The 56,953-nt window shown below is 66.3% G+C and carries 55 protein-coding genes (2 of these 55 cut by a window edge); 37 read left to right on the top strand and 18 right to left on the bottom strand.

Going from position 1 to position 56,953, the window contains the following annotated elements:
- On the bottom strand, positions 1-89 hold the 5' end (the start) of the coding sequence (locus tag DMB37_RS04040; RefSeq protein WP_167768727.1) for a protein-L-isoaspartate O-methyltransferase. Its footprint begins 1,045 nt before the window's first position; only the first 89 of its 1,134 coding nucleotides appear in the window; its start codon is at positions 87-89; the stop codon falls past the left edge of the window.
- Between the two features lie 701 nt (positions 90-790).
- Here DMB37_RS04040 and DMB37_RS04035 point away from each other — a divergent pair.
- From DMB37_RS04035 to DMB37_RS04015, 5 genes are read left to right on the top strand one after another with little or no spacing between them, the layout of a single operon-like run.
- The gene (locus DMB37_RS04035) at positions 791-1,858 is read left to right on the top strand and encodes a SagB family peptide dehydrogenase (protein WP_135231523.1); all 1,068 of its coding nucleotides are present in this window, start codon (positions 791-793) and stop codon (positions 1,856-1,858) included.
- Positions 1,855-3,786 (top strand): hypothetical protein, encoded by a 1,932-nt coding sequence (locus tag DMB37_RS04030; protein WP_135231522.1) that lies wholly within the window; start codon positions 1,855-1,857, stop codon positions 3,784-3,786. Before DMB37_RS04035 ends, DMB37_RS04030 begins: the two co-directional genes overlap by 4 nt.
- A 10-nt stretch (positions 3,787-3,796) precedes the next feature.
- A complete protein-coding gene (locus tag DMB37_RS04025; RefSeq protein WP_135231521.1) occupies positions 3,797-4,108 on the top strand; it encodes a PqqD family protein in 312 nt (103 codons plus the stop codon).
- Positions 4,105-5,367 carry a YcaO-like family protein gene (locus DMB37_RS04020; protein WP_135231520.1) on the top strand — a complete coding sequence of 421 codons (1,263 nt, stop codon included), beginning with the start codon at positions 4,105-4,107 and terminating at the stop codon, positions 5,365-5,367. The genes DMB37_RS04025 and DMB37_RS04020 overlap by 4 nt, the downstream gene beginning before the upstream one ends.
- 58 nt (positions 5,368-5,425) lie before the next feature.
- The gene (locus DMB37_RS04015; protein WP_135231519.1) at positions 5,426-6,175 is read left to right on the top strand and encodes a P-loop NTPase; all 750 of its coding nucleotides are present in this window, start codon (positions 5,426-5,428) and stop codon (positions 6,173-6,175) included.
- A gap of 139 nt (positions 6,176-6,314) precedes the next feature.
- On the opposite strand, the gene DMB37_RS04010 is transcribed toward DMB37_RS04015, so the two are convergent.
- The gene (locus tag DMB37_RS04010) at positions 6,315-7,520 is read right to left on the bottom strand and encodes a glycoside hydrolase family 76 protein (protein ID WP_135231518.1); all 1,206 of its coding nucleotides are present in this window, start codon (positions 7,518-7,520) and stop codon (positions 6,315-6,317) included.
- 108 nt (positions 7,521-7,628) lie between these two features.
- Entirely contained in the window at positions 7,629-8,489 is an 861-nt protein-coding gene (locus DMB37_RS04005) for an SGNH/GDSL hydrolase family protein (RefSeq protein ID WP_135231517.1), read from the bottom strand.
- Between the two features lie 136 nt (positions 8,490-8,625).
- On the opposite strand from DMB37_RS04005, the gene DMB37_RS04000 reads away from it, so the two are divergent.
- From DMB37_RS04000 to DMB37_RS03965, 8 genes are all read left to right on the top strand, one after another.
- The gene (locus DMB37_RS04000) at positions 8,626-9,159 is read left to right on the top strand and encodes a QsdR family transcriptional regulator (RefSeq protein ID WP_135231516.1); all 534 of its coding nucleotides are present in this window, start codon (positions 8,626-8,628) and stop codon (positions 9,157-9,159) included.
- Positions 9,160-9,305: 146 nt separating this feature from the next.
- Positions 9,306-9,890 carry a dihydrofolate reductase family protein gene (locus DMB37_RS03995; protein ID WP_135237329.1) on the top strand — a complete coding sequence of 195 codons (585 nt, stop codon included), beginning with the start codon at positions 9,306-9,308 and terminating at the stop codon, positions 9,888-9,890.
- Between the two features lie 890 nt (positions 9,891-10,780).
- Positions 10,781-11,779, top strand: coding sequence for a ParB/RepB/Spo0J family partition protein (locus DMB37_RS03990; RefSeq protein ID WP_167768726.1), 999 nt, complete (start codon positions 10,781-10,783; stop codon positions 11,777-11,779).
- 283 nt (positions 11,780-12,062) lie between these two features.
- Positions 12,063-12,941, top strand: coding sequence for a CoA ester lyase (locus DMB37_RS03985; protein ID WP_135231514.1), 879 nt, complete (start codon positions 12,063-12,065; stop codon positions 12,939-12,941).
- Positions 12,942-14,177: an aminotransferase class I/II-fold pyridoxal phosphate-dependent enzyme gene (locus DMB37_RS03980; RefSeq protein WP_135231513.1), complete on the top strand. Its 1,236-nt coding sequence runs from the start codon at positions 12,942-12,944 to the stop codon at positions 14,175-14,177.
- 23 nt (positions 14,178-14,200) lie between these two features.
- Entirely contained in the window at positions 14,201-14,731 is a 531-nt protein-coding gene (locus DMB37_RS03975; protein ID WP_135231512.1) for a MaoC family dehydratase, read from the top strand.
- A gap of 152 nt (positions 14,732-14,883) precedes the next feature.
- A complete protein-coding gene (locus DMB37_RS03970; protein WP_135231511.1) occupies positions 14,884-15,855 on the top strand; it encodes an ornithine cyclodeaminase family protein in 972 nt (323 codons plus the stop codon).
- Complete coding sequence (locus DMB37_RS03965; protein WP_135231510.1) at positions 15,852-17,240, top strand: MFS transporter; 1,389 nt, start codon at positions 15,852-15,854, stop codon at positions 17,238-17,240. The genes DMB37_RS03970 and DMB37_RS03965 overlap by 4 nt, the downstream gene beginning before the upstream one ends.
- Positions 17,241-17,264: 24 nt before the next feature.
- On the opposite strand, the gene DMB37_RS03960 is transcribed toward DMB37_RS03965, so the two are convergent.
- From DMB37_RS03960 to DMB37_RS03945, 4 genes are all read right to left on the bottom strand, one after another.
- The gene (locus DMB37_RS03960) at positions 17,265-17,465 is read right to left on the bottom strand and encodes a hypothetical protein (protein ID WP_135231509.1); all 201 of its coding nucleotides are present in this window, start codon (positions 17,463-17,465) and stop codon (positions 17,265-17,267) included.
- 231 nt (positions 17,466-17,696) lie between these two features.
- A complete protein-coding gene (locus DMB37_RS03955) occupies positions 17,697-18,392 on the bottom strand; it encodes a DUF2306 domain-containing protein (protein ID WP_135231508.1) in 696 nt (231 codons plus the stop codon).
- Positions 18,393-18,438: 46 nt separating this feature from the next.
- Positions 18,439-19,218 carry an SDR family NAD(P)-dependent oxidoreductase gene (locus DMB37_RS03950; RefSeq protein ID WP_370465393.1) on the bottom strand — a complete coding sequence of 260 codons (780 nt, stop codon included), beginning with the start codon at positions 19,216-19,218 and terminating at the stop codon, positions 18,439-18,441.
- A 185-nt stretch (positions 19,219-19,403) separates the two neighbouring features.
- A complete protein-coding gene (locus DMB37_RS03945) occupies positions 19,404-20,096 on the bottom strand; it encodes a winged helix-turn-helix transcriptional regulator (RefSeq protein WP_370465318.1) in 693 nt (230 codons plus the stop codon).
- Between the two features lie 140 nt (positions 20,097-20,236).
- Here DMB37_RS03945 and DMB37_RS03940 point away from each other — a divergent pair, with 140 nt between their 5' ends.
- Positions 20,237-21,673, top strand: coding sequence for an MFS transporter (locus DMB37_RS03940; RefSeq protein WP_135237327.1), 1,437 nt, complete (start codon positions 20,237-20,239; stop codon positions 21,671-21,673).
- Positions 21,674-22,000: 327 nt separating this feature from the next.
- Positions 22,001-22,756 (top strand): LGFP repeat-containing protein, encoded by a 756-nt coding sequence (locus tag DMB37_RS03935; RefSeq protein ID WP_135231506.1) that lies wholly within the window; start codon positions 22,001-22,003, stop codon positions 22,754-22,756.
- A gap of 104 nt (positions 22,757-22,860) precedes the next feature.
- On the opposite strand, the gene DMB37_RS03930 is transcribed toward DMB37_RS03935, so the two are convergent.
- The gene (locus tag DMB37_RS03930; RefSeq protein WP_135231505.1) at positions 22,861-23,313 is read right to left on the bottom strand and encodes a MarR family winged helix-turn-helix transcriptional regulator; all 453 of its coding nucleotides are present in this window, start codon (positions 23,311-23,313) and stop codon (positions 22,861-22,863) included.
- 63 nt (positions 23,314-23,376) lie between these two features.
- Here DMB37_RS03930 and DMB37_RS03925 point away from each other — a divergent pair, with 63 nt between their 5' ends.
- The 4 genes from DMB37_RS03925 to DMB37_RS03910 all read left to right on the top strand — a co-directional run bounded on the left by DMB37_RS03925 (position 23,377) and on the right by DMB37_RS03910 (position 26,733).
- Positions 23,377-23,745, top strand: coding sequence for a VOC family protein (locus DMB37_RS03925; RefSeq protein WP_135231504.1), 369 nt, complete (start codon positions 23,377-23,379; stop codon positions 23,743-23,745).
- Between the two features lie 95 nt (positions 23,746-23,840).
- Entirely contained in the window at positions 23,841-24,488 is a 648-nt protein-coding gene (locus tag DMB37_RS03920; protein WP_240772231.1) for a hypothetical protein, read from the top strand.
- A gap of 173 nt (positions 24,489-24,661) precedes the next feature.
- Entirely contained in the window at positions 24,662-25,285 is a 624-nt protein-coding gene (locus DMB37_RS03915; RefSeq protein WP_135231502.1) for a TetR/AcrR family transcriptional regulator, read from the top strand.
- Positions 25,282-26,733, top strand: coding sequence for a hypothetical protein (locus DMB37_RS03910; protein WP_135231501.1), 1,452 nt, complete (start codon positions 25,282-25,284; stop codon positions 26,731-26,733). The genes DMB37_RS03915 and DMB37_RS03910 overlap by 4 nt, the downstream gene beginning before the upstream one ends.
- A 12-nt stretch (positions 26,734-26,745) precedes the next feature.
- On the opposite strand, the gene DMB37_RS03905 is transcribed toward DMB37_RS03910, so the two are convergent.
- Positions 26,746-27,822 (bottom strand): HAMP domain-containing sensor histidine kinase, encoded by a 1,077-nt coding sequence (locus DMB37_RS03905; RefSeq protein ID WP_206055178.1) that lies wholly within the window; start codon positions 27,820-27,822, stop codon positions 26,746-26,748.
- Positions 27,815-28,498: a response regulator transcription factor gene (locus DMB37_RS03900; RefSeq protein ID WP_135231500.1), complete on the bottom strand. Its 684-nt coding sequence runs from the start codon at positions 28,496-28,498 to the stop codon at positions 27,815-27,817. Before DMB37_RS03900 ends, DMB37_RS03905 begins: the two co-directional genes overlap by 8 nt.
- An 89-nt stretch (positions 28,499-28,587) precedes the next feature.
- On the opposite strand from DMB37_RS03900, the gene DMB37_RS03895 reads away from it, so the two are divergent.
- Both DMB37_RS03895 and DMB37_RS03890 read left to right on the top strand, forming a co-directional pair.
- Positions 28,588-29,274, top strand: a complete 687-nt coding sequence (locus tag DMB37_RS03895; protein WP_135231499.1) for a M15 family metallopeptidase — start codon at positions 28,588-28,590, stop codon at positions 29,272-29,274.
- Positions 29,271-30,620, top strand: coding sequence for a DoxX family protein (locus DMB37_RS03890; protein ID WP_167768725.1), 1,350 nt, complete (start codon positions 29,271-29,273; stop codon positions 30,618-30,620). The genes DMB37_RS03895 and DMB37_RS03890 overlap by 4 nt, the downstream gene beginning before the upstream one ends.
- A 68-nt stretch (positions 30,621-30,688) precedes the next feature.
- Here the strand turns inward: DMB37_RS03890 and DMB37_RS03885 are convergent, their stop codons facing one another.
- On the bottom strand, positions 30,689-32,332 hold the full coding sequence (locus DMB37_RS03885; protein ID WP_135231498.1) for a hypothetical protein: 1,644 nt from the start codon (positions 32,330-32,332) through the stop codon (positions 30,689-30,691).
- Positions 32,333-32,587: 255 nt separating this feature from the next.
- On the opposite strand from DMB37_RS03885, the gene DMB37_RS03880 reads away from it, so the two are divergent.
- From DMB37_RS03880 to hppD, 3 genes are all read left to right on the top strand, one after another.
- The gene (locus DMB37_RS03880; RefSeq protein WP_240772230.1) at positions 32,588-33,067 is read left to right on the top strand and encodes a hypothetical protein; all 480 of its coding nucleotides are present in this window, start codon (positions 32,588-32,590) and stop codon (positions 33,065-33,067) included.
- 280 nt (positions 33,068-33,347) lie between these two features.
- On the top strand, positions 33,348-33,890 hold the full coding sequence (locus DMB37_RS03875) for an EF-hand domain-containing protein (RefSeq protein ID WP_135231497.1): 543 nt from the start codon (positions 33,348-33,350) through the stop codon (positions 33,888-33,890).
- The gene (gene hppD, locus DMB37_RS03870; RefSeq protein WP_135231496.1) at positions 33,887-35,020 is read left to right on the top strand and encodes a 4-hydroxyphenylpyruvate dioxygenase; all 1,134 of its coding nucleotides are present in this window, start codon (positions 33,887-33,889) and stop codon (positions 35,018-35,020) included. The genes DMB37_RS03875 and hppD overlap by 4 nt, the downstream gene beginning before the upstream one ends.
- Positions 35,021-35,078: 58 nt before the next feature.
- Here the strand turns inward: hppD and DMB37_RS03865 are convergent, their stop codons facing one another.
- Both DMB37_RS03865 and DMB37_RS03860 read right to left on the bottom strand, forming a co-directional pair.
- Positions 35,079-36,428: an FAD-binding oxidoreductase gene (locus DMB37_RS03865; RefSeq protein ID WP_135231495.1), complete on the bottom strand. Its 1,350-nt coding sequence runs from the start codon at positions 36,426-36,428 to the stop codon at positions 35,079-35,081.
- 176 nt (positions 36,429-36,604) lie between these two features.
- Positions 36,605-36,976, bottom strand: a complete 372-nt coding sequence (locus DMB37_RS03860; protein ID WP_135231494.1) for a hypothetical protein — start codon at positions 36,974-36,976, stop codon at positions 36,605-36,607.
- Positions 36,977-37,062: 86 nt separating this feature from the next.
- Between DMB37_RS03860 and DMB37_RS03855 the strand changes: the two genes are divergently transcribed.
- The 3 genes from DMB37_RS03855 to DMB37_RS03845 all read left to right on the top strand — a co-directional run bounded on the left by DMB37_RS03855 (position 37,063) and on the right by DMB37_RS03845 (position 40,223).
- Positions 37,063-37,431 (top strand): cytochrome P450, encoded by a 369-nt coding sequence (locus DMB37_RS03855; protein WP_370465317.1) that lies wholly within the window; start codon positions 37,063-37,065, stop codon positions 37,429-37,431.
- Positions 37,432-37,972: 541 nt separating this feature from the next.
- Positions 37,973-38,956, top strand: coding sequence for a LysR family transcriptional regulator (locus DMB37_RS03850; protein WP_167768724.1), 984 nt, complete (start codon positions 37,973-37,975; stop codon positions 38,954-38,956).
- A gap of 118 nt (positions 38,957-39,074) precedes the next feature.
- Positions 39,075-40,223, top strand: coding sequence for an MCE family protein (locus DMB37_RS03845; protein WP_135231492.1), 1,149 nt, complete (start codon positions 39,075-39,077; stop codon positions 40,221-40,223).
- 16 nt (positions 40,224-40,239) lie between these two features.
- On the opposite strand, the gene DMB37_RS03840 is transcribed toward DMB37_RS03845, so the two are convergent.
- Genes DMB37_RS03840 through DMB37_RS03830 form a run of 3 tightly spaced genes read right to left on the bottom strand, consistent with a single transcriptional unit; the run spans position 40,240 to position 43,801 of the window.
- A complete protein-coding gene (locus DMB37_RS03840) occupies positions 40,240-41,613 on the bottom strand; it encodes a serine hydrolase (RefSeq protein ID WP_206055177.1) in 1,374 nt (457 codons plus the stop codon).
- A gap of 14 nt (positions 41,614-41,627) precedes the next feature.
- A complete protein-coding gene (locus DMB37_RS03835) occupies positions 41,628-43,076 on the bottom strand; it encodes an AarF/ABC1/UbiB kinase family protein (protein ID WP_135231491.1) in 1,449 nt (482 codons plus the stop codon).
- Between the two features lie 50 nt (positions 43,077-43,126).
- On the bottom strand, positions 43,127-43,801 hold the full coding sequence (locus DMB37_RS03830) for a TetR/AcrR family transcriptional regulator (RefSeq protein ID WP_167768723.1): 675 nt from the start codon (positions 43,799-43,801) through the stop codon (positions 43,127-43,129).
- Between the two features lie 186 nt (positions 43,802-43,987).
- Between DMB37_RS03830 and DMB37_RS03825 the strand changes: the two genes are divergently transcribed.
- From DMB37_RS03825 to DMB37_RS03790, 8 genes are read left to right on the top strand one after another with little or no spacing between them, the layout of a single operon-like run.
- The gene (locus DMB37_RS03825) at positions 43,988-44,845 is read left to right on the top strand and encodes an SDR family NAD(P)-dependent oxidoreductase (protein WP_135231489.1); all 858 of its coding nucleotides are present in this window, start codon (positions 43,988-43,990) and stop codon (positions 44,843-44,845) included.
- Entirely contained in the window at positions 44,842-45,702 is an 861-nt protein-coding gene (locus DMB37_RS03820; RefSeq protein ID WP_135231488.1) for an SDR family NAD(P)-dependent oxidoreductase, read from the top strand. Before DMB37_RS03825 ends, DMB37_RS03820 begins: the two co-directional genes overlap by 4 nt.
- 7 nt (positions 45,703-45,709) lie before the next feature.
- Positions 45,710-47,251 (top strand): NAD(P)/FAD-dependent oxidoreductase, encoded by a 1,542-nt coding sequence (locus DMB37_RS03815; protein WP_135231487.1) that lies wholly within the window; start codon positions 45,710-45,712, stop codon positions 47,249-47,251.
- A complete protein-coding gene (locus DMB37_RS03810) occupies positions 47,248-48,303 on the top strand; it encodes an alpha/beta hydrolase (RefSeq protein WP_135231486.1) in 1,056 nt (351 codons plus the stop codon). Before DMB37_RS03815 ends, DMB37_RS03810 begins: the two co-directional genes overlap by 4 nt.
- A gap of 28 nt (positions 48,304-48,331) precedes the next feature.
- Positions 48,332-49,885: an NAD(P)/FAD-dependent oxidoreductase gene (locus tag DMB37_RS03805; protein WP_135231485.1), complete on the top strand. Its 1,554-nt coding sequence runs from the start codon at positions 48,332-48,334 to the stop codon at positions 49,883-49,885.
- Positions 49,886-49,912: 27 nt separating this feature from the next.
- The gene (locus DMB37_RS03800) at positions 49,913-50,542 is read left to right on the top strand and encodes an SRPBCC family protein (RefSeq protein ID WP_135231484.1); all 630 of its coding nucleotides are present in this window, start codon (positions 49,913-49,915) and stop codon (positions 50,540-50,542) included.
- Positions 50,539-52,155 (top strand): NAD(P)/FAD-dependent oxidoreductase, encoded by a 1,617-nt coding sequence (locus tag DMB37_RS03795; RefSeq protein ID WP_240772229.1) that lies wholly within the window; start codon positions 50,539-50,541, stop codon positions 52,153-52,155. The genes DMB37_RS03800 and DMB37_RS03795 overlap by 4 nt, the downstream gene beginning before the upstream one ends.
- A 48-nt stretch (positions 52,156-52,203) precedes the next feature.
- Positions 52,204-53,007: an aminoglycoside adenylyltransferase domain-containing protein gene (locus DMB37_RS03790; protein WP_206055176.1), complete on the top strand. Its 804-nt coding sequence runs from the start codon at positions 52,204-52,206 to the stop codon at positions 53,005-53,007.
- Between the two features lie 13 nt (positions 53,008-53,020).
- Here DMB37_RS03790 and DMB37_RS03785 read toward each other — a convergent pair whose 3' ends face one another.
- The gene (locus DMB37_RS03785; protein ID WP_206055175.1) at positions 53,021-53,623 is read right to left on the bottom strand and encodes a TetR/AcrR family transcriptional regulator; all 603 of its coding nucleotides are present in this window, start codon (positions 53,621-53,623) and stop codon (positions 53,021-53,023) included.
- Between the two features lie 142 nt (positions 53,624-53,765).
- Between DMB37_RS03785 and DMB37_RS03780 the strand changes: the two genes are divergently transcribed.
- Positions 53,766-55,340, top strand: a complete 1,575-nt coding sequence (locus DMB37_RS03780) for a carboxylesterase/lipase family protein (protein WP_135231483.1) — start codon at positions 53,766-53,768, stop codon at positions 55,338-55,340.
- A 49-nt stretch (positions 55,341-55,389) separates the two neighbouring features.
- Entirely contained in the window at positions 55,390-56,394 is a 1,005-nt protein-coding gene (locus DMB37_RS03775) for an alpha/beta fold hydrolase (protein WP_135231482.1), read from the top strand.
- A 70-nt stretch (positions 56,395-56,464) separates the two neighbouring features.
- Here DMB37_RS03775 and DMB37_RS03770 read toward each other — a convergent pair whose 3' ends face one another.
- Positions 56,465-56,953 carry the end of a UDP-glucose/GDP-mannose dehydrogenase family protein gene (locus DMB37_RS03770; protein WP_240772228.1) on the bottom strand. It continues 843 nt past the right edge of the window, so the window shows 489 of its 1,332 coding nt (coding positions 844-1,332); the start codon falls outside the window, past its right edge; it ends in the stop codon at positions 56,465-56,467.

Raw genomic sequence — 56,953 nt, 5'->3', positions numbered from 1 at the left:
CCGATAGCGTTGGGCAGCCCGGCGACGGTCCGTTGTAACTCGGCGACCATGCCCGCACGCGCAGCCGCGGACGACATCTCTCGGTTCACGCCATAACCCCTTTCCATGCTTGCCGCAACGGTCTCAGGTGAGGTCACGGTAGCCGCCACGCCACCGTCTCACCACGCTCACGCTCCGAACCCAGCGCTTGTCTCGCAAGGGCCCCGGTCGAATATCTCACCGTACCTGCCGAAACCGTGAAATATGCTGCACTGTAGCCGTTTGCATATCCGTTCGAGGAAAGTCGCACCGGATAGCACTCAACGCAACACAGTACACAAGTTCCACTTGGAACTTTGCAAAGAACAACTCGCCGACATGAACGTTTGCCGTAGGTTATCCCTTGGTAGGCAACCACTTTCGACCATTGCCGACAAGATCTATCCCCAGTACGATGAAGCTGCCGACCAGCCTGGAGCTCCGGCACGGGGAGTAATCGAAGTATGTTCGAGCTCTGCGCTTTTGGGGATTCGCACTGCGCCGGTCGGCTCGCTCGATACCAGAAGGGAGGGTCGCAATCATGGAAAAGATGCTGTGGGAGAAGCCGCGTGTGCGGGAACTGCCGGTCGCCGAACTCGAAAGTATGGCGGAACTGGACGTTGCCTTTGCCGTGATCACGCTGTGCACGGACTTCAACTGAGGCGTGTCGCCAGGCGCGCCCTGGCGAGCTGAAATCTGTGATCGGGCCCGGCCGATTCAGGCCGGGTCCATCACGTGCCTGCACCATTCACAACCGGCGTCGGGGGATTTGTTGAGCATTTCTTCGCGCGAGAACCCAACCAAATACGTAGTGCGCTCCCCGTATGTCACGGTGTACCTGTCGGATTCCGACATGATCGCGGTGGCAGGAACCAGCGGCAGGCGACATCGGTTGAGCGAAGCGGCACGGCAGGTCCTGCTCGCGGCCAGCGTGCCCGCCACCCCGGACAAGCTGGCCGAAACGGGTGGAACAAGTCTGGACGTGGTGCTGGCGCTCGTCGCCGCGGAACTGTTGATCGACGCGGACCGGCTGCCGGATCGCTCGTGGTGGGACCCGCACGAGCTGGTGATCCAACGGATGCGCAGTGCGGGCCGCAAACGGCCGACGCTGCAGGCCGAGGAGATGCCGTCACCGCGCAAACCACTGCGGGACGAGGTTGTGACGCTGCCGAAGACCGCTCTCGACGCCGATCGCGCATTCTTCGCAGACGTGCTGTCGCGCCGTCGGTCCTGCCGCCGATTCGCCGACCAACCCCTCGACCTGGCGACGCTGGGAGCATTCCTGCACAGGTCGCTGTCGGTGCAGCACAGCGCCGAATCGTATGGCAGCGGGGTCAACTGGCGGCCGACCCCGTCCGGCGGCGGCAGGCATCCACTGGAGGTCTACCTCTGGCCGGTCCAGGTCACCGATCTCGCACCGGCCATCTATCGATATGACCCCTTCGAATCGGTGTTGTGCAGGCACAGCGACGTGGATGCATGGTTCGCCCGAATGCCCGAACTGCTTCGGCAGCAAAGCGACCTGCTCGAAGGCGATCCCGCCGTGGTGCTCCTGATGACCGCGGTGGCCGGCCGGACCATGTGGAAATACGAGAACAACGGCCTGAGTATCATTTACCAGGATCTCGGCGCGCTCTATCAGACGTGGTACCTGGTCGCGACGGCGCTCGGCTTGGGCGGTTGCGTACTCAACGGCGGCAACGAGCTCGTCAACGCGCGAATGCTCGGCTTGGACCCGCTGGTCGAGTGCCATGTCGGCGGATTCCTGCTCGGCATCCCACGCGACGACCGCTACCAGGACCCGCTGTCCGAGCTGTTGACCACCCGGGAAAAGCCGTGACCGCCCTCCGCTACCGCCGTCTCGCGGCCCGCTGGCTAGCCGGCCCACGCATCCGCGCCGTCAGCAGCCAGGAAACCCACCGAGCGCTGCGCAGGCAGTGGGACGCCGGCGCGGTTCGCGAACATCGCGACGCTCTCCTGGCCGAGGTGGTGGCTGCCGCACGGCACACGGCCTACTATCCGCGCGCCTTCGGCGACGCCGCGCTGGCCGAACTCGCCCACGCGCACGAGTTGCCCCGGCTTGCCGTGCTGCCCCGAAACACGCTGCGCGCGAACGCTGCCCACCTGGTCAATACGGCGATACCCGCGCAGGATGTCGATGTCACGTTCACCTCCGGCACCAACGGCGCGGCCAGCCATGTGGTGCGGCCCCGCGCCTCGCTGCATCGTCGCGCGATCTGTGAGCGCCGGTGGTACCACGAGCTCGGCCTGCCATGGGTATTCGAATTGACCTGCGCGACACCATGGGCGGGGCAGGGCCGCGACAACACCACGGTGCGCGATCCCCGAGTCGGCTATCGCGAAGAAGGCCTCGATGCTGTGCTCGACCGGCTCGGCAGGGGCCGTTCGGTGGGGGAGTTGCTCCTGGTGAGCCCCGACATGCTGCCGACAATGGCGCAACGCGTGACCGACTGGGGCGACATCACGGCGGTGGCCTCGTCTTTCGAAGTACTGCGGCCAGAGCGCCTGCGCGACTGGCCATCCGGGGCGCCGCCGCTGGTCGAGATGTACTGTGCCGCCGAAATCTGCGTGCCGCTGGCGTTCTCGTTCCCTGGGTGCCGAGGAATGCACGTCAACGCGGACCACCTGTATGTGGAGATCGTCGACGACGACGGGACGCCACAGGACTACCACCGGGCCGGGCATGTGGTGGTCACCGATCTGGTCAACACCGCAATGCCGTTGCTGCGCTATCTGATCGGCGACGCCGGAGTGCTGCGGCCACCGTCGGCGTGCGGTTGCGGGCGGATGCTGCCGCTGGTGGAAGTGTTCGGTCGCCTGCCGAATATCAACCACGCCATCGGCGGAGTACCGGCCGGGAACCTATTAGATGCGGTCGCGGCGGTCTCCGAGCACGGGTTCGTGCTCGAACAGCGCGACGAGACAACAACTGTGGTGCATCTGGACCCACGCGATCAGGCGGAACGTGCGGCGAAGGCGGTGCGGTCCGAACTCCCCGAGCTCGCGGTACACGCTCAATTGTTGGCAGGACCGCTCGCAAACTTGGCACGTCCGGGCGGTCGTGTACTCGCGGCAACACCGCGACATCCCTACCGCGTCGACGCGACGGCGTCGATACCGCCCCGCATCCACGCCTTGCGTGAACCACCCGAATCGACCGGCGCGGTGGCCCGTTCCCCGCGCAGCATTGCCCGGCGACTGCTGCGCGACCGTTATCAAGCCACGGGGACCACCACCGACATCCCGATCCTGGATGCTTCCCGCAGCATGTATCCGCTGTTCGACACCGCCACCCGAGTCACCGTCGCCTGGGGCAAGCTGGACCCGGCGACCGCGATCGGCACCATCGCGCTAGTGGAGCTCCCGCAGGACATTCTTGCCGCGCACCGGGTCGCCGACTGGCGTATCCGAGATGGCACCCCGGAAATATTGCAGTGCGCGGACAATTACGACCGGCACAACCCCTTCTCCGCGTTCTGGGTGCCGCTGGATTCCGTACTCGGCACCGTGACCGCGGCAACGACTACGTACCGCGCCGGCCCGACCACCGTGTCCCTCACCGGCGGCCTCACCCAACGGACCGGTCGAATCGTCGCTGCGGCAGACCGCTGGCTGATCTCGTCCCAGCAACGGCGTAGGCCGCTGCCTGTAGTACTCGCCGCCACGATCGCCCAGCGACTCGTTTTCCGCGCTACAAACGCTCTACTTCGGTTGCGCGGCAAGGTATCTCATCGACTCCGAAAGTGAGATCACGACCATGACGACAAGCACCCGATACCTGCCTGACCCGACGATCACAGCCCAGGACCTGGGCGACCGCATCCTGCTCGCCCCGCTCAACGGCGCCTACCTGGTGCTGGAGGGAAGCGCCGCCACCCTCTGGCGACTGCTCGACCAACCCCGTTCGGCAACGGAATTGGCCGACGAATGTGCTCGGCGATACTCCGGAGTTCCCGACCGCATCCGCACCGACATCGCCGACACCTTGCAGGAGTGGACCGAGCGCGGCCTGCTGCGCCCTGACACCTCGAATCCGCAATCAGTCGAGACGCCGAGGGAGACCGCGTGAGTGAGCGCCGGCGCGCCGAGGAACTCCTGCGCCTGCGCGTCTTCGGCAGCCCAGACCAGTTGGCCAGGGTCGAGCCGGCACTGAATGCCGCCTTCACCCAGTGGAGCTCGATCTGGCAACCACCCTCCGAGATCGATATCCGGTACTTCCACAGTCGCCCCGAACTGCACGGCCATGTCCTCCTACTCGGCCAGTCCGACCTCGGGCCGAACCAACCACCCATGCAAGTCGCAGGCTGCGCGGTCGATCCCGACGCCGCCGCCACCTCATGCGTCGGCGAACTGGTCGAACGCCATCTCGGCCGAGCATGGATCAATCCCGCCCCCAAGCACGCAACAGCCGCGAGCTTCGCACCGGAGGATGCGTTTCCGGTCGCCGATTACCTTGGCGCACCGGTCTTTCCGGATCGCTGGCCATATCCACGCTTCACCGCCGACCGACCCCTGACCTGGACGCAGGCACGCTGTTACCCGGACGGTGACCCGATCTGGGTGCCCGAGTCACTGGTCGGCCTCGGCGCGCCCGCCCCGGCGGAACGCCTCGGCGAGGTCACCACCGTCGGACTCGCGGCCGGGTCGAGCTACCGGCAGGCCGCCGTCCACGCCCTCTCCGAAATGCTGGAGCGGGCAACCGTCATGGATTATTGGCAGACCCACCGTCCGTTCGAATTACTCACCGGCGCTGCAATAGTCGACCGCACCGACTTCCTGGCCACCGACAAAATGCTGGGCTGGCACACGCAGCTGCTGCAAGCGCGGTCGGCCGCAGGCACCGGCGTGGTCATCGCGCTGACCCGGCACACCGAGATCCCCGCCTTCGGAATCGGATTGAGCGCGCATCCCGACCCTGCCGAACGCCTGCGGCACGCCCTCGCCGAAGCCCTCCAGGTCCGGCTCCTCGCCAGCCTCCAGCAGGGCCACACCACCGACACGCTGACCAGCTTCCAAGACCATCTCACCTACTACTGTCACCCGCGACGCTTCGCCGAACTCGACACCCTGGTCGGTCCGCCCACCGACGAAGTGATCGAGCAGCCCACCGAGGACGACGCCCAACTGGCAGGACGGCTCACCGACGCCGGATCCCGAGTGGTAGCAATGGAACTCGCTGGCGAAACAGCCGACGGACCGGCCGTCGTTCGCGTACGGGCCACCCGACTCCCGCACATGGAAGTCCGGGAGAGCTGCGCCTGCCTGCCCGCACCGGCCCTGACCACGGCCGCGGCACCAGGCCCCTACCGACCCCACCCTTACCCGTGAACATCTGGCGTCCATACCTTCGAGCGCTCCCGACCGACCGGGCCGGTAGCGTGCACGCGTGACCTCACCGATCTCGGCGACCCCCATCGTCGCGATAGCGAGCGGAAAAGGCGGTGTCGGTAAATCCAGCGTCGCATTGACCTTGGCACGGGCCCTCACCGACGGTGGTGTCCGCGTCGGCCTGGTCGACGCCGACCTCTCCGGCCCCGACATTCCCCGGATGGTCGGCTTACGCCGCGATGTCCCGACCGCATCGCTGCGCGTCGCCGACTTCGGCCCGCACCGCACCGATCTCGAAGCGATCGAGGTCGACGGGATCGAGATCGTCTCCGCCGGATTCATGATGGCGGGCACGCAAGCCTTCACCGCGGGCGAGGGCATCGCCGACATGCTGCTCGCCCGGCTGATCACCCGTACTCGCTGGAACCGCCGCGAGATTCTGATCGTCGATCTGCCACCCGGAACCACCGGCGTCGGACACGCCCTGCGGATCGCCGGGCGCCTCGCTGTCATCCTTGTCGTCACACCCGCCGAGGTGTCGCACCTCGACAGCCATCGACTCACCACCGTGCTGAACCATTTGAAAGTGCCGGTGCTCGGTGGTGTCGAGAATATGGCGTACCTCAGCTGTCCCGACTGCACGCACCAGATCGAGCTGCATCCGCCGACACCGGCCGATCGCACCATCTGGCACCGCGGCATCAGCAAGCTCGCCAGTCTGCCTTACCGGCCGGGCAGCCTACCGACCATCGCGGACCTCGCACCGGTCACCACCGCCGTTCGCGACTACCTCGCTCGCGACAACTGATCGACAGTCCCCGTTGGCATTTCAGCGCGGGCGGTAACCTTGCCATGATCTGGACGGCGTTCGTTCACCGGCTGGATCCCGGGCGGCACCGAGATGTTCGCTGTCTCGGCGGGCGGCCGAGTTCGCCGAGGCCGCTGACTCAGTGCCCCGCAGCGGTGAGCTGATAATCCGCCTCGAGCAACATCCACCCGCTCAGCTGTACCGAGAGGTCACGGCTGAAGTTCGCCGACGAAGCGGCGGATGAAGGCATCAGCTGGGGAAAGACTCCCGAATGCTCGGGCACCGTGACCGGTCGGCCCCAGTCCACACCGAACAGCGGTAGCCCGTCCACCTCGGCGCGGTGTTCCCAGGCCGCTCGTGCGGAGGTGTGCACGATCTTCGCGGCCGTGCTATCGCCCAGTGCCAGTGCGGCTTCCGCGAGAAATCTGGCGAGGATGCCCATGAACAACCCGGAGTCGTCCCCGCCCGCCGGGGCGATGACCCCGGCGTGGGTGAGCCCGGTCTCGGCGGCGGCAACAAGGGCAGCCGCGCGCTCGCGATGCTCCGATTCCCGGGTGCGCACTGCCAGTTCGGTTTCCAGCCCGATGGCCACGCCCTGGTTGTAGGTGAGGACCGTGCGCTCTACCCGTCCGCCGGGCTCGTGGACGCCGTCGAGGATCAGGCCGGTGTCGGTGTCGAGCAGCCGGGTGTGCAGGAAGCCGGCCAGTTGCCGGGCCCGCGACAGTTCACCCAACCGGGCCATCGCGAGGCCGGTCGGACCGATCGCGGGAGTGTTGTAGTACTTGTCGCCGGACCGCCAGGGCACCGCGCCGACATCCGGGTTCCAGCCGTCGATCAACTCGGCGGTCAAGTCGCCGACCGCGTCGCCGAACCGGACGCCGAGCAATCGGTCCGCGCGTTCGAGGGCCAGCACCAGCCACGCCATATCGTCGTAGTACCGGTTGGTCCAGCCGGTGAGGTTGCGGGTACGGATTCCGCGGGCAAGAGCAACGACTCGGGCGACGCGTTCGGGGGTGCGTGCGCGGTACGCGGCGTCCACCGCGCAGTCGACCAGGTGGGCCTGCCACCAGTAACACCACTTCACGAACGACTCGTCCAGCAGCGACGACGGCCAGACGAGCGCGCCGAGCCGCACCTGTGGCTGGCCCCACACCGTGCGCACGTGCCGTTGCACCAGCGCCTGCTCCGCCAGGTCCGCCCGCTTCGCGGGGTCCTCGGGCCCGGCGGAACTCGCCCGCGTGATCGTCACCGCCGCCGTCGGTTGCGCCATGGGGGTGAGCGCGATCGAGGCGCCGGCCGCCATCAGCACTCGGCGTCGGCTGATCCCCGTGTTCCGGCGATCCATTCGCGCGGACTCCCTCTTGTGAAAACGAGCAGTTTGAGCCGAAACCGTGCAGTTAGATGCTATCTCGGAACTATCGGTACGGCGCGGCGTCGACCACTCGCCGGTGGACTAACGGCGCAGCGTGGCGATGATCTGCCGGGCCTGGTCCTGTGCGCCGAGCTCGTTCGGGTGAATGGGGGCGGCCAAATCGGTGGGGACGGGCCCTTCGAGCCATTTCGTGCCCGGCGCCTGGCAGATGTCGTGGCCGATGCTGCTGGTGTAGGTGTCCACATAGGTGGCGCCGTGCCTGGTTGCCTGCTCGCGGAGGACTTGGTTGAGCAGCTTCGTCTTCTCCCGCAGGAATGGCACGTCGCCGTCGGAGATCGGGACGATCGGCCAGCAGCCGTTGCCGGTTTCGGGCAGCTGCACCGGATAGCCGATCAGCAGCACCTCGGCCTTCGGCGAGCGCCGGTGGACGCCGTCCAGTACCGCGCCGACTTTGGGGCCGACCGCGCGGATCTGCTCGGCCAGCGTGTCGACGCCGTTTCTGGTGTAGAAGTCTTTGCACGGGGAGCCGTGCGGCACCGATGCGCCCCGCACCGCACAGTTGAAGACGGCCTCGAACGCAGGCACATCGTTACCGCCGATGCCGACGGTGACCAGCGCGGTGTCCCGCTTCAGCGCCTCGAATTGCGGCGGATTGCCGGTGGGCGATTGGGTGTCGGTCATGGCCTTGGTCGTCGCGCCGATGCAGCTGACATCGGTGAAGGATCCGGGCTTGATCGTGGCGGCGACCAGGCGGGGATAGTTACGGTCGGCTCGGCCACAGCGGGGCTCGACCACGGGTAAGAACGCGCCCGCGGTGTAGGAATCACCGAGCGCGACGTAGGACGGGTACGCGGGCGGAGGTGCCGCCGAGGCGACCGGCGCGGCGACGGTGCCCGCGACGAGGGTGGTCAGGATGGCCGTGAAAATCGGTCGCTTGTACATCGGAATTCTCCTGTGCATTTCGGTGCGAAGTGTTGTCGGCCCGTGCGATCGGCCGGACTGGGACACTCATTCAATGGTGTCCCATGTCACACTAGGATCGATGACGTCTCGACCGCCAGAGTCCCCAATTCCCCAGTTGACCTCGGTCGATGCGGTGTTGCGAGCCGCCGTGGAAATGTTCCTGCGAGACGGGTGGATCGACGCCAGGGCGCTGGCCGCCGCGGCCGGAATCGGGCGGTCCACGTTGTATCGGCGCTACGGCGACCGCACTCGCATACTCGGCGAAGTCATCTGGGTGATCGCTACCGCGGGATTCGAGGACATCCGGCGGGAGTGCGGTGGGCAAGGTGCGGCCGGAGTCGCCGAGATAGTCCGGCGCAGTCTGCATTTGGCCGCAGGCTATCCGGCGATGCGGACATTCGTCGCGCAGCACACCGACACCGCATTGAAGGTCTTGACCTCCCGCGACGGTGTCATCCAACGACGGTTCGTGGCCTCCATCGCGCAAGTCATCCGCGAGGACGTCGGCGAGCCCGACGACATCGACGCCCACACCCTCGCCTACGCCATCGTGCGGATCGGCGAGTCCTTCTACTTCCGTGAACTGATCACCGGCGAACCCGACGACATCGATGCCGCGGCGGCGGTGATTCGGCGACTTCTCGAATAGGTGGGTTAACGGGATGCGTTGTCGCGCTGCCGGATCCATCGAGCGGGATGGGCGGACTCGACTCGGGGAGTCCGGCAGCGATGAGTTTCGCCGAGGTATCCGGTCTGTATTGGTATATCCGACCAATCGCGCTCGAGGAGAACCACATGGCCGCCACCTACACTTTCGACGTTTTCACCAGCCTCGACGGCTTCGGCTCTTGCGGCGCTGACGGCGACTGGGGCGGCTACTGGGGCAAGCAAGGTCCTGAGCTGCTCGAACATCGCCTTGCGGTGTATGGCGCGGAGCAGCGAATGGTGTTCGGTGCCAACACCTATCGGCAATTCGTGGAAATGCTGGCCACGAGTTCGGCGGACTCCGAAGTGTTCGACCCATGGGTCACTCGGATGTGGAACCTGCCGGCCACGGTGGTATCGCGCACGCTGGAAGGACCGCTGGACCGGCCGGACACGACGGTGATCAGTGATGATGCGGTCGACGTTGTCGCCCGGCTCAAGGAGGAATCCACGGTGCCGTTGCGCTCGCACGGCAGCCTGTCGATGAACCGGGCGCTGATGGCCGCCGGCCTGGTCGACCGTGTGCACGTGACGGTCTTTCCGGTGATCACCGGTCGGACGGGAACGGACCCGATTTTCCAGGGCGCGGCCGACTTCGATCTGGAGTTGCTCGAGAGTCGAACGCTCGACGGGCGCACTCAAGAGCTTATCTACCGGCCCACGTTGCATATCTGAGTCGATATATCGGACTGAGGATTACGTCAATGCCGTCAGTGACTACGGAGAATTGTTGCTGATCGGCGTCGTTGCGAATCGGCAACGGAAACAACGAAATCGCTGGGGCGTCGCTATCGGTCGAATTATGGCCGCGTCCCGGGGAAGCCGTCATGCCCAAGGTTGTGGGGGATTGCGAACCGGGTTGCTCTGCGGGCAGCTGGGGTGTGAACGAATCCTGTTGGGGCGCAGCGAAACTTACGGCAGCGTCGGGTGCGCCGAGTGTTGACGTTGCGACAACTCGTGCGGTCCGCACTGTAGGGGTGTTGCTCGCGACTGTTCTGTTGTAGCCCCAAAGATGTTGGACAGCAAAGGAATCAGTCCATCGTAGGTGTCGTGTGTGGAGCGGATGCCCCTGTGCAAGGTGGCTTGCGCAGGTCTAACACCCTTGTTGGGCATAGTGGTTGACAAGCGCGGCTCGGCCTGGCAACTTGGCGTGCGCCGGTCGTTTGTATCGCCTGAGCGACCATCGGCTCGGGGAGGACAAGCTGTGGAACTCGGAAGTCTCCGTCATTATCCAGCCGTCGCCGAACATCCTAACGTCGGCATGGCTGATAAATGCCTGTCCCATCGTGCACATAAAAGGGGTATCGGCCGCGCAATGCGGTCGAACTTTTTTCAGTTGGAAACGATCAGAGTGATGAATGTGCCGACCCGGCCGTCTCGTCCGGCCACGGGTGGTCCATGACCGTCACCACGGCTTCGGCAACTTTCGGCAGCACACGCGACGGCCCGCCCGGCATCGTCATCGCTCAGGGGGCCGCTGCTGTGGCCGCAACTATGGATCCGCAGGGGGATTCTCAATGAGCAACGAAATGAATGCTGGTTCGTCCACAGACAGAACCCGTTCGGTGCTGGACACAATCCAGGGACTGCCGCACTGCTCGAACATCGTCGACCTCCCGATCTCCGCGGTGTTACCGGCGGAAGCGCCGCCGCGAACAGCGGGAGTGAACACCGGCCACATACGCATACTTGCCGACTCGGCGACCGCACTGCCACCGATCGTCGTGCATCGAGCAACGATGCAGGTCGTCGACGGCTGGCATCGGCTGCGCGCGGCCGAGCTGCGCGGCGACACGAGCATCGCGGCGGTGCTCTTCGACGGCGGCCTCGCCGAAGCGTTCGTGCTGGCGGTGAAACTCAATGCGGCACACGGCTTGCCGTTGTCGCTGGCCGATCGGAAGGCGGCCGCGCTGCGCATCCTGCAGTCGTATCCGGACTGGTCCGACCGGTCGATCGGCGTCATCACCGGGATCTCGCACAAAACCGTCGGCGCGATCCGTACTCGGTCGACTGGGAAATCTACCCAGTCGACCGGCCGGATTGCGCGCAACGGTGTGCTGCACCGGTCGGCCGGGCGGCAGGGGCGCCAGCGAGCCGCCGAACTGTTCGCGCTCGACCCGACCGCATCGACGCGGAAGGTGGCCTCGGCGGCGGGCATCTCGGTGACCACCGCCAAGGATGTTCGAAAACGGTTGCGGGATGGGACGCAGTTGGTTTCCGCCTGCGAATCTTCCGGTGTGACGGCCGCACCCGTGCCGGTGCCCACACCCGCGCCCGCACCGGTGCGTGCGCGTCGCGGGAACGTTCGGGCGGCCCCGTCGCAGCCGGTCAGCACCGCTGACGCGCTTCAGCGACTGCGCAAAGACCCCTCCATACGGTTCAGTGAATCAGGGCGAAAGCTGTTGCGCCGGTTGGAGACTCCGTTCGACGACGGCGTCGACTGGAAATCTGTGGTCGGCAGCCTCCCGAACCACTGCACCCGAACCATCGCCGAGCTCGCCCGGCAACGCTCCAGGGAGTGGCAACGGTTGGCGCACCTGCTCGACGAACGGTCGGCCGGCTGAAGTCGACCCGTCCGTTCTGTTGCCACCGCTCGGCTCGTCGATGAGAATTAATGACAGCGGCCATTGGGGGACTGATCGTGCTGGGACCCTCGGATTATTTTCCCGTTCATGTGGCGATGAACAGCGTGCGGCATGCAATGGCGGCAGATATTTCGATGGCTGCCGAATTACCAATCAGATCAGGGGGGCTCATGCCTGTCCAACCACAACCCATTCGAAGATGGGATCTGATAGCCGGTCGGTCTGAGGTGGCCCGTTCGGAAATACTCGGAGCGGTCGCTCGATGAAGTACACGCGCTATTGTCGTTCGTTTCTTTCCACGCCCGCGTTGGCCGAGGGGCGCTACTCTTCGGGGCACCAGGCGGGCGCCGATATGTGCGTCGTCGACCTGGAAGACTCTGTCCCACCGTGGGATAAAGAGCAGGCGCGGCACCAAGCGGAGAAGTTCTTCGCCGCTCCTACCGCGTCGGCCACCCGGTGCGGGGTGCGCATCAATGCGGTGACCGAACCGGATGGCCTGCGGGACCTGCTTGCCATTCAGGAGTATGTCGTCAAGCCGGCCGTGGTGGTCATCCCCAAGGTCGAGTCGGCCCGTGATGTCGAGATCGTGGCGAAGGTGCTCGGTCCGGTATGCCCTGACCTCGAACTGTTCGCAGTGGTGGAGACGCCACGCGGCCTCGAGAACGTCGCCTCGATCGCGGCCGGGTCGCGCCGGCTACGGGCGCTGATCTTCGGCGCCGCCGACTACTCGTTCGAAGTCGGCGCGCGCCTGTCCTGGGATTACCTGGTGCATGCCCGCGGCTGCGTGGTGAACGCGGCCCGCGCGGCGGAGATCGAAGTTGTCGACGCTCCGGTGTTCGATATCAACGACATCGGTGGTCTGCGCGAGGAGAGCGCGCGGGCTCAAGCCCTTGGATTCAGCGGCAAGATCGCGATACATCCGCGGCAGATACCGGTTATCAATGAGGTTTTCTCGCCTGACGCAGGCACGTTGGAAAAAGCGAAGCGGATCGTCAGCGCGGGCCTGTCGACCAATCGTCGGATCGCCGTCGTCGACGGCGTGATGATGGGGCTGCCGTTCTTCGAAGCGTCGCGGCGCCTGGTCGAGGACTTTGGAAACGCCGATGAGTCGTCGGTGTCGGCAACTTTTGAGGAGCGATAAATGAGCACTGGTGTCCATGTCGAGCCGAATGTCCTGGGTCCTCGGCGTTATCGAAACAGCGAGAAGATGCTGCAACAGTCCGATCCGGCGTGGCGAGCGGCGGCCGAGGCCGGGCTGATCAGCGTGCACGTCGACGCCGAGTCGAACAACCGCCTCGTCGTGCAGGAGACCGGGCACGAGTTCGTGAGTATGTGCTCGAGCGCGTACCTCGGCCTGAACTTTCACCCGAAAGTTATTCAAGGAGCCATCGATTCGCTCGAGGTGGCCAAGGCCACCGGGTTGATGGTGTCGAACGCGCGGATCCGGCACAACCTGCTGGCTCGGCTCGAAGCAGACCTCGGCGAGTTGTTCGGCGCCGACATATTGACCGGAGTCTCCTGCAGCGTCCTGTCCTTCGGCATTCTGCCGTTGCTGGCCTCGGGGCACCTGACGGGGGACGGCCCCCGGGTGATGGTGTTCGACCGCCACAGCCACTTCTCCATGGCCTATGTGAAGCCGATCTGCGCCGACGAGAGTCTGGTGCTGACCAGTCCGCACAACGACCTGGACTACTTGGAGGACATCTGCCGCAAATATCCGCGGGTCGCCTATATCGCCGACGGGGCCTACTCGATGGGTGGTGCGGCCGCATTGGAAGGGCTGGTCGAACTTCAGGACAAATACGGGCTGTTTCTCTACCTGGACGACGCGCATTCGCTGTCTATCGTCGGCAAGCGCGGTGAGGGATTCGCCCGGTCGCGCCTGGAGATGAACCCCCTGACGCTCATCGTGTCGACGCTGCACAAGGCGTTCGGCACGGCAGGCGGGGTCGCGATGCTCGGCCGCCCCGAGTGGTTCGGGTTCTTGCAGCGGCACGCGGGTCCGGTGGGCTGGTCGCAGAATATGGAGATACCGATCGTGGGCGCCTCGCTGGCGAGTGCCGCGCTGCATCGCACACCCGAGCTCGGTGAACTGCAACGTACGCTGCAGAGCAACATCGACTACTTCGACGAACTGCTGCCCACCACGTTCGCGGGTAACGGCCTGCCGATCCGCGTGGTCCGGGTCGGTGAGGCAGACAGAGCGGTCGAACTGTCGAAAGAGCTGTACCGGCGCGGCTACTACAGTTCCGCGGTGTTCTTCCCGATCGTCCCGAAGGGCGAGGCCGGCCTGCGCGTGATGATCCGCGCGGACATCAGCCGGGAACAGATCGCCGACTTCGTCAGCCACGTCAAAGAATTGACCGGAACGCCGTGACGGCTCGACAGCCTGGAGGCACCATGGACAAACTCGGATTCAGCGGATACCGGCAGGTCGGTGCCCAGCGTTACCGGGAGACACTCGGGTTCCGTTACGAGCAGTTCACCGTGGGGGATGTGTTCGAGCATCGGCCGGGTCGCACCGTCACCGAGATGGACAACGTCCTGATGAGCATGCTCAGCATGAACACCTCGCCGCTGCACATCGACGCGGCCTATTGTGAACACACGCGATGGGGTCGGCCGTTGGTGTCCAGCCTCGTGACGCTCAGCATCGTGGGTGGCATGGCAGCCCGCAGTACCAGCGGACAAGCTATCGCCAACCTCGGCTGGGACAACATCCGGTTGACCGAGCCCGTGTTCGCGGGCGACACGCTGTACGCCGACAGTGAGATCACCGGAAAACGATTGTCCAACAGTCGACCCGGCGACGGTATCGTCACCTGCCGCACCAGGGGGGTGAAGTCGACCGGCGAGGTGGTGCTCACGTTCGAACGTAGTTTCCTGGTGCCGACCCAGGCCACCGGGATCGACGAAAAGACAGGGTACTGAGAACCATTCGACATTTCGCGTGGCCGCTGTCTGTCAGCGGCCACGCGAAATGTCGGCGAGGTGCTGTGGGATCAGTGGGCGTACAGGAAACTCTGCCCACTGAAAGAGGTTTCGCTGTGTGCCGCGCAGGACGGACGCTTGGGAGGGCATAGATGAACGAGGCTGTCGAGTCACCGGAGTTGGCCAACACTCCGTCGAGGCCAGTTGGTGACCGTATGCAGCCGATGACCGAGGCGGAGGTAGCCGCTGCGGTCGATCTCCCCGCGCTGGTGGCCGAGCTGGGGGAGTCGTTGCGGGCGGGGCAGCGTCACCAGGCGGTGACGCCGATAAAGTTCGTGAACAAGCGCATGGAGCCTTACAGCGTGTTCGGTGCTATGCCGTCGATCAGCACTGCGCACGGTCTGTTCATCACGAAGGTCGCCGCACTGGTGAAGCTGCCCGGCACGAGGACCATCAATGCTGTCGTCGTCGCATTCGACACCGCTACCGGTGATCTGCTCGCCGTGCTGGACGGTGCGGCGCTGACGGATATCAAGTGTGCGGCGGTCACGGCGCTGGTGACCGACCACTGTGCGATCGGCGACGCGCGCAGGCTCGGCGTGGTGGGTGCGGGAGTCCTTGCCCTACAACAGATCCGCGGTGTCGCCACGGTGCGCGACATGGAGGTCGTCACCGTGTATGGCAGGCACGAAGGCCGCACCGATGCCTTCGCCGACCGGGCGCGGGCGTTGCTTCCCCGCGCCACCGAGGTCCGGGTGGCGCGGGACTTGCGTGCGGCGGTGGAGGGGCAGGACGTCGTCTGTACCGCCACCACGTCGAGCGAGCCGCTACTGGGCGGGTTCGATCTCCGCGCGCCCGTGCACGTCAACTGTATGGGCGCACATACGCCGCGGTCGCGGGAGGTCAGCACTGAACAACTCGCCGGCAGCGTGGTGATCGTCGAGGACAGGGAGAGTGCCGTCGCCGAGTCCGGCGAGTTGCACAGCGCCGCGCTGGAGTTGGAGGACATGCTCGGTGCCGGAGCCGATTTGCGTGCGCAGCGAACGATTTTCAGCTCGAACGGTCATTCCTTTCTCGACCTCGTGGCGACCGCCCATGTGCTGTCGTCGGCGAAGCGCCGATGACCGGAACTGTCATCGCGCCGGTACGTCGGTCGCGCCTGCTGCTGGCTGTGTTGCTGCTGGCGATGATCGTGGCGCCGATGGCGCAGACGGCCGTCATGCCGATGTTGCCCGCTCTGGCGGGCGAATTCGGCGTATCCGCCTCCGCGGTCAGTTGGGTGATGACCGCGAATCTGCTCGCGGCGGCGGTGGGGACACCGTTGTTCGGCAGGTTGGGCGATCTGCGCGGACGCAAGCTGGTGCTGATTTTGTGCCTGTCGGTCGCGGCAGTCGGTGCACTGCTGGCGGCACTCAGCGATTCTTACGGGCTGTTGATTGCGGCGAGGGTGCTTCAGGGCGCGGGAGCCGGGGTGCTGCCGCCTGCGATCAGCGTGATCCGGGCCGAGTTGCCGCCGAAGCGGGTGGCGAGTGGGCTCGCGCTGGTCAGCGTCAGCACGGGAGTCGGCGCCGCGTTCGGCATTCTTGCCAGCGGGGTGCTGATGGTGCGGTGGAATTACCAGTCCGTGTTCTGGCTGCTGCTGATCCTCAGCCTGCTCGCGCTGGTTGCGGTCGTGTGGGGTCTGCCTGCCGACCGAGTCCCCGGCACCGAGCGTGGCGCGGATCCGTGGGGAGCACTCACGCTGGCCTTGTGGTTGCTGGCGCTACTCATCGCGATCAGCCAGGGCAACACATGGGGCTGGACGGACTGGGTGGTGCCCGGCTTGCTCTGCGCGGCAATGGTATTCGTGGTCGTGTGGTGTGTGGTGGAGCGGCGGGTCAGATTCCCGGTGATCGACATGACGCTGCTCACGATGCGTCCGGTCGCGTTCGGCAATGCCGCCGCCGCGCTGAGCGCCTTCGGCATGTACGGCTCGTTCATCGCCATCAGCAGCCTCGCGCAGACGCCGAGGGAATCCGGTTTCACCACAACGGCATTGGGCGCGGGCCTGATGCTGCTGCCGAGCGCCGCGGGGAACCTGCTCGCGGGCATGACCGGTGGCGTGCTACTGAACAGGTTCGGATCCCGTCCGACACTGGTGCTCGGCGGCATACTCAGCGCGGCCGGAGTGGCTCTCCTCGTCATCAAGCAGAACACAGAACTCGACCTCTACCTGGCCAGTGCCCTGTTCGGCATCGGCACCGGATTCGCCTTCACCGCGATCCGCGCCTACATCAACGATGCCGTGCCGCTCGACCAGCTGGGCGCTGCCAACGGAATGAACGTGGTGTTCCGCACCATCGGCGCCGCCGCGGGCAGCGCCGTCACCGGTGCCGTGCTCAGCAGCGATCAGGTGCTGGGCACCCACTGGCCGACCCAAGCGGCCCACGAAACCGCCTTCCTCATCGCAACCGGAACCTTCCTCGCGACCGCGATACTTCCATTCCTGATATTGAAACCCCGACGGTGAGCTGATCGGACGCCAGTGGTCGGGTCAGGGAAGGGGATACTGGATTACGCGTACCAGCAGCATGATTGGGCACTCCGGCAGCGTGCTGCCCTCCACCCACAATTGGGTGCATTCAGTGTGCTGGGTGTGCTCGACGGGGGTGTTGTAACCGGTGTGCTCGAGCGCTATGACGATTCCGCCGATGGTCAGTGCGAGCGCCGCCGTCGCACCGATCAGTGGCCGCAACAATGTGAGTGGTCGCTGCGAGGTGAGCCTGGTGCACCGCGCTCGCGTCAGTTGCCATCGCTGCCATAAGCGCCGCATCGGCGATAGTCCACTTTTGTCCATCCCACTGTCCTGCCCTCGCCTGTGGGATGAATCGCGATGGGGAACAACATGTTACGTAGCGACACGCCGAGGGCTGGCGACGGCTCGATTCGATGTCGGCAGCGGTTCGGCATACGCTGCGGCGAGTGATCAGCGGGTCAATGGTTGCGGCAGCTCGGTGAGCGTGGTGTTGCTCCGGCGGATCAACGGGGCCAGCGTGCGCTGGACGATGAAGTACTCGGCGACAAGCACGTTGCCCAGGAGTGATGCCCAGGCGCTGGCGGTGTAGATATCTCGGTGCTCCAGCGACGGAATGATTTTCGCCAACTGCGTACCGGTCAGCAGGTAGAGACGTAGCGTCACGGCGGCGAAGGTGAGTGCGTAGTTGCGGATCATCCAGATCCGGTGCAACTGCACCTCGCCACGCCGGATCGTTCGATAGGCCTGTGCGGCCGAGTACAACCACGCGACCACCAGCAGGTAAAAGGCGACCTGCAATGGGAAGCCGCTCGGCGTCACTGCCGCGGCGTACGACGCTGCGGCCGCGGCGGCCACGACTGACACCAGATACACCCGGCCTGCCATCCGGTGCCACTGCGGAAATCGAGTTCGCAACTGCGGCAAGAACTGCCACGGTCCGATGATCAATGCCAGGCCGGCCGGGGCCGCATGCACCACCAGGCTCACGTAATACCCAGGGATGGTTTTGTCGATCGGCACGGCCGAACCGCCGGTCAGGTACGGCGTTACGAAGAAGACGGCGATATAGATCGCCAGCACGGCCAGAAGGCTCCACAGAAACCACCACCAGCGCCGGCGGACGGTCCGTGACATGACTGCGGACATGGGAGAATCTCCAATACTGAGAGAGAAATGCAGCAGTCCGCCGGGGTCAGTTGCCCTGCGCTGCAATAGAAACCGTCTGCCATTCGTTCCACGTGGCAAGCCGGGACTCGTATTCCTCGGTCACGATCCGCAGCGCTTCGTCTCCCAGCAGCAGGCGCAGCGGCGGCTTATCGGCGTCGACCAGGGCCAGGATGGCGTCGCGGGTCGCGCTGGGGATGCCGAAGCGCTGCGCCGCGTAATCGGGGTCGGCGCGAACTGGGTCGTACGCCGGATTCTCGGTAGCGAATGTCGTCAACGTGAATCCGGTGTCGTAGGTGGCGGGTTCGAGCAGGGTGACGTGAATGCCGAAGCCGGCGACCTCGGCGGCCAAGGACTGCGACAACCCCTCCAAAGCCCACTTCGACGCGTTGTACGCTCCGACATTCGGCGATGCCACAATTCCCCAGAGGCTGGAAACCTGGATGATATGGCCGCTGCCCTGCGCCCGCAGCACCGGCAGCGCCGCCTGGGTAACCCACAGCGAGCCAAGGAGATTGGTCTCCAACTCCGCCCGGATCTGGTGCTCGGTGAGCTCTTCGACCATGCCGAACTGCATGAACCCGGCATTGTTCAGCACTACATCGAGCCGCCCGAAATGCCGCGCGGTCTGCTCGACCGCCGCGAAATCAGCGGCCCGGTCGGTCACCTCCAGTGACAACGGCAGGAACGTTTCTGGGAATGCGGCGGATAGATCGGCCAGTGCGGCGATGTCGCGAGCCGTTCCGGCCACCCGATCGCCCCGTTCCAACGCGGCACAGGCCCACTCCCGTCCCAGCCCTCTCGACACCCCGGTAATCAACCACACCTTGCTCACGTGACCTGCCTCTATTCGTCCGACACAGTTGGGTTAACGCCCGTAAGGCTACGCCTGTAAGTCGAATCGAGGCAAGAGCTAACAGCTGTAAGTTTGTCGATGCAATGTGACAGCGCTGTCTGCGCTGCTCGGCTGAGCGTTCGCGAATCCGAGAACTGTCAGGCGTCCGTCGCCGACGGCGAGACCTCAGTAGCGGTAACCGCCCGCTTCGGCGGGAACACCGTGCTGAGAATTCGGTTGTCCCCGTGTAGATTTCCCGCGTCGAGGGCCTGGTCGATCGTGAGCCCGCCTGCCGCGAGCCCGACGACGACCTCCGGCGCCGCGGTGAAGACCGTATCCGGCTGCTGACCGGGCGAGGCGGTCGCGCTGGGCCCGTCCTCGTCGATGCGCAGGACCATGCGGAATCCGTCCGTCTCGATGCCGAGCTCCACCGCCGGCGTCGCGGTGATTCCGCGCAGCAGGGCGGGCAGGGCAAGTGCCAGCCAGCGCGGCTGGAACGAATCGTCGTTGCGCCCTGTCATCAGCAGCGGCGCGCCCCATCTGCCGAGCGCCTCCATGGGCTCTCGGAGGCTCGCACCCCACGGCGTCAAGGCGTAGCGAACTCCTGAGTCGCCGAGTTGCCGCTGCAGGATGCCGTTCGACTCCAGCGTCCGTAGCCGCTCTGCCAGGAGGTTGGTCGCGATCCCCGCGAGTGAGTTCTTCAGCTCGGTGTAGCGCATCGGGCCGGGGAGCAGCTCGCGCACGATCAGCAAGGTCCAGCGCTCGCCCACGATGTCGAGGGCGCGCGCGAGGGCGCAGAACTGCCCGTAGGAACGGGGATTCTTCGGTTCGTGCTTGACTTCATCCATCATGGTTGATTATATCAACTGCAAGGATGGACCTCGAGCAGAGGAGATCCGCATCAGCTGACCGGCCGTCGTGGTGTCTGGCTGAAATCGGTACTGGGGACACCTGATTCGAGGAATTTTCATCTGAGAAAGAGCACCTTGTGATGACACGCGCGGTGGTGAGTTCGTCCGTCCTGTCGACCAGGCGCGGCAAGTTGAGTCTGGCGCTGCTGTGTTCGATCGGTTTCCTGGATTTCATGGATGCGGTGATCGTGAATGTGGCGTTGCCGTCGATGCAGCACCAGCTCGGCTTCTCCGAGCCGGGCTTGCAGTGGGTGGCGACTGGTTATCTGCTGACCTACGGCGGCTTCATGTTGCTGGGTGGGCGCGCGGCGGATTTGGTCGGGCGTCGGCGGGTGCTCGTCGCCGGTGTGGTGGTGTTTGCCCTGGCGTCCCTGGTCGGCGGGTTCGCTACCACCGCAGAACTGCTGGTCGGCGCTCGTATTGTTCAGGGCGCGGGTGCGGCGTTGATGATGCCTGCGGCGTTGTCGCTGGTGACGACCTCGTTCAAGGAGGGAACGGATCGGCATCGGGCGCTGGGGGTCTGGGGTGGCATGATCGGGGCGGCCTCTGCGAGCGGGGTGTTGCTCGGTGGGGTGCTGACCGAGTATTTCGGTTGGCGTTCGGTGCTTTTGATCAACCCGATCATCTGTGTGTTGCTGCTGGTCGCGATCTATGGATTGTTGCCTGATGACCGGCGCAGTGCCTCGCGGGCGAGTTTCGATTTGCCGGGTGCGGTTCTCGGTACCGGGGGCATGCTGCTGCTGGTGTATGCCATCGGTGAAGCGCCGCATGCGGGGTGGGACTCGCTGAGCACGATCGCTCGTTTCGCGGGTGCGGTGCTGCTGCTGATCGCGTTCGTGGTGAACGAGCACCGTCGGCCGAACCCGTTGATGCCGTTGTCGATTTTCCGGGTTCGTGGGCTCGCGGCCGCTGATGCAACGCAGTTGATCGCGATCGCGGGGTTCATGTCGATGTTCTTTTTCCTGAGTCTCTATATGCAGAACGTGCTGGGGTATTCGGCGCTGCGGACCGGGATCGTGTATCTGCCGGTCACGATGGGTATCGGGGTCGGTGCGCTGGTCTCGACGAAGTTGATTCCGATGGTGGGGACGCGGCCGTTGATCGTGGGTGGGTCGGTGGTCGCCTCGATCGGTGTGTTCTTGTTGTCGGGTTTGCCGGTCGACGGGGACTACGTTACCGATCTGCTGCCCGGGATGATGGTGATGTCGGTGGGTCTCGGCTTCGTCATGGTGTCGGTCACCAACGCGGCCAATGCTGGTGTACCGGCGGACAAGTCGGGGTTGGCGGCGTCGTTGTTGAACAGTTCCCAGCAACTCGGTGGCGCGTTCGGTCTGGCGGTGCTGACCACGGTGGCGACCTCGTATACCGCTGATCTGCTTGCTACCGGTACGGCGCCGTCGGAGGCGCTGGCCTCGGGGTTCAGTCGTGCTCTGCTGGCCAGCAGCATCGCCATCCTCGTCGCGGCGGCGATCGGCCTGCGTACCTACAACACCCGCAGCAACGACGCACCCATGTGACCATGCCTGTCGGAGGTCGGCCGCACCGAAATACGGTTAGCCGGGCGGAAGCCGAGCACTATGGTTGCCCGCGCGAAAACCGTTGATTTCTACCCTCATCGCATTACTGCATGGCGAATTGCGCACTGCGCGAACCGAACCGCTGCGGTGGCGGAGTTGAGATCGCGCCGAACCTAACCGGGCCGGACTTCGGTCGAGCGGCCGGAGCATTCCGTCCGTAGGCGGTTTTCGCCGGTGCACCCAACTGTCGAGTGGGGGCTTCGGCACTGTCGAAGACGCTCGGCCGCAAGTAAAATGGCTGCCATATACGGCGCGCAAGGAGGGGCTATGTCACCCGGTCTGCGAAATCAGAAGCACGGGCGGCGCCGGTCCGCCCGAGTCGTCCGAGCCGCCATCGTTCTCGCGGCGCTCACTACCCTCGCCGCACCCCAGGCTGTTGCGCAGCCATACCCGATCTACGGGGCGATCCGAGTCGAATACGACGAGGCCGGTGGTTTCGCGTTCTTCGGCAACGCGATCAACCCGGAGTCCGATGCCGCACGCGGCGGCCGTTGGCAAGCGTTCGAGAAGGACAGCTCGATCTATTGGCATCCGCTGGTCTCCGGCGGTCACGCCAATCAGATCGGCGGTGCGATTCGCGCCAAATGGGGCGAACTCGGCTGGGAGAACGGTGCTTTGCGCTATCCCACCAGCAGAGAGCTGCCAACTCGTAAACCCGGTCGTTTCGGCCACTTCGAGGGCGGCACGATCCACTGGTCCTGGGCGACTGGTGCGCACAACACCTGGGGAGCGATCCGCGACAAGTGGGCCACCCTGTCCTGGGAGGACGGCAGACTCGGCTTCCCGGTCGTAGACGAGTTCCGCGCCAAGAACAACGGCGCCGGACAGCATTTCGAGGGCGGTTCGATCTACTGGTCCATCGACACCGGCGCCCGCGTGGTAGCCGGGCCGATCAGAGACATCTGGGCGGGCCAGAACTGGGAGAACGGTCGCTACGGCTACCCGATCAGCGACGAATACGACTACAACGCCGGCCGCGCCCAGGACTTCCAGGGTGGGCGTATCGAGTGGCGTCCCCGCTGATCGAGTCGGAGCATCAGCCGCGGATCTCCGCGTCGCCACTGCGCGCCAGGGGTTTTCGCGGGGACTGGCCGGACGTGTGAGTTGCCGTCCCGGCTCGAGCCGAGCTATGCCTCGGCGTCGCCATCGCGCAGCGAGTGGATCATGCTTCGCAGGATCCGGAACGCGGCGGACTGCTCGGTCTCGGTCAGGCCGGCCAGCATTCTGAGCTCGACGGACCGGACGGCCGCGCTCGCCTTCTCCAGCTTCCGTCGGCCGCGGGGCGTGAGCCGCGTGGGAAGCACTTTCCCGACGGGTGCCTGCGCAGGCCTGGTCACGTGGCCCTCGCGTTCCAGGGCCTGGAGCAGCACGTTCATCGACTGACGCGTCACGAATGCGCCCCGCGCGAGCTCGGAGTTCGACAGGCCCGGTCGTTGCGCCAGCAGTTCGAGGCAGGAGTAGTGCGTCACGCTCATCCCGAGCGGCCGCAGCGCGTCCTCCATGGCAGCGCGCAGCGCGCTCGACGCCTCTTTCATCAGATAGCCCAGTGATTTGTCCAGGTCGACGCCGTCTTGACTCATGTCAGTATTCTGACATACATTGATCCGTGTCAGAAGACTGACACGCAAAGAAGGAGTAACACCATGCCCGCCACCGGCCCCGACTTCATCTCGCTACAAGCGCGCGACCTCGACACTTCACAGGCGTTCTACGAGCAGTACCTCGGCCTTGTCCGCTCGCCAGCCGGACCGCCGCACGCCGTCGTCTTCGAGACGAAGCCGATCACCTTCGCGCTCCGCGAGGTCGTTCCCGGGACTGACCTCGACTCGGTTGCCCAGCCCGGTATCGGTGCCGCGATCTGGCTGCACGCCACCGGCGTCCAAGACATTCACGATGCTCTCGTCGCCGATGGCCACCCCATCGTCGCCGCGCCGATCGATGGCCCCTTCGGCCGGACATTCACCTTCGCCGACCCCGACGGCTACCGGATCACGCTGCACGATCGCACCTGATCGGCCGCTGGCCGAACCATTTATGCCTCTTGTGCATATGTCTGCGCGTCGAGGGTAGGCGGTACTAGCAGCTACTTCGATGAATGGAGGCTCTGATGAACGTCGCAGAGAGAGATTCCGCAGACCGCGGTCCGGCGCTCAGAATCCCGCGTAGCCGGGGAGCCCTCGGCGGGCTCGCGGTCTTACTCCTGGGAGTCTGGGGTGCGCTGATTCCGTTCCTCGGACCGTACTTCGATTTCGCGTTCACGCCGGATGACGCCTGGGTGTGGACCTCGGCGCGTGGCTGGCTCGAGGTGCTTCCCGGCATCACCGCGATCGTAGGCGGTTTGCTGATGCTGGCGAGTCGCAATCGTCTCGTCGCCGGCTTCGGTGGTTGGCTGGCCGCGGCGGCGGGCCTGTGGTTCATCGTCGGACCGTTCCTGACGGACCTGCTGAACATCGGCGCACTCGGCGATCCGGTCGCGACATCCGACCTGAAACGCGCTGTCCTGCAACTGACCTTCTTCTACGGCCTCGGTGCACTGATCTTGTTCTTCGCCGCGACCTCGCTGGGCCGGCTGTCTGTGCGGAGCGCACGCGATATCGCCTTCGCGCGACGCGAGGTCGATGCCAAGACCGCCGCTCGAACGGACACCCGGGGCGCCATAGTCGAGCGGCCGGAGCCGGTGGACACCACCGAACGGCCCGTCTACGGCACCCAACCCCAACTGCACAAGCCGGGGCTGGGCGGCGGACACGCTTAACCTGCGGTCCGGACTCAACCGAGCACGGAAGCCGAAATCCCTGGTAAGCCCGAGATTTCGGCTTTCGGCATTTCGCACCATCCGGGCACGCCGGGCCAGCTGATGCACTTCTCGTCAGCTGCATCCGTATAGCTACGGTTGCGGAGCTACGAGAACGTAGCTAAGGTTCCGGTATGCCCGAGATCGAAGAGCGCCCTGGACGCCGCCGCTCCCTCGCCGATGTCCTGAATGCCTGCCGGACAGCGGTAATCGCCGAGGTAGCGGAGACCGGACTGGGGCGGCTGTCGATCGAAGGGATCTCCCGGCGAGCCGGGGTGGCGAAGACCTCGATCTATCGGCATTGGCCGTCGATCGAGGAACTCCTGCTCGACGCACTCGACCACGCCCATCCCGTCGAGACGGTCGCCCTTGACGGCGGCGGTCTGCGCTCGGATCTGCTGCGCTCGCTCGAACAGCTGGTCGGCTGGCTCGCCGGACCCAGCGCCGCGGCCGTCGCGTCGATCCTCGCCGAACGGCAGCGTCGACCCGAACTCGTCGAAGCCCTCTACACCCGAGTATTCGACACTCACGGAAACCGATTCACCCGCACCGTGATCGAGCACTACGCCGAACGCGGTGACATCGACGCGCGGCTGGTCACGCCGATCGTCGTCGACATCGGCGAAGCGCTCGTGATCAAGCATCAGATCGACACCGGGAAGCTGCCCGATGCGCACACTCTTGCCGCGATTGTCGACCAGGCGATCCTGCCTGCCCTCGGCTTCGCGCGCACGTCAGAAGAAGGAAACACTGAATGACCACCATCAACCCCGTGGCACCGCCCGCCACGGTGCAGGTGAACTGGGAAGAGACGATCGGCACCTCCCGGACGACCCTCACCACCCACCTGTGGACGGCGCCCCCGCTGCGCCGCGAATCCCCGATCCACGACAAAGCATTCGACGCCCTGCGCGAGCTGCGAGTCGATTTCGCGCGCTTCCTGCCCTGGTTCAGCCACCCGCGGGTCGCGGTGGCCGAGCTCACCTCGCCGACCGCCACCGAAACGTCGTGGAACTTCGAGCTGCTCGACCCCTTCGTGGAAGACTTCGTCGCGGCCTCGGAGGGCAGGCCCATCGTCGCCGATTTCGCCACGATCCCGACCTGGATGTTCGTCACACCGGAGTCCGTGGAAATTGCCGAGGATCCCGACGAAATCCACTGGCACTACGAGCAGGGCGCCGAGTTGCGCGACCCCACCTGCGGTGAAGTCGCCGACTACTTCTATCGGCTCGCCAGCTGGTACATCGCAGGTGGTTTCACCGACGAGCTGGGCACGCGACACGAGTCGGGCCACCGCTACCGCTTCGCCTACTGGGAGGTGCTCTGCGAACCCGATATCGGCCACCGCCTCTCGCCGGAGACCTACACCAAGCTCTACGACGCCGTCGTCACGCGCCTGGCCCCGCTGGACCCGGACATGAAATTCATCGGACTCTCCCTGAGTCACGTCCACCACCAGCCCGAATACTTCTGGCATTTCCTCGATTCGGCCAACCACGCCGACGGCGTCCGGATCGACGCGTTCTCCTATCACTTCTATGCCCAACCCGAGATCGCCAATCCCTTTGGGCCAGCAGGAAACGCGCCCAGTGCACACTGGCGCGACATCTTCTTCGCCCAAGCCGACGCCTTCCTCGACCAGGTCCGCTTCATCGACTCCATCCGCAGGCGCCTGGCGCCCGATACCCCGACATTCATCAACGAATTGGGCACCTACCCGGCCGACGTGATGAATCCGGCGCCCGAAATCCCCGACACGTACTGGGCGTTGAGCGCCTCGGTCCAGTCGTACCTGTGGTGCAAGCTCGTCGAACTCGGTATCGACCTGGTCGGCATCTCCGAGTTCATGGACTATCCCGGCATGATCCCCGGCGTCAGCCTCCTCGACTGGGAAACCGGCGCCCCGAACGCCCGCTACCACGCGCTGGCACTGCTACTAGGGCACTTCGCTGAGGGGGATGCGCTGGCGGCCACCACAACTGGCGTGTTCCCGGACCCCCGCATCCATGCCCAAGCATTCGTCACCGCTACCGGCCGCCGCAAACTCCTCCTGGTCAACAAGACCGACGAACCGGTCACCGTGGTTGTCCCCGAGGTAGGCGGGGGAGCCGACATCGAACAGGTCGGTGCCGAGCGGCATCGAACGGTCTTGGCGGACAACTCCGCCGTACTCGAGGCCTACGCGACCTCTGTCGTTTCCTACTGAACCCACACCGCACTACTGCGTGGGTAGTCGCACCGTGACGCAGAGACCGCCGGCGGGGCGCGGGGTGAGGGTGAGGGTTCCGGCGTGTGCTCTGGTGATACTTTTTACGATTGCCAGTCCGAGGCCGACACCCGCATGGTCGGTGCGGATCCGTTGGGTGCCGCGCTGAAACGGCTCGACCAGCGTGGAAACCGCGTGGGGGGTGAGCTTTTCGCCGGTGTTCGCCACAGTGAGCACCGCGGTCTCGGGGTGCGCGCTGGTGGTGATCCATACGGTGCCCTGTCCGGACACATTGTGGACGATCGCGTTGTGCACCAGATTCGTCGTCAGCTGCAACAAGAGGGCGGGGGAGCCGAAGGCGCTGGCCATGTCACCAGAGGTCAGTAGGGTGACGCCGTGTTTTTCCGCGAGGGGAAGCAGTGTCTCGGTCGCTTCTTCCGCGAGGAGCGACAGATCGACCGGTTCGCGGGCGAAGGACCGCTGATCGGCGCGGCTGAGCACGAGCAAGGCTTCGGTGAGGTTGATCGCTCGGGTGTTGACCGCGTGCAGCAGGGCCAGTAGTTCGCCGGTGTCGCGATCCGGATCGTTGCGGGCCACGTCGAGCAGGGTTTGGATGATCGCCAGCGGAGTGCGCAGTTCGTGGGAGGCATTGGCGGCGAATCGCTGCTGTTCGGCGACGTGAGCTTCGAGCCGCGCGAGCATGGTGTCGAAGGCGTCGGCGAGTTCGCGGAACTCGTCCTGGCGGCCGGGAAGCCGGATCCGGTGGGAGAGTGAGCCATCCGCGGCCGTGCGGGTGGCCTCGGTGATGCGGGTCAGCGGGGCGAGCATGCGGCCTGCGAGCAGCCACCCGCCAAGGAGGCCGAATATCAGCAGGAAGGCCAGTACGAGGGCCATGAACGGAGCGAAGGCGCGCAGCAGGACCGAGCGGTTGATCCAGAAGTCGCCGGTGGCGTCGAGCCAGCCGTCAGGCATGAGGTAGAGGTAGAAGACCAATCCGGCCGCAAGCACCAAGGTACCTGCGAGCATGAGGAATCCGGCGTAGCTGAGGGTGAGTTTGAGCCGGACGCTCAGACCCGGGGCTCTATCCACGGACACCTACTGCCGGCTCGGTGTCGATGCGGTACCCGACGCCGGCCACGGTGGCGATGATCCAGGGTTCGCCGAGGCGTTTGCGCAGCGCGGAGACCGTGATGCGCACGGCGTTGGTGAACGGGTCTGCGTTCTCGTCCCACGCTCGTTCCAGCAGCTCCTCGGCGCTGACGACCCCGCCTTCGGCAGCGACGAGGACTTCGAGCACCGCGAATTGTTTCCTGGTCAGCGCGACGTAGCGGCCGTCGCGGAAAACCTCCCGGCGGAACGGATCCAACCGCAGGCCCGCGAGCTCCCGCACGGGTGGTCTGTTGTGGGCGCGCCTGCGGTCCAGTGCTCTGAGCCGGAGTATTAGTTCACGCAGGTCGAAGGGCTTGGTGAGGTAGTCGTCGGCGCCGAGCGCGAAACCGGTCGCCTTGTCGTCGAGCCGGTCGGCCGCGGTGAGCATCAGGATCGGCATGCCGCTGCCGGAGGCGACGATGCGTTCGGCGATCTCGTCGCCGGAGGGACCGGGAATGTCGCGGTCGAGGACGGCGATGTCGTAGGCGTTGATGTCCAGCAGCTCCAGCGCGGTGTCGCCGTCACCGGCGATGTCCGCGGCGATCGCCTCGAGCCGCAGGCCATCGCGGATGGCTGCGGCCAGCAGGGGTTCGTCCTCGACGATCAATACGCGCATAGGTTCTCGATTCTCCCAGTCGGGCAATATCGCCGGCGTATCGAAAATCGCATACGGGCCGGCAACGCCACGCTGTCTTGACTGACGGCATGAACAACCGCAAACCAGCACGCACGGCATCTCGCCGGGTCCGCGCGACCATCCTCGCCGGTCTTGTCGTCGTCAGCGCGGCGCCCGTCGGTGTCCTCGTCTACCAGTCGTTGAACTCCCTGTCGACCTCCGCCGCATGGTCTTTCGACCTTCCGTTCGGCGACCGCCACGGCCCACCCGGTGCGGTGCGCCCGCACCTACCGCGGTACGACGGTGTGTCCGAACCCGGCGGGACCGTCGCGGAGGGCGCTGTCCCGGACGGCCTGACCGTCTTCGAGGACGATATCCCGTCCGTGGCCAACCTCGACCCCGACTTGCTCGCTGCCCTGCGCAGCGCCGCCAGGGATGCCTCGGACGACGGAGTCGAGTTCGTCGTCAACAGTGGCTGGCGTTCGCCGGAATACCAGGAACGCCTGCTGCGCGAGGCGGTCGCCAAGTACGGCTCGGAAAAGGAAGCCGCCCGTTGGGTGGCCGCTCCCGAGACGTCCGCGCACGTGTCGGGGGAGGCTGTCGATATCGGGCCCACTGCGGCCGCGGCGTGGTTGTCCAGGCACGGCGCCGAGTACGGGCTGTGTCAGATCTACACCAATGAACCCTGGCATTACGAACTTCGCCCCGAAGCCACCGTGCAGGGCTGTCCGCCCCGATATGCCGACCCCACCCAGGACCCCAGGATGCACCAGTGAGCAGCACCGTCACCGCCCGTACCGGCGCCGACACCACCTCGGCCCCGGCCGGCTGGCCGCCGCTGACGCGGATCGCGTTCCGATTCTGTGTCGTCTACTTCGGTCTGTACGGCTTGCTCCTCACCATGATCCCGTTCGCACTGCTCGGCCCCCTGAGTCGCTCGCTGCACGGATTCATCGGACCGTGGGGGGTGACCTCGCTGCTGAACCCCGTCACCGGTTGGGTGGGCAGCACTCTCTTCGGGGTCGACGCGGTGCTGCGCCAGGATTCCGGAGCCGGCGACCAGACGGCGGTCTGGGTACAGGTCTTCTGTGTCCTGGTCGTTGCGGTGGCGGCCACCATGGTGTGGACGGTCCTCGACCGTCGTTCCTGCTACCCGCGCCTGCTGGCTTGGTTCACCCTTTTCCTCCGGGTCTGTCTGGGTGTGCAGATGGTGGGGTTCGGCTTCGCCAAGTTGATCCCCACACAGATGCCCGCGCCCACGCTGGCGCAGCTGTTGCAGCCGTACGGCGATCTGAGCCCGGCCTCGGTGCTGTGGTTGCAGGTCGGCAGCTCCTATCCGTATGAAATGGCGCTCGGCGCAGTGGAAGTCGTGGCCGGGCTGCTGTTGTTCGTGCCGAGGACCGCGGTGCTGGGTGCCGTGACGAGTCTGGTGAGCACGGCGCAGATCCTCCTGCTGAACATGACGTTCGATATACCGGAGAAGCTGCTCGCCGGGCACCTGCTGCTGATCAGCCTGGTTTTACTGGCCCCGTACCTGCGGCGCCTGGTCGATGTGTTCGTGCTGCAACGCAGGTGCGAGCCGTTGACACAGCCCGTGCTGTTCGCCGAGGACCGGAAGAACCGCATCGCTGCCTGGATTCAGGTGACCCTCGGCATCTGGATCGCGCTGGGTAGCGGCTACGACCGCTGGGTGGTGTGGCAGGAACAGTACGGCGCCGCCAGCCCCAAGTCCGAGCTGTACGGAATTTGGGACGTGCAGGAATTCACACTCGACGGGCAGCTGGTGCCGCCGCTGACGATCGACGAAAAGCGTTGGCAGCGTCTTGTTTTCGACGACCCCGCGCAAGCCACTTATCAGCGGATGAACGGTGAACTGGTGCCCGCGCATGCCAACTTCCGGCCGAACGGAGAGCTGGAACTCGCCACGATCGACGGAAAGGCTGAGCCGCAGCCACCGTTCGCGACGCTGACCAGCGAGCGACCCACGCCGGACCGGCTGGTGTTGCGCGGGAGGCTGCATGACCAGACAGTGGTGATCACCCTGGAACGCATGGACCTGAACAGCTTCACCTTGCGCAGCCGCGGATTCCACTGGGTGCAGGACTACCCGTACTTCCGCTAGCCGAGTACGAAGCAGCACACAGTCTTTCAGCGAAGTCGCCCCCGCCGGGGTATGAACGGTCCGGACCACTACCGGCACGCAGTGGCGCCGGCCACGATGCGATACTCGATGCCGCTCGGCCGCATTCGGACATTGGTGATCCGCGACGGGTCACCGGTCGGCGTTTCCCGGTCGCCGATCAGGAAGCGGTTCGCGGATTGGCCGATGATCCAGATCGGTTGCTCGCGACCGTTGTCGATGAGGCAGGCGGCGTACCGGGTGCCGCCCGCGGTGACGGATTGCTGCTGCACGATCAGCTCCGCCGGTCTGCCCGCTTCGACCATGGCGCTCAACATTCCGACGGTCGCGCACATGAGTAGTAACAGCGCGAAGGCCGAGCGCCACACCGGGGTGATTCGTGGCGAGAACAGCCAGTAGATCGCGATCAACGCCCCCGATCCGAGCGCGGCCATGATGAATCCGCGTGCGTTGACAATGACATCGTGCCAACCGATTTCGAAGGCGAATGCCGGATAGCCGAGCGGTTGGTAGAAGAAATAGGACGGCAAGCGCACCATGGCCCCGCCGACGCCCGCCAGCAGCACCGAGGCGGCCGTCCGCCGGACGAGGAGTCGGGAGCCCGAACGTTGACGTGGGCGCACCGCATCGATGACCAGAATCCAGGCCAGTAGCAGGCCGACGGTCAGCAGCGTCGCGGCAATCAACCGCGAGCTGAACCAGATCGTCTGTACCGAAAGGAAAAGCAGCGCCCCCGCGCCCGCCATCGCGATCATCCGCAGCACGAGAGTGCCTGTTGTCCAGCACATTCGGATGGCATTGTGGCGTTGCGCGCCGATCAACCGCGCGACATCGGTTCGGTTGGCGTTCGCCCAGCGCTCCGCTTGCCAGCGCGAATAGCCCTGGGGCAGTGCGGCGTCCGCTCGATGCACGGCGACCCGCGTGAACAGGTTCAGTGCGCCGAGAACGAGCAGCAGCACAGTCGAGATGGCGATAAGACCCACTGCGGGCTCCGGGCCGGTCGGCCGGTCGGGGAACCGGTCGGCGACGGCCACTCCGGCCGCCACGCCGAGACCGCCGCTGGCGGCGAGCAGCCCGAATCGGACCCAGGTATAGCGCGCGGATTCGTCGGCGATGACGCGAATAGTCAGCTGGCGCAACGATTGTGGTGTTACTCGCCGGTATACCCGAGCGATGACTCGGGCGCCCTGTTCGAGACGATCGTACCAGAAGGCCGGTATCCGAGTCAGCCGCTCCAGCAGGGTGCTCGGCGGGTGGGCAGGTGGCGGCTGTTGCTCCTGGACAAGGGGAGTGGCCGGTGGAGTCGAGATCTCGGCGAGCGCGTCGACCCGCTTGCCATCGTGCTCGAGCGGTGCGGGTCGGTGCGTGAAACGAAGGCCCGCATAGCGGATGCGCTCCAGTGAGGCCCTGTCGATCGCGGCCCGGGAATGCGTATCGACGATATGCGTGTGGACGTGGCGTACCACTTCCTCAATAGTGCTGCTGGACAACGAACCTCGGATATCGCGCACATAGGTGTCGCTGTCGGCATGTGCCACCGCGGACCAGCCGCCCGCGACGAGCGCGTCACGTGCCCGCCGACGATCTTCGGCGGAGCCGGAAATATCGATTCGGCAACGAACCCGCGCCAGGAATACCCCGATCAGGTACTGACCGCGGTAGGACGAGAAATTCCGAATCGCATTGACGCCCAACACTTGCCCCTATTGCTCGCTCAATTCGACGAGTTGACCGCAGGATACCGTCGGCGGGTCGCGCCTCCGGTGCTGGTTGGATGCCCGATTCGTACCGGTCGCACTACGATTCGAGGTATTCGACCGGTGCGGTCACGATCCCGACCGGTCGGCATGTGAATAATCGACTTGATTATCCATTGGAGATTGCGTCGCATGGGTTTTCGGGCATCGGGTACCCGCCGGGCATATCCCCACCCTAGAAAGGTGTTTTCAATGGCTAATCGGCTTACTCGCTTTGCTTTATCCATGGCGGTCGCCGGGGCGGCGGCGGTTGCGGCGACCGGGCAGGCGGCGGCAGCGCCCGCCAGCGTGTCGATCAACGGCAACATGCAAGTGCTTGGCATGAACGTCCTGCATATCGAGGCGCAGGGGCAGGGGGATGGGCCCGCGACCGGAACCTATCTGGCCGTTGGTCAACTCGGGAATATGCCGCTGCCGGTGAAGGTCACCGGCCCGGTCACGTGCCTGACGGTCGTCGGCAACACTGTGTCACTGGTCTACCCGATCAGTACGGCCCAACCCGTGATGGTGTTCGCGCCCGACGCGATGGCCATCCAGATCACCGTCACCAAAGGTCAAGGCGGCCAGCCGAACATGATCGGCTACGGCCTGCCGATGCCGACGAACATGCTCCGCACCTGCAACCCGGGTCCCACCCCGATGGTCTTCGACGGCACGATCGACATCCGCTAGCCCTAACCGAACTGCACCGGACCGTATCTCGACATCACAGTGGCGCGCGCCGGGGTACGGTCCTCCGCGATGGTCGCTCGTTGCCCGGTCGGCAGCCCGGTCATATCCAACGCGCCGCGTCATCGGCACGATGTGATCGCGAAATTGCCGAAAATTTGCCATCGCACGAATTGTGGCGGCTTGTGATACTTCGGGAAACTCGCGGCGAACAGTTGGTCGGTTCGTTATGCTCGATTCCGCTATGACCTGTCTCGCTCCCTAGTGGAAGGCGATCGGAATCATGAGCAATGAGACTATGAATGATGCCGCTTCGAGCAGGCTCCGTACGCGGTTCGACCTGCTGGATGCCAATGGGAACGGCGTGCTGGAGGAGTCGGATTTCCAGTTGCTGGCCGAACGTATCATCACCGGTCTCGGCGAACCGCCGACCTCGGCGAAGGCGCGGGCACTGGTGGCTTCTCATCAAGGATATTGGGAAGGTCTGTCGGCCCACGCCGATACCAACGGCGATGGCGTAGTAAGCATCGAGGAGTACCTCGCCGCGGTCACCGACCCTTCAGCGGACACGTCGTACATTCGACCGTATGCCGAGGCGGTCGTCGCGATGTGTGACCGCAATGACGACGGCATGATCGACCGTGCCGAGTACACCGATTACATGCGGGTGGTGGGGTTCGACGCCGACAAAGCCGCTGCGATGTTCGCGAAGCTCGACACTGCGGGTGTCGGCGAAATCCCCGCGACGGAGTGGGTCGAGGTGATCTGCCGGTACTACACCAGCTCCGCGCAGGACCCGGTGGCCGACCTGCTCACCAACGCTTGAACACCCCGGTCGCCGTAGCCACCGCGACCACGAGGAAGCCGTTCGACGTACTCGGCTTCGGCGCGATCGTGTTCGCGGTGGGCAATGCGTTCCAGTCCGCGCATTTCTTCGCCAGTGCCTTCGGGATGTCTCCGGTGGCGTATCGAGGGCCGGAGACGGGGTGCCCGGATGAGTGCTCGTATGTACTGCGTTCGGGCACAGCCTGTTTCGTGGTTACCGGCGCGACCCGAGCGGGCACGGAACTGGGCGAGTTCGTTCAACAGCATGGCGACGGGGTGGTCGACGTCGGTCTGGAGGTGTCCGACGTCGGTGCCGCCTACCACCACGCGCTGGCCCAGGGTGCGCGCGGGCTGGTCGAGCCGCACCAGGTCGGCGATGCGGATGGGACGGTGATGCTCGCGTCGATCGCGGCATACGGGCAGGTCCGGCACACCTTCGTCGACCGGTCCCGCTATCGAGGCGTTCATCTCCCGGGCTACGCGGCAGCGACGTTCGCGATGTCCGGCGCTGCGGTCCCGTATTTTCATGCGGTCGATCACTGCGTGGCCGCCGTGGAGGCAGGCCGCATGGACGAATGGGTGGACTTCTACCGGCGGGTCCTCGGCTTCGCCACAATGGCGGAGTTCGTCGACGGGGAGATCTCCACGAAGTACTCGGCACTGCGCTCCCGAGTCGTCGCCGACCCGCGGCGGCAAGTGAAGTTCCCGGTGGTCGAGCCCGCGGAGTCCGCCCGCAACAGTCAGGTCGATGAGTTCCTTCAGTTCTACGGTTGCCCAGGAGTGCAACACGTCGCGCTGGCCACCGACGACATACTGGCTGCGATCGATGGCATGCGCGCAGGTGGTGTGGAGTTCCTGCCGACACCGGACACCTACTACGACGACCCGGAACTGCTCGACCGCTTGGGGCCTATCACCACACCGGTCGCCGAACTCGCCCGGCGCGGCGCATTGGTGGACCGCGACGAACACGGCCACCTCCTGCAGATCCTCACCCGCCCGCCACTGGACCGGCCGACCGGATTCTTCGAACTCATCGAACGGCATGGCTCGCAGGGTTTCGGTGTCGGCAATTTCGCCGCGCTGTTCCAGGCGATCGAACGCGAACAGGACCGCCGCGGAAACCTATGAACGCGGCGTCCGCAGCCAGGACGGCGAAGTGGTCGCAGGCGGCGGGCGGCTTCGGTGTCTATATGTCGAGTACCTTGCCCGGGTTGAGCAGGTTGCCGGGGTCGAGGGTGCGTTTGATGGCGATCATGAGGTCGACGGCGGCACCGTGTTCGTCGCGCAGGTACTTCTTCTTGGTGAGGCCGATGCCGTGTTCGCCGGTCGCGGTGCCGCCTACCGACAGGGTGTGGCGGACCAGGGTGTCGGAGAACTGTTGTACCGCATCATGGTTCAGGTCGGTGTAGGGGACGATGGTGTGCACGTTGCCGTCGCCGATGTGTCCGGCGACGCTGACCGCCAGGCCGAGTTCGTCGCCGAGCCGGGTGGCAGTGTCAACCGCTGCGGCGATCTGCGAGTAGGGGACGGCGGTGTCGGTCACCATGAAGCGGCTGCCGGGGTGGCGCGCCTTGAGCGCGAAGAAGAGGTTGTGCCGGTCTTCCCAGAGTGCGTGCCGTTCGGTGTGGGAGCGTGCGGCAGTGATATCGATGGCTTTGTGCGCCTTGGCGATCCGCTGGACCTCTTGCTCTTCGGCAATGGCCGCGGGCTCCGACGACGATTCGATATCGATGAACAGTGCCGGTGTCTCGGCGTAGTGGGCGGCGCCATGAAACGCGTTGAGCGCGGCCATGCCGGGGGCATCGACGAGTTCGAGTCTGCTCACCGGCAGTGCGGCACCGAGCATCTCGACGGCCGCGTCGACCGCCGCAGCCACGGTGGGGAACGAAACGCGCAGCGAGCGTAGGCATTCCGGGATCGGATGCAGCCGGACCGTGAGTTCGGTGATGATGCCGAGCGTTCCGGCCGAGCCGACTATCAAATCCTTCAGGTCGTAGCCGCTCGACGATTTGCGAACCGCGCGACCGAGCCGCGCCACCGAGCCGTCGGCGAGTACCACCTGCAACGCAAGGACATTCGCGTGCATGCCGCCGTAGCGGACAGTGGTGGTACCGCTGGCATTGGTCGCCGCCATGCCACCCAGCGAAGCGTCGGCCCCCGGATCCACCGTGAACTGCAACCCCGATTCCACCGTGGCCGCGTTCAGATGGGTGCGGGTGACCCCGGGTTGCACCGTCGCGGTGAAGTCGGTGGGGGAGACGTCCAGGATCGAATTCGACTGCGACAGGTCGACGATGAGCTCGTTTCCCTGCGCGAGCAGGTGACCTTCCAGACTGGTTCCGGCGCCCCGGCAGATGAGCGGTGTCCCCGTGCCGCGCGCCCACCGGACCGTCGCGGCCACCTCGTCGACATCGGCCGGGTACACGACGCCGCGCGGTCGTTGCCCGGCCCGGCCGGTCTCATCGATCGTGTACTGGTCGAGAATCGCTGGGCGAGTGTCGATCTCGAGGGGCGGGCCGTCGAACGCGGTGGTCATTGCGGAACCGACATCGTGCGCACCATGCTCCTCCATCCGGGCCGCCCTCGCTCGACCCCGTGTTCGCATGGTAGATCTCGCGCGTCGGCCGCCGCTGGCGATCGGCGTCGCGGAACCGAACCTCTGTGTCGATGGAGCCGAGCTCGATGGGGCCCGTCAGAGGTGGCCGGCTGATATCAGGGCACGTCAAGCACGGTCGCGGGGACACCGTAGGGCAGGAACCGAACGCGACGATTTTCGTCGGTATTGTCGCGATGCGCCCGCAAGGCCTCGAGCTCGCTCGGGAACACCTGCTCGACCCTGGCCTCGCCGGCGTCGTCGACGCGGTAGATGACCCACACCCCGCTGCCGGTCTCGCCGGTGGTCTCGTCTTCCGGCTTCGGCGGCCGCGCGCGCTCCGGCTGCACGAACTGACCGAACAGCGACGCCAGCGTATTCACGCCGGTGCGGTCGACCTTGCCGAGGAAGTCCCGGATCTCGATCCCCGCCTCCCGCAACGCGCGTTCGAGGTCTTCCGGACCGATCCCAAAAGGTCTGTCAGGTGCCATCACATTGCTCCTCGAGACGGATTCGTCGCTTCGCCTTCAGTGTCCTCGCGTAACCGCGATTTCGCCACGACGGGATTGTTCCACCATTGCCGCGGCGCGGATGTTCTATCCGGTACGCGACCGAGGATCTCGACATCGGTGGCGTCCACATCGCCAAGGGCGAGGCGATCCTTGCGTCCTATGCCGCGGCGGGCCGCGACCCCGAGGTGCACGGGCCCACCGCCGACGATTTCGAGGTGCACCGCCGCACCAAGGATCAACACCTCGCCTTCGGTCACGGCACCCACCACTGCCTCGGTGCGCCACTGGCCAGGCTGGAGGGGCAGATCGCGCTGCCTGCGCTGTTCGCTCGTTTCCCGGAGCTGCGGCTGGCCGTCGAGCCCGCCGAGGTGGTGCCGCTGAGCAGCTTCATCTCCAATGGGCACGCGCGATTGCCTGTCTATCTCGCCGGCTGAATAGGGCTCGATTCACGTTCGGCAATTTCTCGGTGCCGCCGATAGGCAGTTTTGAGAAAAGTGCATGAAGACATGTTCGACCCGTTGTGTTACTGCACATATGCGCGGTCGGTAATGAGAATGCCGACTTATCACCATTGAGCTCCGCTTCAATAAGGCAGCACACCGCCGTAGTGGACGCTTGACCAATTCGGCGAACGACACAATGATGACGGCTGGTTGGCTTGCGCGGCAACGTAAACCGGGCACGGAGCAGCGGAAAACAGACCTCACAAATCGCCGAACGGGAAGGTGATATCTAAAAAGATCCGACGATTCGGCATCGGGCCGAACGGTGATCCGGGCAACAGTAGAATTTAGTGTTACCCCAGGTTTGACTAACCGTCGTCTCCAGTAGATACTGCTTGCGCAAGCCGGAGTAACAACTCGACGGCGGCTCCGTCGAGGACTCGCTATTCGAATTCATAGGATGAACGGCGCGCAAAAGAATTCGAATGGACCGTGGCTGTGGATTGCCGATGGCTCGACGCGAAGGTTGCCGATGTCTGAAAACCCTATATTCAGTTCCACCGCGATCACGCTGCGACAGTTCGACTACTTCGTGCACGCGGTGGAACTGGGTTCGCTGTCCGCGGCGGCGCGGCGGTTCGGCATCACGCCGTCGGCGATGTCGCAGCAGATCGATGTGCTGGAGACCTCGTTGGGCCGCAACGTGTTCGATCCACAGTCGCGCCGATCCAGGCTCACCGATTTCGGCAGGGCGTTCTTCGTCCAGGCCGCCAAAGTCGTCGAATCCGCCCGGCAGGCCATGGCCATGGGGGAGTCGTTCGGCGACGGGGTGATGACCGTCGGCACCACGCCGACCATCGCGCAGAAGCTGTTGCCGCCGCTGGTCTACCGGATGCGCCACGAACGCAATCTCGACAGCGTCGAGGTCAGGGCGTTCACCGATCTCCGTGAGCTCGACGCAACGTTGGAAGAGGGCGGCCTCGATCTCGCCGTCGGACCGCTCGGGCAGGCCGGCTCACGCCTCGTGCACTGCTTCGGCGAGGAAGAGCTCGTCGTGGTGTGCCACCCCAGCCAGCGCGGCAGCTTCGACGGCTCGTGGAAACAACTGGTCGAGGCGCCGTGGATCCGCTGCGGCGCGAACTCCGATCTCACCGACACGCTGTTGCGCGAGGGGGCCCGCGCGGGTGTTCCGATCCGATTCGCGGTCCGCGCACCCGATGTGTCCACCGCGTTGAGCATGGTGGAGTACGGCGTCGGCATCGCACTGGTGCCGAGGATGGCGCTGCACGGTTCGGCCAGACTGCTGTCGGTCATCCGGTTGTCCCGTCCGGTCCGGCGCGAGCTGGCAGTCCACGCACGAGACAAGTCACCTCAGGTCGTGAAGTTCCTCGAGGTCATCAGCGACCCGGAACTCATCCGAAAGTTCGGCGTCGCAGGCCTATTGGCAGCACGGACTTCCGATCGTGAAGCGCCGCAACACCGCCCGGCCACGCCGATCGGTCCGCTGCCCACCTGACGTACGGGCGCGCTCTTCTACTGCGGGAGAAGAGCTTTCACAGTGCGCGAGACGTCGATTCTGCCCCGTGGGCGTGCTTCCGACTGGTAGTTTCAGGCTACGGTGGGGGGAGGCGCAGATGAGTGCAGAGCTCGAAGTGCAGACGCTGGAGCACACGAACCCGGAAAGCACACGGACCAACCTTGCTCGCCGCCGCGTTCGAACGACGATCTGGGCGTTGGTGGCGATCGTCGCGGTGACGGTCAGCTCCGGGTGCGGTCTCACCGTGCAGAAGCTGCCATTGCCCATGCCGGGTGTATCCGGCGAAACCTACACGGTGCACGCCATATTCGAGGACGCACTGAGCCTGGCGGATCAGGCGAAGGTGCGGATCGGCGGCTCGAATGTCGGTGTGGTGACCAAGATCAGCACCAAGAACTTCCGGGCGATCGTGGACCTGACCATCAGTACGGACGTCGATCTACCCGAGGGCAGCACGGCCGAACTGCGCCAGGACACCCCGCTCGGCGAGATGTTCGTCGCGGTGTCCACGCCGCCCCCCAGGCCGGGTGCGCCGCTGCTCCGCGACGGCGCCACCCTCGGCCTCGACAGGACGTCCTCGGCCGCGTCCGCCGAACAGCTGCTGATCTCGATCTCCTTGCTGTTCAACGGCGGTGGTGTGGCCGCACTCGCCGAGCTGGCCTCGGAGCTGGACGCGGTCGTGGGCGGTCGTGGCGGCCAGTTGTCCCACCTGATCGCCGAAATGACCGGTGTGGTCCGCAGTTTGAACGACAACAGCGCCCGAGTGGATGCGGTGCTCGCCGAGTTCGGCACGCTGGCAGGCAGCATCGAGGTCCGGCACGCCGAGCTGGGCCGGGTGGCGGGCGCGCTGCCCGAGCTGCTCGGCACACTCGCCGAGAACAACAGAGCCATCGGCGATTTGCTGACAAAGGTATCGGCGACCAGCGCGGCGCTCGGCGATTACGCCGAAACCTCCGGTCAGCACCTCGCCGACCTGCTCGACAACACCCGCCGGTTGATGGGCGAGCTGGCCGCGGCCGGCGACGATCTCGCTACGATGCTCGACCTTGTGCACACGCTGCGCCTCAAACTCGACACGGCCGTCCGCGGCAAGAGTATCGGCATCTTCTTCACCGTGACCGCGCTGGACGTCAGCGTGCTGACCGATCCCCATGGTCAGTTGCTACCGGATATGCGGGACTTCGTCGGCAGCCTGATCCAGGTGCTGCAACTCGTGCAGTCCCGGGTGCAGGGCGGCCACCGCTGATCTGCGTGGGGACGTCCTATCCTCGTCCTCGCCAGCCCGCTGGATCGACTCCCCCGGGGATGGGCTCGACCGGCTCGTAAGGCGCGCGGGTGAACACGTAGCTCACGAGTTCCAGCCGCTGTGCCACGCCGTCGGGGCCACGCACCACCTCCATGCGTTCACCGGCGTAGTACCCGTCGAGTCCGGTCCAGGAGCCGTCGGCCTCGGCCCGGAACCGCGACTCCCGCCCGCCGTGCGCGAGGGCTTTGAGGGAAAGCAGACCATCGGCCCGCAGGTGCAGCGCGATCGAGGCGCTGCCCCAGTACCAGGTTCCGGTGAGCGCCAACAGTTTCGGGTCCACATCGGGCGCGGGCAACCACTCCTCGGGCAGGTTCGGTTCGTGCTCGGCCAGGATGTCCAGCATCGCACCGGCCAGCTTGCCGCGGATGCCACCGTAGGTGGTGTTGGACAAGAACAACACCCCGGTGCGGTCCTTCGGATCGGCCCAGGCCTCGGCGATGAAGCCGGGCATGGCTCCGGTGTGCCCGGCCAGCCGACGGCCGTCGCGGCGCTGCAACTGCAGGCCGAGCCCGTAGCCCGCGTCCCACCGGTCGCCGTCGGTGACGATGGCGGGCTCGCGCATCTCCGCCAGCGTGTCGGCGGCGAGCACGTCGCCGGTGTCGCCGCCGAGGAACGCCGCCCAGCGGGCCAGGTCGGACACCGTGGACCACAGCTGACCCGCCGCGCCCATCGCCCCGTGGTCGTGCGACGGCTCCGGCAACACGACGTCGGCCCAGGGATGCACCGCCCAGCCGGTGGCGTGCGGGGCGGCGGGTGACACGGTGGTGCGGCCCATGCCCAGCGGGACGAGCACCTCGGCGCGCAACGCCTCGAACCAGCTCCGGCCGCGCAGTTGGGCGACCAACTCGCCGAGCGCGGCGAAACCGACATTGGAATAGTGGAATCGGCGGCCCGCCCGATGCAACAGTGCTTTGCTGCCGGGGCCGCCGTTCATGCTCTCGGCGAGATCGGCCCAATCCCCGCCCTCGGTGCGCTCCCACCAGTCGCCGGGGGACTCCGCGCGCAGGCCCGCGGTGTGCGAGAGCAGTTGGGCGACAGTGCGATCTCCGAGCGGCGCGCCGGGCACGTGCTTGGTCAGCGGATCGGCCAGATCGAGCTTGCCCTCGTCGCGCAACCGCAGCACCATGGTGGCCACCATCGACTTGGTGATCGAGCCGATGCGGTACTGCGTATCGACGGTCGGGCGAGTTCCGTCGACCCGGCCCCTGGCCCCCGACCACACCAGCTCGCCGTCGCGCACCACGGCGGCGATCAGCGAGGGCACCCGGTACTCCGCTTGCTCGACGGCGACCCGGTGCAACAACGCTCGCTCGGTCGATGGCAACAGCATCCTGCGACTTCCCTTCACTTGGACGGATCGGCGGTTCCCGCGACCGGCAGCGCACCGTCGGCCGCCGACCTGTTCCGCTGGGTCAGCCAATCATGTTCGAGCACGCCCAGTTCGGTGCGGGGTGGTTCGTGGTAGCACCATTCGCGGCCGATCCGGTGCCAGTTGCCGCTGGCGCGGAGCTTGCCGAGCAGGGCGAGGGTGCCGTACTCCACCCGGCGCGCGAAAGCGTGTTCGGCGGGCGCGTATTCGCGCCTCCAGCGGTCGAAGTAGCCGCGGCGCGGGTCAACGAAGGTGAGCACGGCGTGCGCGGCGGCATCCTCGGCGACCCGGATCTCGGCGTCGGTGAGCAGCCAGCCGGAGACCTCGTGCACCAGGCGCAGGCAGTCCTCCGCGCTGGCCAGCGAATCCTGTTCCAGTACACCGTATTCCACCAGCAGCGCGCGCAGGTCGGCGCCGCGGTACTCGGTTGCGGCCCGTACACAGTCCAATTCGAAGTCGACTGCGGCCTCGTCCATGTGCTTGAACAGGCCGAAGTCGAGGAAGGCGACCTTGCCGTCGGCGGCGAGCAGGATGTTGCCCGGGTGCGGATCGCCGGAGAAGCAGTGTTCCCGCGCCATGGTGCCCAGGTAGAAGCGGTGCAGGATCTCGCCGACGCGGTCACGCTCCGGATCGGGCAGTGCGACGATCTCGTCGAAACTCAGACCCTCCACCAGTTCGGTGACGAGCACCCGTGCCGTGCACAGCTCGGTCACCACCTCGGGAATGCGGATGAACGGATGGTCACGGTAGATATCCGCGACGAGCCGGTGGTGCTCGGCTTCGGCGCGATAGTCGGTCTCGTCGGCGAAATGCGTGGTGAGCTCGCGGAACAGCGCGTGGTCGGCGATCGCGGGCGCGACCGTGCGCAGCATCCGCATGACCAGGCTCAGGTTCTTCAGATCGGCCCGGACCGCGACGTCGATGCCCGGGTACTGCACCTTGACCGCCACCGCGCGGCCGTCGGTGAGCCGCGCGCGGTAGACCTGGCCGATCGAGGCCGCGCCGATCGGCTCGGACTCGAACTCGGCGAACACCTCGCCGATCGGGCGGGCGTAGTCGGCCTCGATGACCGTGCGCATCCGCGCGAACGGCAACTGCGGGGCCTGGTCGTAGAGGGCGGCGAGCTTGCGCTGGAATCGCTCGCGCTGGGCAGCGGGCAGGGTCTCGATGCCGAACGCGGCCAGCAGATCGAACATCGACAGCAGCTGGCCGGCCTTCATGGCCAGCCCTTTCATGCTGCCGAGCACGGTGACGATGTCCTCGGCCGCGTCGGCGAGGGCGCGTTCGGTGCGTGCGATCCGCTCCGCGTCGGTGTCACCGACCATCGACAGCTTGACGCCGGCGCCGCGAACCGCCTGTCCGGCAACGAGTTTGCCGAACACGGCGCCGCGCCGCACCCGTGAGGTGGGTATCTGCTCCGCCATCGAACGCCCTTCCGCAGGGATCGGCCGAGATTAGCAGACGCCTGCGTCGACTAATTCGCCGCTGGCTCGGCGCCGCGCAGGCCGGGGGTGAGCACGGCCAGCACGGTGTCGGTGTACCTGCGCCGGTCCAGCTCGCCGCCGCCTTGCAGCGTGCGCATCACCGGGGGAATGGTCAGCGCCATCAGCATCCACGCGACATCGGTGGTGTTCACGTCGGCGCGCAGGACACCGGCGTCGACGGCGCGGGACAGGAAGCGCTCGACCGCGGCCGCGAGTATGCCGCCGAGCCCGATCAGCCGGGTGTTGAGTTCGTCGTCGATGCCGGGCAGTTCGAACAGCATGGCCTGCATCAGGGCCGGGTCGGACTCGGCGATCCGGCACATCCGGTCCACGGCGCCGGACCAGGTCTGGACCAGCCGGTCGACGGTCATCTCGGATTCGATCGAGGCGGGCTCGAACACGTCGTCCGCGATCTCGGTGAGGATCCGATCGAGGCCGTAGTCGACCACCTCGTCGAGAATGGCCCGCTTGCTGTCGAAGTAGCGGTAGAAGGTGCCGTAGCCGATGCCGACCGCCGCGGTGATGTCCGCGGTCGACGCCGCGGCGTAGCCCTTCGTGGTGAACACGTGGTAGGCGGCGGCGATCAGCTCGCGCCTGCGTCGCTCGGTGTTCTGTTCGTCGCGCGGCCTGCCCGGCCCGCGGCCGCGCTTGGCTGCTTCGGTCATCCAGCACATCGTATGCCCTGGCGGCGGACCAACTCTTGCGCTTCTGTCTGAGACAGTTTACTTTTAGTGACATCAGCGTCGGTTAATTGATCGCTGCTCGATCGGCTGTTCCGGCCGAGGACGACACAGGAGTCGCGGCATGATTCATTTCCCCTTGTTCGCCAGGGCACGACGAGGTTGCCGATCATGACCGTGACGGTGGTGACCGGGGCCGGTAGCGGGATCGGCCGGGCAACCGCCGTGCGGTTCGCGAAGCGCGGCGCGACGATAATCGTCGCCGACATCGACGAACGCGGTGGCAAGGAAACGGCCGGGCTGGTCCGTGCGGCGGGCGGGCAGGCCGAGTACTACCCGCTCGACGTGGCCGACGCCGCCGACCTGGCGGTGTTCGCCGCGCAGGTGTCGCAGACACACGGCGTCCCGGATGTGGTGGTCAACAACGCAGGCATCTTGATCTCGGGCGGCTTCCTCGAGCAGACCGGTGACGACTGGCGGCGCATGATCGCCGTCAACATGATGGGTCCGCTGCTGGGTTCGCGGCTGTTCGTGCAGCAGATGGCCGAGGCGGGCAAGCGCGGCGCCATCGTCAACATCTGCTCGGTCGGCGCCTTTCTGCCCAGTCCGCTGGCGCCGTCGTACGTGACCGCGAAAGCCGGTGCGTGGCTGGGCACGCAGGCGCTACGAGCCGAATTCGCCGGCCGCGGTATCCGAGTGAGTGCGGTGTGTCCCGGGCTGATCGATACGCAGCTGTCCGCCAACGGAACCCGGGCGGGCACGGACGAGCGGCACGGCGCCGAGTGGGCCGCGAAACTCGCGCGCGGGCAGCGGATCTTCGGCCGCTCCCCGGACCGGGTCGCCGCGGCGGTCGAGCGGGCGGTGCGCTGGAACCTCGCCACCGTGCCGGTCGGCCTCGAAGCCTGGGCCGGTTGGTATCTGGCGCGCCTGTCGCCGGGGCTCATCCGCGGAATCGTCGGACTGGCCCGAATGCCGTTGGCGGAGCGCGCGGTTCAGTTGTCGGATCGAGTGCTGGGTGGGCGGCGATGAGAACAGCGATCGTCACCGGCGGTGGCGCGGGCATCGGGCGCGAGACCGCACTGCTGCTCGCGGATACCGGATATCGAGTGGTAGTGGCCGATATCGACGAGCGCACCGCGCAGTCGGTGGCCGATGAGATCGTCGCCGCCGGTGGGCGCGGTCATCCTTACCGGCTGGATGTTGCGAGCGAAGCGCAATGGGACACGTTGGCCGAGTGGGTGCGCGGCGAGTACGGGCCTGCGCACGTCTTGGTGAACAACGCGGGAGTCATGGATACCGGCGGGTTCTACGAAACCAGTGCGGCACAGTGGCAGCGCACCGTCGACATCGATCTGATGAGCGTGATCTACGGGTCGCGGGTGTTCGCCCGGCAGATGATCGATGCCGATATCGACGGGCACATCGTCAACGTGTCCTCCGGGGCGGCGTTCTTCCCGGCCAAGTACATCCCCGCCTACGCGGCGGCCAAGGCCGCGGTGCTGATGGCCAGCCAGGCGCTGCGGGTGGAGTTGCGGCCCAAGGGGATCGGCGTCACGGCCATCTGTCCCGGCGCCATCCGGACCGACCTGCTCGCCCACGGTGAGCGCGCGGGCCTCGACGCCGATCAGCAGGCGGCCTGGCGCGCGGACATCGGCCGGGTACAGGGCCTGTCGTTTGCCGGGCCGGACAAGGTCGCGCGCGCCATCGAGCGCGCGATCCGCCGGAATCGGGCGATTGTGCCGGTAAATCCCGAGGCCTGGCTCGGCTACGGACTGTTCCGCCTGTCGCCCGGCCTGATCCGCACGGTGGGCAGCATCGGGTCCTTCGATCTGGCCGACAAGCTGCTACCCCGCATTCAGCCGTTGCTGAACCGAATCACGAAGTGAGACAGCCATGAAAGAGACAGCACAGCCGCGCTACGAGGTCGCCGTCATCGGCGCGGGCCCGGGCGGCATCGCGGCCGGGGTGAAACTGCGCAAGGCGGGCATCGACGACTTCATCGTGCTGGAGCGCTCCGACGAGGTCGGTGGCAGCTGGCACGAGAACCACTACCCCGGTCTGGGCGTGGACATTCCGGCCCTGGCCTACCAGTACTCCTTCGCCCGCAAGGCGAGCTGGAGCCGGGTGTTTCCGCTGGGGCCGGAGGTCAAGCAGTATCACGTCGAGGTCGCGAACCGGTTCGGGGTGCGCGAGCGGGTGCGCTTCGGCGCCGAGGTCGATCGCGAAGAGTGGGACGACTCCGGGTACTGGAAACTGCGCCTGACGGACGGGTCGGTGGTGACGGCGCGCTTCGTGATCAGCGCGGTCGGTGCCTTCGTCCGCCCCAAGGACGAGGTCGGCATCCCCGGTACCCGGTCGTTCAAGGGGAAGGTCCTGCGCCCCAGCGATTGGGATCACGACTACGACCTGTCCGGCAAGACGGTCGGCATCATCGGCACGGGTGCCAGTGCGGTGCAGATCATTCCGTCCATCGCGCCCGTGGTCGGGCAGCTGACCGTCTTCCAGCGCACGCCGGTGTGGTCGCTGCCCAAGCCGGACTTCCGGATTCCCCCTGCGCTGCAACGGGTTCTGGGTGTGCCCGGTCTCCAGCCGATGCTGCACGGCGGTGCGTTGGTGGTGGTCGATCTGGCGCTGCGCGCCATCGTCGGCCTGCCCGGCGGCGTGGTGCATCCGGTGATGGACCGCTTCGACGCCGTCTGCCAGGCGCTGTACCGGCGCTACCTGGCGCGCGTGATCACCGACCCGACCACGCGAGCGGCGCTGACCCCGAACTTCGGTCTGGTGGCCAAGCGCCCGACCCTGTCCAACAGCTATCTGCGGGCCTACAACCGGGACAATGTCGCGCTGGTGACCACGCCGATCGAGAAGATCACGCAGACCGGGGTTCGCACCGACGACAAGGCGCTGCACCGGTTCGACGCGCTCATCCTGGCCACCGGCTACGAAGTGTTCTCCGACCCGGAGACCTATCGACCGGGAACAGTGCTGGGCCGCAACGGTTTCGACCTGGCCAAGTTCTACAACGAAGAAGGTCTACAGGCCTACCAGAGCGTCTCGGTGCATGGTCTGCCGAACCGGTGGACGCTGGTCGGCCCGTATTCGTGGACCGGTTCGGGCTGGCACGCCTTCGTGGAGATGACCGCCGACCATGCGGTGCGCGCCATCGGCGAGGCGCGCCGTCGCGGTGCGGTGTGGTGTGAGGTGCGCAAGGAAGCGGCCGACGCCTACCACCGCGAGATCCACCGCAGGGGCGAGTCGCTGCGCTACTACCTGGCCGACCTCAACGGTCATGTCCCGACCTACTACCGGAACTCGCAGGGCGACAGCACCTATGTCCGGCCCTCGGGGTTCTTCGAGGCGCGCCGGGGCAGCCGTCGCTTCCCGCTCGACGACTACCGTTACCAAATGCCTGCGCTGGCGGGAGCGTCGGCATGACCGCCGCGCCGCTCGCCCTGACCACGACCCGCGACGGCGTGCACGTCGAGTTCGCCAGCCGGGCCAGCTTGCGGCTGCGCCTGGCGCACGCGCTGCTGCGCGGCACGCTGCGGCCCGCCGTCGACATCCTCTGCGTCTTCGCTGAGTCGGCCGCGCTGCGCGGCACCCGCGCGTTCCGGATAGCCAATCTGGCCGACCTGCTGGCGATCCCGTTGCGGCCTGCTCGCGGCACCAAGCGCCGAGCCGTCCTGTTCCCGGACTTCCGCGCCGAATGGCTCTGGCACCGCGACCATCTCGGTCCCGACGACACCGAACAGGGTGCGGCGATCCTGTACTTCCATGGCGGCGGGTTCCTGGCCGGTGGCCTGCACAGTCATCGCAGGCTCGCCGCTCGGATCGCCCGCTCGGCCGGCGTCGCGCTGCTGAACGTGGACTATCGGCAGCTGCCCAAGGGGCATATCACCGACACCGTCGACGACGCGATCACCGCCTATCGTCACCTGCTGAGCAGCGGGTTCGCCGCCGAACGCATTGTCTTCGCCGGTGATTCGGCGGGCGGCGGCATCGCCTTCGCCGCCGCGCTCGCCACCCGGACCTCGGCGCTGCCCATGCCCGCGGCCATCGCGGCGATCGCGCCGTTCGCCGATCTCGACCCGGACATCCGGCGGGGGCATCCGAACGATCGGCGTGACGCGCTGCTGTCGGCGCGGGCACTCGCCGTGCCTGCTTTGCTCGGCTTCGCCCGCGAGGGCGTGCTCGACCCGGCCTGGTCGCCGGTGAACCACGACTTCGCCGGCCTGCCACCGACGTTGATCCAGGTGAGCAATCTCGAAGTGCTGCTGCCGGATTCGGAGGCGCTCGCCCGCCGCTGCGCCCAAGCCGGTGTGCCGCACACCTTGCAGATCTGGGACAACGCCATCCATGTCTTCCACGCGGGCGCGGACCTGCTGCCGGACGCGCGCGCGGCCATCGCCGAGATCGGTGCGTTCCTGCGCCGCGTGCTCGACGCGTCGACCGCGAGCCGGGCCACCGACCAGACCACCGCGGCATGACCCGCCGCACGACCACGGGTAGGTTTCCATGAGCTCCACCAGCATTCCCGAGCACGACGTGCTCGTGATCGGCGCGGGATTCGGCGGTATCGGCACCGGGGCGGCGCTGCGCCGCGCCGGTATCGAAAACTTCCTGATCATCGACAAATGGCACCGCGTCGGCGGTACCTGGAACGCCAACACCTACCCCGGTGTGGCCGTGGATGTTCCGTCGCCGATCTACAACTTCTCCTTCCAGCAGCGCTCGCGCTGGTCCCGATTCTTCGCCCCCGGCAACGAGATCCAGCGTTATGCCGAGGAAGTGGTGGACCGGCAGGGTTTGCGCGGCAAGCTCCGGCTCGGGTGCGGTGCGGCCGAGGCGCGGTTCGACGAGACGGCCGACCTGTGGCGGGTGCGGACCACCGACGGCGCCGAGATCACCGCACGCTTCCTGGTCAGCGCGGTCGGCGCGCTCGAACAGCCGAAACCGCCGGCGATTCCGGGCATCGGCGATTACGCGGGTACCCTCATGCACACCGCGCGCTGGGACCACTCCTACGACTATCGCGGCAAACGCGTCGCGGTGATCGGCACCGGAGCCACTGCCCTGCAGGTGATTCCGCAGTTGGCCGCGCAGGCCGAGCAGCTGACCGTGTTCCAGCGCACCGCAATCTGGGTGGCCCCCAAGCCGGACTTCCCGTTGGGCAGGCTGAGCCACCGGGTACTCGACTTGCCGCCCGCCCAGCAGGCCGTTCGGTTGATCGGGAATGTCGCCGTCAACGCCTTCCTCGGTGTCGGGCTCGCGCTGTCGGACTATCCGCGCCTCACCTCCGCGGTGCTCGGCGCGGGCGAAGTGGCGTTGAAGGCCTATCTGTTCACCCAGGTCCGCGATCGCACGCTACGGCGCGCCCTCACGCCCACCTATCGGCTCGGCTGCAAGCGGCCGTCGATCTCCAACAACTACTTCAAGACCTATACCAGGCCGCACGTCGACCTGGTCACCACGGCGATCGAGCGGTTCACCGAGCGCGGCGTCGTCACCGAGGACGCCGTGCATCGCGAGTTCGATCTGGTGGTGACGGCCACCGGGTTCCAGGTGATGGACCGTGGCGCGACCCCGCCGTACCCCGTGTATGGCTGCGGCGAAACAGAATTGGGCGAGTTCTGGGACACGAACAGGTATCAGGCCTACGAGGGTGTGTCCGTGCCCGGGTTCCCCAATATGTTCCACATCTTCGGGCCCTACGGTTACGCCCCGGGTTCGGTGATCCCGCTCATCGAAGCCACGGCGGCACACAGCGCACGGGTCATCGGTGAGGCGTTGCGCAGGGGAGCCACCCGCGCGGAGATCCGCCGGGAACCGCACGACGAGTACTTCACCCGAATGTATGCCCGGAACAAGAACACCTACCTGTTCAAGCAGGGCTGCGCGGAGTCACGCACCTACTACATCAACTACCAGGGCGACGGTCCGGCCTTCCGGGCCACCACTCAGCTCGGAATGTACTGGAGCAACCGGCATTTCCCGCTGGACCACTACCGGTACACGACCACCAGGCCGGTCGACGCGGATGCCGCGCCCCGGCACGCCGTCGCCCGCTGAGCACCCTTACACGAATCGGAGACGATCTTGAGTATCACCTCGTTCCTACACAAGCAGTATCCCGCGGTACAGCCCGTCGACGATTCCGTCTTCGACACCGCCGCACTGGTTTTCACCGTCGAAGGGGTCTTCGACGCACCGCGATGGGCAGTGTGGACCGCCCTGGACGACGAGCACGCGTGGCGGTGGCTGCCGATTCCGCGTACCGGCGTGCGGTACGACTCGCCCGCTCGCGGCGTTGGCGTGATCCGCGAGATGGGTTCGGTCTTCGCGCCGCTGCGGGTCCTGTGGGTGGAACGCGAGCGGTTCTGGCGTTACGAACCGAACCGCCGCATCACCTTCGGCGTGGTGAGCGCCACCTGGCTGCAGTATCTGCTCGTCCGCCAGTACGCCGAGAACATGACCTTCGACGACGTCGGTGCCGATCAGACCAAGGTGGCGTGGACAGTCGCGGTCACCCCGCGCCTGCCGCTGCGCTTCGCGACCTGGTTCCCACCGCTCTGGCGGACGGCTTATCGAATCGCCGGACTGGGACCGCTGTTTCGCCGTCGGGTCGCCGAAGTCGTGCGCACCGGTCAGCCGCCGCGCGACATCGCCACCAACGGCCGGACCGCGGACCGACCGAGTGCCCATCGTGCCGAGGAGGGTGTCCAGTGACCGAAACGAACGGTATCGCCGCGCAATTCGTGGACGCGGTGCAGACGCCCCAGTACGAGGTCGTCGCGATCGGCGCGGGCATCGGCGGCATCTGTGCCGGGGTGAAGCTGCAGGAGATCGGGATCGACAACTTCCTGATCGTGGACCGGATCGGCGGGCTCGGTGGCACCTGGTACAGCCACAGCTACCCCGACGCGGGCTGCGACATCCCCAGTACGACTTATCAATTCTCCTTCGCGCGTAAACCGGACTGGGACCGGTTCTTCGCCAAACGCGACCAGATCTTGCAGTATCTCGAGGAGGTCGCCGCCGAGCACGACCTACCGCGCCGAATGCGCTTCCACACCACCATCGTTCGCGAAGAATGGGACGACGACCATGCGCTGTGGCGGTTGCACACCGACACCGGCGAGGTGATCACCGCGCGCTTCGTGATCAGTGCGGTCGGCGCCTACATCAATCCGAAGACCGAGCCGAACATCCCCGGATTGGGCGACTACACCGGGGTTTCCATGCACCCGGCCCACTGGAATCACGACTTCGATTTCACCGGCAAGCGGGTGGCCATCATCGGCGTCGGTGCCAGCACCATGCAGATCGCGCCGAAGCTCGCCGCGCAGGTCGCCCGGCTCGACATCTATCAACGCACGCCGCAGGTGTACCTGCCGAAGCCGGACTTCGTCCTGCGCCCGTGGATGCAACGGCTACTCGCCCTGCCCGGCGGATCCGCTGCCGTCAACGGGATCGCCCAGACGGTCATCGACACGATGTTGCGCATCGCGGTCTTCACGCCCGCGCCGCTGTGGAAAATGGGCGCCCGCCTGGTCGACGCCGTCGGACGCGCAGCCTACGCGGGGTGGCTGCGAATCAAGGTGAAGGACAAGGAGACCCGCCGCGTGCTGCGGCCCGGCTTCGGGATCGTGTGCATCCGCGGCGGTGCGGGCGGCGACTACCTGCCGACGCTCAACCGCGACAATGTCGAGCTGATCACCGCGGGCATCGCCGAGATCCAGCCGAACGGCATCCGCAGCGCGGACGGCGTCGAGCGGGAGATCGACGCGCTGGTGCTGGCCACCGGCTACGAGGTGTTCTCCGACCCGGAGAGCTACAAACCCGGAACCGTCATCGGCCGAGACGGATTCGACCTCGGCGTCTTCTACAACACCGAGGAGCTGAAGGCGTACTACAGCACCTCCGTCGCCGGCGTCCCGAACCGCTTCATCATGATCGGCCCCTACTCCTGGACCGGCACCGCGTTCCACTACTTCGTGGAGAACGCCATGCGCCACATCGCCACCGTCATCGACGAGACCCGGCGGCGCGGCGCCACCACGGTGGAGGTGCGGCCCGAAGCGCAGGAGCGGTTCCATCAGGAGATGCTGCGTAGCGGCCGGAATCTGTCGTACTACCTGGAAACCCGCTGCGAGGGGTCGAACAGCTACTTCGTCAACTCCCAAGGCAAGTCGCCGTATATCCGTCCGTGGTCGTTGCTGAAGACCTACCGCAAGGCCGTCCGTTTCGACCGTGACGACTACAGCTACCGCCATGCCGTCCGGTACGACGACCCGATCGACACCTCGCCGGTCGAGCTGGCCGACGCCGAACTCGGGTAGCCCGACCGCGCTCCTCCGCCCGCCCAACGGCTGGGCGGAGGAGCGCTGATGGATACTGACCGCATGGCTCTCGTAGACCCACCCGCGGTGCCCGCCGAGGTGCGTCCGTACCTGGCAGAGCTCGTGCGGCGGGCGCACAAGACCTGCGGGCCGCGGCTGCGCAGCGCCTTCGCGGTCGGATCCATCGCGCTGGCGGATTACCGCCACGGGCGCAGCGACATCGACGTGATCCTGGTGGTCGACCCTTCGCTGCCCGGATCTGCGCTACGCGAACTGGCCGAAGTGCTCGCGCACCCTGCCTTGCCGTGTCCTGCGGCCGGGCTCGAATTGGTCGTCTACGACGCCACTTTCGCCGCCCAGCCGTCCGCCGCAGCGGGGTATCTGCTCGATCTCAATACCGGTCCGCTGCTGTCGAATCGGGCCGGCTTCGATCCGACGCAATCACCGGACTTTTGGTATGTCATCGATCGGTCGATCGCCTATCAGTCGGGCTGTCTCCTCTACGGCAGCCCGGTGCGGCAGGTGCTCGCACCACCCGCACCGCGCGACCTTTTCGCCGCGCTGCTCGCCTCGGTCCGCGAGCACGCCACGGGGGCGGGGCACCTGAGCGACAACCAGGTGCTCAACGGCTGCCGCTCGGTGGCGTTCTGCCGTACCGGCCGATGGCTGGCTAAAAGCGCGGCCGCCCAGCTGATCATGGAATCCGAGGCGGACTTCCGGGTCCTCATCGAGGCCGCATTGCGCAGCTTTCAGCGCCCCCGCACCGCAGCACTGACGCTACCCACCGCCGACGTGCAGACGTTCCTGGCATGGGTGCGCGGACAGGTCGAAAAGGCCGCGACCGAAAGATGATTCAGCCGAGTGCTTACGGCTGGGTCGACCGCGGAACGCCTACACCACCGAGGAAAGAGCGAATCGCGTTGTCCGCGACCGCATGTGAGGGCGCGGTGCCGCGCTGGGCCGCTTCGGCGGCGAGGAAGATGTGCGCGTTGTAGACCCCGTCGATCCACTCTGTCGGTAACTCGGGGTCGAGCGTGCCCTCGGCCTGCGCGGCGGCGATGAGCGTCCGCACGCTCGCATCGTTCGCATCGCCCCAGTGCGGGTTGCCCGCGAAGCGGCGTGGGTCCGCGAAGAGGAAGACCACGCGGTCGCTGACTTCGATGAGGGACCGCAACAGGTAGATCAGATGGTCGAGCGGGGCGCGGGTCCCATCGTTCGCCGCTGTGGCCACGGCATCGACCACCTGCAACGAATCGATGAGGACGGCATCGACGAGATCTTGCCGTTCCGGGAAGTAGCGGTGCAGGGTGCTCCGGCTGACGTCGGCACGATCGGCGATGTCGGTGAGCGAGGCGGAAAAGTCGCGCGTCCACGCCGCGAGCGCGGCGGTCATGATGGCGGTCCGAGTGCGGCCCCGAGCGCCGCTGGACGGAGCGTGTGTCGCGTCGGCGTGCCCGCGGCTGACCATGGCCGAACAGTAGCACCCCCAAGGAATCGATGGGACGAATGCGGTTGTTAATGAGACAGTAGTGTCCTATTTTGGAGTAAGCCTGTACTGGACAGGCGCCCGACCGCCGGCCGAGGTCAGCCGGATCACGAGAGGCCGTCCGATGAAGCCACGTCTCGCTGCCGGAAGCTGCGCGCTCGTCGCGGTGCTGATCGCAGTCCTGCTCACCGCGTGTGCGCAGGACCGAGCCGACCCGGCGGTAGTGCATACGACGGGTGGCGTTGTTCGCGGCACGGTGCACTCCGGCCATCGTCTCTTTCAGGGGATTCCGTTCGCGCAGCCCCCTGTCGACGAATTGCGTTGGCAGCCACCGCGACCCGCACCGGCCTGGACGGGGGAGCGAGACGCGACCACGCCAGGCTCGTTGTGCATGCAGAATCCGGCCGATCCGTCCGAGGGACCGCAATCCGAGGACTGCCTCTACCTCAACGTCACTACGCCGGCAGCGAAACCCACCCGTCCGCGACCGGTAATGGTGTGGTTGCACGGCGGCGGTTTCTATCAGGGCAACGCGGCCGAGTACGGCGCGGCCCGGCTGGCGAGCCAGGGTGACGTGGTCGTGGTGACCGCCAACTATCGCCTCGGCGTCTTCGGCTTCCTGCGCCTACCCGGCATGGCCGACGGCGGCACGTTCGGACTCCAGGACCAGCAACTCGCCCTGCGCTGGGCCGCGGCCAACGCGGCGGCATTCGGCGGCGATCCCGGCAATATCACCCTGTTCGGCGAGTCGGCCGGCGCGATGAGCACCTGCGTGCAGCTCACTTCGCCCGGTGCGACCGGTCTGTTCCACAAGGCCATCATGCAGAGCGGGACTTGCATGTCGGAGTGGCCGCCCTACGCCGCCGACGGAACCGGCAGCACCGCGTTCGATACTCCGGCATACGCCGAACAGCAGGGTCGCGTATTGTCCGAGAGCGTCGGCTGCCCGCCGGAGGGCGCCGACCTCACCTGCCTCCGGCGTGCCCTGGCCGACCGATTGCTGGCGGGCCAGACACAGTTCAGCCCCAGCTACGGCAACGCACTGCTACCCGAACACCCGGCAATCGCGTTGCGCGAGGGCCGATTCGCGCGCATGCCGATCATCCTGGGCAACAATCGCGACGAGGCACGCGTGTCGGTCGTCGGTACGGTGCCGTCACCATTGACCGCGGCCGAATACCGGCGAGTGCTCGACGCCGACTTCGGCAGCCACGCCGCCGCCGTGGCCGCCGCCTATCCCGCGCAGTCCGGCGACAACGCGAACACGCTGGCCCAGCTCAACACCGATCGCACGTGGGCGTACCCGACCAGGAACGCACGCGACGCCCTGGCCCGGTCGGCCACCGTCTTCGCCTACGAGTTCGCCGACCCGGCGCCACCGCAGTTCACGGACCTGCCCGCCGCAGCATTTCCGTACGGCGCCTACCACGGCTCCGAATTGGCTTACCTGTTCGACCTGCCCGGTCTGGCGCGCGGCCTCGATGACGCGCAACGCGAGCTCGCCGATGCGATGATCGACTACTGGTCGGCGTTCGCGCACGGCGGTGTGCCCGCTGTCCCGAACCGGCCCGCGTGGGCACCGGTCGCGGGGGAGCGGCCGTTCGTCCAGTCGCTGGCCCCCGGGCCGGGCGGGATCGGACCCACCGACTTCGACGCCGGACACCACATCGACTTCTGGAATCGCCTCGAACACCGGTGACGCAATCCGGTGCTCCGAACCGCCAACGGCCCTATCGGGAAGGTGCTCGATGAATGAGGAAAAAGAACTCGCGCCCAACACAACTCGGTCGCGGTGGGGCAAGCGGCGACTGCTGACGATCACCGCCGGAGTGCTCACGCTCGGCTTGGTGGCCTGGCTCGCGGTCCGCGACACCTCCCCGGTCGGCCACTTCACTTCCGCGGCGGGCCACGACCGATTCTTCGACGCTTACACGCGTGCGATGCGCGACTTGCCTGCACCGAACGCGACACTCGATCTGCGGACCGACTACGGCGTGGTCCGGGTGTACCGCTTCGACGGCGCCGACCCGACCGCGCCCCCACTGGTGCTGCTGCCCGGACGCGCCGCCGCCACCCCGATGTGGGCGGACAACCTGCCGACGCTGACCAAGCTGCGCACCGTCTACGCCATCGACCTGCTCGGTGAACCCGGCGCGAGCATCCAGACCCGCCCGATCGAGCACGATGACGACCAAGCGCGCTGGCTGCACCAGGCCCTGCGGCAGTTGCCCGAGAAACAGCTGTACCTGCTCGGGGTCTCGATCGGCGGCTGGACGGCCACCAATCTCGCCATCCGGCAACCGGACAAGATTGCCGGCGTCATCCTGCTGGATCCGGCGATGACGTTCGCGGGCATGCCCTTTCGCACGATCATCCGGTCGATACCGGCCTCCGTGCGCTGGTCCCCGAAGAGCTGGCGCGACGACTTCAACAGCTGGACCGCGGGCGGCGCGCCGGTCGAGGATGTCCCCGTCGCGGACATGATCGAGGCCGGCATGCAGACCTACGCGCTGCACCTGCCCGCGCCGACGGAGTTCTCCGATGACCAGCTGAAGAGCCTGAAGATGCCCATCCTGGTCTTGCTGGCGGGCCGGTCGGTGATGCACGACAGCGCGGCGGCGGCTCGGCGGGCCGAGTCCGTGCTCGCCGACGCCACCGTGCGGGTCTACCCGGACGCCTCACACGCGATCAACGGTGAGTATCCCGACGAGATCGCCTCCGCCACAGCCGCATTCCTCGAGCGAGCGCGCTGACAGCGCGAAAAGGCCCGGAACCAGGGCGGTTCCGGGCCTTTGGCGTCAGCCCGCGAGATCCCCTTTCACGTCAGCCCGCGAGATCCAGATCGGACAGCTTCGGACTCCCCCTACCGACACGTTCGCAGGACAGTCCCGCGAGGTGCAGGACCAGCGGGTCCAGGTGATTGCGGGCGTCGATCACCGAGCGGCCGACCAGCAAGCCCGCCATCCGCTTCCAGTCCAGGTCGCGGAACTCGGGCCATTCGGTGAGCACCATGATCGCGGCCGAACCGTGTGCCGCGTGGTACGCGGTCTCCATGACCCGCAGGCCATCGGTGCTGCCCGGTACCGCTTTCCGGACGCTGGGGTCGTAAGCGCGTAAGTCCGCGCCCTCGGCGACCAGCCGCTGCGCGATCGCCAACGCCGGCGAATCCCGCAGATCATCGGTGCCCGCCTTGAACGTCAACCCCAGCATGCCGATTCGGACCCCCGCCAAGCCGCCGCCGACCGCATGGCGAACCTTGTCCACCACCAGCTCGTGCTGCCGGGTATTGGTGTCGATGGCGGCCCGCAGCAG

Source organism: Nocardia sp. CS682 (genome assembly GCF_004634405.1).
In the GTDB taxonomy this organism is placed as follows: Bacteria; Actinomycetota; Actinomycetes; order Mycobacteriales; family Mycobacteriaceae; genus Nocardia; species Nocardia ninae.
The sequence above is the reverse complement of the archived record's forward strand: the minus strand, read 5'-3'. Positions and strand labels throughout refer to the sequence as shown.

Bases quoted from the DNA above. Each gene is read 5' to 3' on its own strand.
- DMB37_RS04025 (WP_135231521.1), top strand. From the start codon at position 3,797: ATGACGACAAGCACCCGATACCTGCCTGACCCGACGATCACAGCCCAG.
- DMB37_RS04010 (WP_135231518.1), bottom strand. From the start codon at position 7,520: ATGGATCGCCGGAACACGGGGATCAGCCGACGCCGAGTGCTGATGGCG.
- DMB37_RS04005 (WP_135231517.1), bottom strand. From the start codon at position 8,489: ATGTACAAGCGACCGATTTTCACGGCCATCCTGACCACCCTCGTCGCG.
- DMB37_RS03995 (WP_135237329.1), top strand. From the start codon at position 9,306: ATGGCCGCCACCTACACTTTCGACGTTTTCACCAGCCTCGACGGCTTC.
- DMB37_RS03985 (WP_135231514.1), top strand. From the start codon at position 12,063: ATGAAGTACACGCGCTATTGTCGTTCGTTTCTTTCCACGCCCGCGTTG.
- DMB37_RS03980 (WP_135231513.1), top strand. From the start codon at position 12,942: ATGAGCACTGGTGTCCATGTCGAGCCGAATGTCCTGGGTCCTCGGCGT.
- DMB37_RS03975 (WP_135231512.1), top strand. From the start codon at position 14,201: ATGGACAAACTCGGATTCAGCGGATACCGGCAGGTCGGTGCCCAGCGT.
- DMB37_RS03970 (WP_135231511.1), top strand. From the start codon at position 14,884: ATGAACGAGGCTGTCGAGTCACCGGAGTTGGCCAACACTCCGTCGAGG.
- DMB37_RS03965 (WP_135231510.1), top strand. From the start codon at position 15,852: ATGACCGGAACTGTCATCGCGCCGGTACGTCGGTCGCGCCTGCTGCTG.
- DMB37_RS03955 (WP_135231508.1), bottom strand. From the start codon at position 18,392: ATGTCCGCAGTCATGTCACGGACCGTCCGCCGGCGCTGGTGGTGGTTT.
- DMB37_RS03945 (WP_370465318.1), bottom strand. From the start codon at position 20,096: ATGATGGATGAAGTCAAGCACGAACCGAAGAATCCCCGTTCCTACGGG.
- DMB37_RS03940 (WP_135237327.1), top strand. From the start codon at position 20,237: ATGACACGCGCGGTGGTGAGTTCGTCCGTCCTGTCGACCAGGCGCGGC.
- DMB37_RS03935 (WP_135231506.1), top strand. From the start codon at position 22,001: ATGTCACCCGGTCTGCGAAATCAGAAGCACGGGCGGCGCCGGTCCGCC.
- DMB37_RS03930 (WP_135231505.1), bottom strand. From the start codon at position 23,313: ATGAGTCAAGACGGCGTCGACCTGGACAAATCACTGGGCTATCTGATG.
- DMB37_RS03925 (WP_135231504.1), top strand. From the start codon at position 23,377: ATGCCCGCCACCGGCCCCGACTTCATCTCGCTACAAGCGCGCGACCTC.
- DMB37_RS03920 (WP_240772231.1), top strand. From the start codon at position 23,841: ATGAACGTCGCAGAGAGAGATTCCGCAGACCGCGGTCCGGCGCTCAGA.
- DMB37_RS03915 (WP_135231502.1), top strand. From the start codon at position 24,662: ATGCCCGAGATCGAAGAGCGCCCTGGACGCCGCCGCTCCCTCGCCGAT.
- DMB37_RS03910 (WP_135231501.1), top strand. From the start codon at position 25,282: ATGACCACCATCAACCCCGTGGCACCGCCCGCCACGGTGCAGGTGAAC.
- DMB37_RS03900 (WP_135231500.1), bottom strand. From the start codon at position 28,498: ATGCGCGTATTGATCGTCGAGGACGAACCCCTGCTGGCCGCAGCCATC.
- DMB37_RS03895 (WP_135231499.1), top strand. From the start codon at position 28,588: ATGAACAACCGCAAACCAGCACGCACGGCATCTCGCCGGGTCCGCGCG.
- DMB37_RS03880 (WP_240772230.1), top strand. From the start codon at position 32,588: ATGGCTAATCGGCTTACTCGCTTTGCTTTATCCATGGCGGTCGCCGGG.
- DMB37_RS03875 (WP_135231497.1), top strand. From the start codon at position 33,348: ATGAGCAATGAGACTATGAATGATGCCGCTTCGAGCAGGCTCCGTACG.
- DMB37_RS03865 (WP_135231495.1), bottom strand. From the start codon at position 36,428: ATGACCACCGCGTTCGACGGCCCGCCCCTCGAGATCGACACTCGCCCA.
- DMB37_RS03860 (WP_135231494.1), bottom strand. From the start codon at position 36,976: ATGGCACCTGACAGACCTTTTGGGATCGGTCCGGAAGACCTCGAACGC.
- DMB37_RS03850 (WP_167768724.1), top strand. From the start codon at position 37,973: ATGTCTGAAAACCCTATATTCAGTTCCACCGCGATCACGCTGCGACAG.
- DMB37_RS03845 (WP_135231492.1), top strand. From the start codon at position 39,075: ATGAGTGCAGAGCTCGAAGTGCAGACGCTGGAGCACACGAACCCGGAA.
- DMB37_RS03840 (WP_206055177.1), bottom strand. From the start codon at position 41,613: ATGCTGTTGCCATCGACCGAGCGAGCGTTGTTGCACCGGGTCGCCGTC.
- DMB37_RS03835 (WP_135231491.1), bottom strand. From the start codon at position 43,076: ATGGCGGAGCAGATACCCACCTCACGGGTGCGGCGCGGCGCCGTGTTC.
- DMB37_RS03830 (WP_167768723.1), bottom strand. From the start codon at position 43,801: ATGACCGAAGCAGCCAAGCGCGGCCGCGGGCCGGGCAGGCCGCGCGAC.
- DMB37_RS03825 (WP_135231489.1), top strand. From the start codon at position 43,988: ATGACCGTGACGGTGGTGACCGGGGCCGGTAGCGGGATCGGCCGGGCA.
- DMB37_RS03820 (WP_135231488.1), top strand. From the start codon at position 44,842: ATGAGAACAGCGATCGTCACCGGCGGTGGCGCGGGCATCGGGCGCGAG.
- DMB37_RS03815 (WP_135231487.1), top strand. From the start codon at position 45,710: ATGAAAGAGACAGCACAGCCGCGCTACGAGGTCGCCGTCATCGGCGCG.
- DMB37_RS03810 (WP_135231486.1), top strand. From the start codon at position 47,248: ATGACCGCCGCGCCGCTCGCCCTGACCACGACCCGCGACGGCGTGCAC.
- DMB37_RS03805 (WP_135231485.1), top strand. From the start codon at position 48,332: ATGAGCTCCACCAGCATTCCCGAGCACGACGTGCTCGTGATCGGCGCG.
- DMB37_RS03790 (WP_206055176.1), top strand. From the start codon at position 52,204: ATGGATACTGACCGCATGGCTCTCGTAGACCCACCCGCGGTGCCCGCC.
- DMB37_RS03785 (WP_206055175.1), bottom strand. From the start codon at position 53,623: ATGGTCAGCCGCGGGCACGCCGACGCGACACACGCTCCGTCCAGCGGC.
- DMB37_RS03780 (WP_135231483.1), top strand. From the start codon at position 53,766: ATGAAGCCACGTCTCGCTGCCGGAAGCTGCGCGCTCGTCGCGGTGCTG.
- DMB37_RS03775 (WP_135231482.1), top strand. From the start codon at position 55,390: ATGAATGAGGAAAAAGAACTCGCGCCCAACACAACTCGGTCGCGGTGG.